Below are 57,671 nucleotides of genomic sequence, written 5' to 3' on the forward strand. Positions count from 1 at the left end.
TGCAGGCTTACGTTTCAATTCGGACACATCCTCTCAAAATAATTGTAAGGACTTAATTAAACTGTGTCCATGAAACTATACTAACTCCAATCTTTTTATTTATTCTTATTTTATACATGTTCCGCATTTCACCCTTTCCCCATTCAACAAGCTAGAAACCCGCATCCATAGAAAGCACGATTCAAAATAGTTATAAGGTGCAGGATCAACGACGAAGTAAGCAAATACTTTGAAAATAGCATACCCGAGCGGTATCGTGTAAGAAGGAAAGACTAACAGTTTTCATCAGGAGGGAATACATACTATGAATGATGTGATGAACACATTATTATCTCACCGCTCTTTCCGCTCTTTTGAGGATAGACCGGTGGATGAAAATCAATTAGACCAAATTGTCAAGGCTGTTCAGGCGGCACCGAACTGGATTAACGGCCAGCATGTGTCTGTTATCGCGGTAAAAGACCCGGAACGCCGACGAAAATTCGCTGAGCTATGCGGCGGGCAGAAGCACATAGAAGAAGCACCCGTGTTTCTTGTGTTTTGTGCTGATTTTTACCGCATTCACCTGGCAAGCGAAATGGAAGGCATGTCGATGGAAGCGATCGAAGATATTGATACGCTCATCGTGGGGGTCACTGATGTAGGAATTGCGCTTGGGACAGCGGTAGCAGCGGCTGAATCCTTTGGCTTGGGTACCGTTCCTATTGGCGGCATTCGCCGCAATGCACTAGAAGCGATCGAAGAGCTTAGTCTCCCTTCCTATGTTATCCCTGTTTCCGGCTTATGTATCGGCCACCCCGGCGAAGACACAGGCCAGAAGCCCCGCCTTCCTAAGGAAGCGGTGTATCATGAAGAAACATACAACTCCGATTTAACACCGTTACTCGAACGATATAACGAGCAATATTCGGACTATTTAGCAGGCAGATCCAGCGGACAGCGGGCAGGTACATGGACAAAATCGGTGGCCTCTTTTTACAATAAGCCCCACTATTATGAGGGGATTGCTGATATGCTAAATAAACAGAAATTCCCAGGCGGAAAATAAAAACAAACCTTTCCGAGAGCACAAGCGTTGTAGGCTTGTGCTCTTTTTATGCAGGCAGCATGTCTTGGTTTAACAAACAGGTCCGGCAAGGAATAGGTGATAAAGAGACAACTAAACAGCAAACAGAAAAAGGAGGAGTTGGATGACGAATTTCGTTAAAGGATGCCTAGGCTGTCTTGGGATCATTTGTATACTGGCCTTATTGATTGGCGGATGCACAGCTATCTTCCAAGACGATTCCACTGAAACGGATAAAGAGCTGTCAAGAGAGAACAGCTCTAAGCAGAACCAGCCTGACCGCGCCGACCAGCCCGAGGAGGAACCTGCCCTTTCCTCTGATAGCCCGGAGCCAGAACAGGAAGAAGAGGAGCCTGAGAGCTCTCCTTCAAATGATCGAATGACGGCCACTGTTGCATCTATCACAGACGGTGACACGATTAAAGTTAACATGAATGGGAGAGAAGAAACCATCCGTTTTATTCTAGTAGATACACCGGAAACAAAACACCCTCGTACCGGTGTACAGCCATTCGGGCCTGAAGCCTCTGCCTTTACCGAGCAGCAGCTATCCGGTAAAGAGGTACAGATTGAACCGGGTATTGAAGAGCGTGACCGATATGGCCGACTCCTTGCTTATATCTATGTAGACGGCCAAATGTTTAATAAGCGGTTGCTGAAGGAAGGGTTAGCACGTGTGGACGTGTATCCTCCGAATACAAAATACTTAGATGAATTCCAGGAAATTCAATCGGCGGCTCAGCAGAAACAAATAGGCATCTGGTCCATCGAAAACTATGTAACAGAAGATGGATACAATACAGAGCAGGCAGAAGAAACGCCAAAACAGGAGGCTGATACTGCATCTGACCCTGCACCCGCTCCAGCCTCTCCTGCAGAATCATATAAAAACTGCACGGAGCTGAGAAGCGTGTATCCGGACGGGGTGCCTGCCGACCATCCAGCATATAACTCTAAACATGACCGGGACAATGACCGGTGGGCCTGTGAAAGTTAACAAAGAATTGGATACCCCCTCTATTTGCAGGCAGGAGGGGGGCATCCAACCTTGTTACTCTTCTCTAACACTCGGGTTCAAACCGAATTCTCCCCTGATTTTCCTCTGTGCTTCTTGAGCTGATTCAAATGTTTGGAATACCCCTGTCCAAATACGCCTATCTTGTACAAACGGCTGATATCCCAATCGATTTTCGATCAGCTTCGCATACTTTTCTGCTTCAGCGTCATCCTTGAATGTGCCTGTATAAATCCGAAAACGCCCGAACGCTGCAAAGGGAGAATTCGTCAATAAAGCAGCTTTCTTCTTTAAGCCTGCATACTCGGCAATCCCGCAGGCAATGGCTGTACCCTGCGCCCTCATAATACTGTCATCCCTCAGCTTCTTACTATCAATGGTAGAATCCATGAAGCCGCCTTCCGTCAAAACAGCAGCTACAGGCAGATCCTTAAAAGCACGCACTACATGGAAATTTTCTTTCTTCATTCCACGATCCCTAATGCCCATTGCCCGGACGATCCTTGGATGTACGGCTCTGGCCAGCCGTTCGCTTCGCGGCTGGCTGCCAAGATACGTATACGTCTCTACCCCGCTATGATTTCCCCAGTTGGTTCCCAGCACATTATGATGCACACTGACATAAATGTCACAGCCCCAGTTCCTCGCTCTTTCTGTTCGAGCCGCCAAGGGGACATCCACCGTTCCTGTTGAATCATCCGTCCGAAGCAGCTCCACATTCTCGTATGTTCTTAACTCAGCCTCCAACGCCTGAACTACTTTATTATTAAAGTTCCATTCGTATTCCCCATCAGGCGCTCTCTTTCCCCTAGTAGAGCCTCCGCCTCCATGTCCAGCACCATAAGCAATTCGAACCATGCATGCTCTTCCTCCCGTTTTTATCATTCATATTTATTTCGCGATGATCCCGAGTTTTTGTCGAGTCATGTACCACCCAATGACATCTGAACTACTGTTTTATTCACGAGATCCTCCATAAAGCTTGTTCACTATTTCCCGGCTAGGTCCATCATGGCGATCACCTCTTACAAGATAGGCTTGCCTCATTAAACAAGCGGACGCGAGTTGTCACTCCATCAGGAGCGGTATAAAAAACCCCTTATTCTATACGAATAAGAGGCTTTCACACAGGCCTGCGCTGGCACAGCCGTTATTTCGTTAAAATAATTGGTTCGTCCTTAGTAATAACGATAGTATGCTCAATTTGAGCTACTAAACTGCCATCCGGTGTCTTGAATGTCCAGCCGTCTCCGCCTTCAACGATCATGTCAGCCTTTGCAGAAATGAATGGTTCGAAAGCAATAACCATTCCTTCTTTCAGCAAAGCGTTGTCCCATGGATCGAAGTAATTCAAAATATGATCAGGTGCTTCATGGAGACTGCGGCCGATTCCATGTCCAGTCAAGTTCTTAATAACAGTAAAGCCATGGCGGCGCGCTTCATTCATAACCGCTTTGCCGATCTGATTTTGTTTCGATCCGGCTTTTGCCTTCAGCAGTCCACGTTCAAAAGCTTGTTCTGCTGCTTCACATAGTTTTGTCAGCAGCGGATCTCCTTCGCCTACCACGAAAGAAATACCCGTATCAGCAAAGTATCCATCATACGAGCCGGATACGTCGATGTTTACAAGGTCTCCTTCTTGAATCACACGGCTTCCTGGAATACCGTGAGCCACTTCGTCGTTCACGCTGATACATGTGTAGCCCGGAAAATCGTATTCGCTTTTCGGTCCGGATACGCCGCCTTTTTCTTTAAACAGCTGTCCGCCTAATTCATCCAGCTCTTTCGTTGTGATGCCGGGCTTCGTTGCTTGGCGCATTTCATCGCGAATTTCTGCGACAATTCGGCCAGCCTTTTTCAACGCTTGTAATTCTTCATCTGTTTTAATAATCATAAAAAAATCTTCCTTCTATATTAAAGTTTGCTTCCGTATTTACTATACAGAAAATACGTTTCCTTGAAAAGCACTTGCTCATTCATTTAAAAACCGCCAGGCAGCTGAAGCTAGTATTTTACCCGCATGAATCATGGATCGTTCATCGATATCAAATCTTGCATGATGGTGTGGATAGACTGCATTTGTTTCCAGATTGCCTGCCCCTGTCAGAAAAAAGGTGCCAGGTACTCGTTTTAAATAATGGGAAAAATCCTCCCCTACCATCAGAGGCTCGGTGATATAACAATTCTCACTGCCAAGAATACTCTTCGCCCCTTCCATAACGAACTGCGTTTCCTTGGGGTGATTTCTGACCGGCGGATAGCCCCTTAAATAATGATATGTGTAAGAAGCACCTGCCCCTTCGCAAAGACCGCGCAGAAGGGCCTCCATGCGCTGTTCAATCATTTCCTGTACCTCTGCCTTGAACGTACGGACGGTTCCTTTGATCGTCATTTTTTCAGGAATAATATTAAACGCATCTCCCGCATGAAGAGAGCCGACTGTAATAACAGCTGAATCCAGCGGACTTACGCTCCGGCTGATGATTTGCTGGATGGCCTGCACCCAGTTTGTCCCAATGACTACCGGGTCCACTGCTTCATGAGGAAGCCCTCCGTGACCACCCTTTCCAATCACTTCTACTTCAAAATGATCGGCTGCAGCCATAATTTCCTGCTCTTGAAAAGCAGCTTTGCCTACAGGAATAGTCGACCACAAATGAGTGCCAAAAATAGCATCTACCCCATCCAAGCAGCCATCTTTAATCATTTCGATTGCTCCTCCAGGAACAAGCTCTTCCGCAAACTGATGAATGAGCACGACATTCCCCTTTAACAAATGCCGATTGGCCTGCAGCGCTTTTGCCACGGAAAGCAGTGTAGCGGTATGGGCATCATGGCCGCACGCATGCATTTTCCCGTCTACTTTCGACCGGTATGGCACATCCTTTAAATCATGAATCGGCAGTGCGTCAAAATCGGCACGCAGCGCGACCGTTTTTCCAGGCTGCTCCCCGCGGATCATGCCGACAACGCCTCTTCCGCCTACTCCTTCTTTCACTTCTATTCCCTGTTCCTTTAAAAAGCGGGCGATAAAAGCCGGCGTCTCTACCTCTTCAAAAGATAATTCAGGATATTGGTGTAAGTATCTTCTCACTTTTACGGTCTCTTCAAAATCATTTTCCAGCATAGCAAAAATATTTTTCAGCAAGTCCTCTCCCCCTTGTCTCTTTTATCTCTATGTTTATTCTATCTTACATAGAAAGACCTGTGGGTATTTTTTCGGCTTTTCGTTCAACTTCCGTGATACTCCTTAAAGAACAGAATGCCTTGTCTCCGGTATCCCGTTGACAAGGCATTCGTTGATTCTATTAAAGGATCCCACCTGATTCTCACCGCCTCCTGGTCATAAGAAAGCCAGTTAAAGGACTTTCGTTGTCCAGGATTCTCCGTTCCATATATCTGTCACCACTTCACGGTAGAATTCAGGCTCATGCGAAATAAGCAGCACGCTGCCTTTATAGTCACGTATCGCCCGTTTCAGCTCTTCTTTAGCGTCTACATCTAAATGGTTCGTCGGCTCGTCGAGCACTAATACATTTGTTTCTCTGTTAATCAGCTTGCACAGACGGACTTTCGCTTTTTCGCCGCCGCTCAGTACAGCAACCTTGCTTTCAATATGCTTCGTTGTCAAGCCGCATTTAGCAAGAGCTGAACGGACCTCATACTGAGTAAAGGAAGGGAACTCGCTCCAGATTTCTTCAATACACGTATGACCGTTATCCGTTTTCATTTCCTGTTCAAAGTAACCGATCAGCAGGTTGTCTCCCCGTTCTACTTTTCCGGAAACCGGCGGGATCTCTCCTAATAAACTTCGTAACAGAGTCGTTTTTCCGATTCCATTTGCGCCTGTAAGAGCAATCTTTTGTCCGCGTTCCATTTGCAGGTTCAGCGGCTTAGACAGCGGTTCATCATAGCCGATGACAAGATTCTCTGCCTGGAAGATAAGCTTGCTTGGCGTCCGCCCTTCCTTGAAGTGGAACTCAGGCTTCGGACGTTCTGCCGCTAACTCAATTACTTCCATTTTATCCAGCTTCTTCTGCCGGGACATGGCCATGTTTCGCGTGGACACCCGCGCTTTATTGCGGGCAACGAAATCCTTCAGGTCGGCAATTTCCTGCTGCTGCTTTTTAAAAGCGGCCTCGAGCTGCTGCTTCTTCATTTCGTACACTTTCAGGAAGTCCTCATACGTGCCGGAATAGCGGTTCAGCTCCTGATTTTCCATATGATAAATCAAGTTGACGACACTATTTAAGAATGGAATATCATGTGAAATAAGAATAAATGCATTGTCATATTCCTGAAGATAGCGCTTCAGCCATTCAATGTGCTGCTCATCTAAATAGTTCGTCGGCTCATCAAGCAGCAAAATATCCGGCTTTTCCAAAAGCAGCTTCGCTAAAAGCACCTTCGTCCGCTGACCGCCGCTTAAGTCATTCACGTCACGGTCAAGTCCAATGTCATCAAGCCCAAGCCCGCGTGCGGTTTCCTCAATTTTAGCATCAATAACGTAGAAGTCATTATTTGTGAGCAGGTCTTGCATGGTTCCTGTTTCTTCCAGCAGCGCCTCCAGCTCTTCAGGGGAAGCGTCACCCATCCGACCAAATAATTGATTCATTTCCGCTTCAATATCAAATAAATACTGAAACGCGGTCCGAAGTACATCACGAATCGACATGCCCTGCTTTAAATCGGCATGCTGATCCAAATAGCCGACACGCACGTTTTTAGCCCATTCAATCTTTCCCTCATCCGGCTTTAATTCACCGGTAATAATATTCATAAATGTCGATTTCCCCTCGCCGTTTGCACCGACAAGACCAATATGCTCCCCTTTTAGAAGCCGGAACGACACATCATTAAAAATCGCCCGATCTCCGAATCCGTGGCTCAGACGACTGACTGATAATATACTCATATAGAAAAAGCTCTCCTTGTTTTTGGTTTATTATATCATTTAACTACTTTTACATGGCTGAAGTCTACAAGTTTTTTTGACTGCAGGCTACTAAAAAAGCTGCAGAGCCAACGACCAGCTCTGCAGCTTTAATTACTTACTATTCAACTAATCATCAATCGCGATACTTGCAATACGGACGAAGCTTCACGCCGATAATGCTTCCAGCGTAAGCGGCTACGAACCAAAGCCAGCCGTGCACGCTAAATGAAGCAATGCCGCTAAAGAAAGCTCCAATGTTACAGCCAAAAGAGATGCGGGCTCCGTATCCCATCATGAGCCCACCGATTAAGGAACCGATGACCATTTTCATTGGCAGCTTGAATTTCAAGCCTTTTCTGAAGCTTCCAGCAAGTACAGCTGCAAGCAGCGCCCCTACCATTAAGCTAATATCCATAACAGATGTTGTATGGAAGTAAACCGGCTCCTGTAAAGAAGCCAGGTTGCTTGGAGACTGCCAGTAGCTCCAGTTTTCCGGATTTCCGCCAAACGCTTGAACTGCTTTCGCTCCCCACAGGGCGAACGCTGAAGTTACTCCCCAAGGCTTGCCTTGAACAAGTAAAATAACTGCGTTTAATACCGCAAGCGCCAACCCGCCGATGACAATTGGCCATGGACCAAAGAAGATAGACTTCCAGCTCTTGGCTTTTACTTCTTTCTTATAAAGCTTACCGTTCTTTTTCTTCTCAACTAGTACAGTGATCGCATACACAATCGCAAGCAAAGCCACTTGAATGAAGAAGCCTGGAAGGACTCCATATGATTCAACGAAGGAAACCTCTCCAAGACCCGGCAAGTTTGTCCAAAAATCAAAATGAGTAGTAGCAATGACCGAACCGGCAATAAAGCCGACTAGAGCGATGATTCCGTTAGCATCTCCGCCGCCAATGTGGTATAGCGTACCAGATGCACATCCATCTCCCATCTGCATGCCGATTCCAAAGATAAAGGCTCCGATAAGAACGGACATCCCTGCAGCATTGACATTACCTGACATATCTACACCAAAGACGGTACCAGCTGTCAAAAGCGGCAGAAATAATAGACTGGCTACAAGCAGCATCCATACTTGTGCTCGGATCCCTTCACCATGACGGTACAGGATAAATTGTCTCCACGCCGACGTAAATCCAAATCGAGCGTGATATAATATAAAACCAGCAACCGCGCCGAGCATATATAGAACCGCTTGTCTTCCTGATACAGCATTAAAAAGGAATAAGGCTCCTCCTGCTAATACAACGAAAATAAGAAAATATAATATTTGATCAAGGCGTCTTCCACTTTTATGTTTTAAAGGCTGTTCTGCAGCCTTTTTAAGTACTGCTTCCATTATCTTTTCGCTCCCCTTTCTCAATAACATATAATAATATACAACAAAACTGATTAAATTTCTAGGTTTATTTGTAGATTAATAAATGCACTCTTTTCTAAAAATTAGAAAAATAATGCTATTTGCGAGACCCATTCCACCTTCAGTTATTTATCGTAATTTCTTTGCATATGTAATATGGAGTCAAGTATTCTGTTAAACTTTATATAATGAAGAAACTATTAAAAAGGAGAGTAAACGATGGACTGGTTCAGCAAAAGCTACGAAGCCTTTGAGTTCCATATGTTTTCAGCCAGCCATATAACGGTATGGGTCATACTCGCTGCAACCGTATTACTAACCTTCCTGTACCGATCTCGTTTCACCGAAGTAACCTCTAGACGAGTGGAAGTATCTTTAGCCTTCATCCTCATTCTTCTCGAAGCTTCCTATCACGGATGGATGCTGCGAACCGGCACCTGGTCAGTCAGCCATGCTTTGCCTTTAGAGCTTTGCAGCCTGTCGGTATTTCTTACCGTTGCTTTACTGCTTACTAGAAAGAAAGTATTATATGACATTTTGCTCTTTATCGGTGTATTGGGTGCTTCCCAAGCACTGATTACACCCTATTTATATTTCGATTTCCCTCACTTCCGCTTTTTTCACTTTTTCGGCACACACTCTATTATTTTCTGGACACCGCTCTACCTTACATGGATAAGAGGGTACCGTCCTACTCTTTCCTCCGTCATTCGGACCATGTTATTCTTGAATCTGCTTGTTCCGCCTGTTCTGCTCATTAATAAGCTGACAAACGGGAATTACCTTTACCTGGCCCATAAGCCGGAAACAGCCAGCTTGCTGGATTTGCTCGGGCCTTACCCCTGGTATATTGTCTCACTTGAAGGTGTCGCTTTCTTATTAAGCCTTGGCATCTGGCTGCTTTTCAAAGAAAAAGAGCCGTCTATCTTCACTAACCGTGAATATAGACGCCCCTAATCAAAAAACATTGGTCTTTAACCGAGCAGCTGCTGATAAAGCTTTTTCGCATCGCTTATATTTTTCGTTCCATGGACAAGCATTCGCCCGTCTTGAAACAGCACAACTCTCTTTCCGGAAACAACCGCAGAAAGCAAAAGACCATTCGTCTTCACATTCGTCCCTTGTTTCTCCAGCATGGAAGCCAGCTGATCTAAATGAAACTGTCTTCCTTCAGGCGGTCTCACCTGCACAGTATCACGCCCGCATAGAACAGCAGTTTTCGTCCGCCGTTCGGCCGATAGATATGGATAAGAAGGCTGTCGGCCGCATGACGGACAATCTTCTTTTTTTAAGGAGGAGATATTAATAGAAGAATGCGTGTTTTTCCATAGATCAAAGGACACGAGCTCTCTTCTTATCTCTTCCTTCCTGCCGGCCAGCACCTTTAGAGCCTCTGCTCCTTGAAAAGCGGCCGTCATTTGTACAGCTGGTGCGATGATGCCCACCGTATCGCACGTCATCCCTTCCGCCGGCAGCACAGCTAACAGACAAGCCAAACATGGTGTCTCTCCTGGTATCACGACACAGCTGATCCCTTGGCTGCCGACACATGCCCCATACACCCATGGGAGCCGATATTTTTGCGCGAGGTCGTTGATGATAAACCTTGTTTCAAAATTATCGGTCCCATCCAGCAGTATATGCGGCTGCTGCTCCTCTATGAGCGAAGCTAGCTCTTCTGGTCCTGCATCCGCTACCACCGCTTTAATGTCCGCCTCTGAGTTGATTGACTGAAGCCGCTGTTTGGCAGCCGTTGCTTTCGGCACCTGGTCCCTTGCATCTCGTTCTGTATAAAGCTGCTGGCGCTGCAGGTTGGTCCAGTCCACGTAGTCCCGGTCGATGATCGTCACCCCGCCCGTTCCTGCCCGCACGAGCGTTTCTGCTAGAGCTGAGCCCAATGCCCCCGCTCCTACAATTAGTGCACGCTTCTTTCGAAAAGGGAGCGTTTCTTTTAGAAAAAGCTCCTGCCTTGAATACCGGTTACTCATTTCTTCTCTCCTCCCTTAACCGCCTCCGACAAATTGGACAATCTCAAGACGATCTCCTTCTTTCAAGTGAGTGGAAGAAAGAGAGTCTTTCGGAATAATCTCCCCATTTGCCTCTATAATGACCGTCTTTTCCTGGAGAGAATATTGAGTCAGCAAGTCGGCGATCGTTGGACGAGCTAACTTAATGTCTTCCTGTTTGCCATTCACTGTAATTCTCATTATGTTCCTCCTCTACCCTCTGTATTTCTTGGCGATAATAAGCAGCCGCTGCAATAGGATCTCCACTAGTAAAAATGCCGGACATTACAGCGATTCCTTCGGCTCCGGCTTGAGCTATGTCCTGAATGTGCCGAGCCTGAATACCGCCGATCGCAATGACTGGCACGCTTGCAGCAGCGCTCACTTCCTTTAGTTTTCGTAATCCTGCCGGCTTCCTGTCCGGTTTAGAAGCAGTGGGAAATACATGGCCAAATATAAGCCATTCTGCTTCCTTTTTCTTGATTTCCAAAGCATCCTTCGTTTGATGAACGGAACGGCCAAGCTTCATGCTGCCGGCTATTTCTTTTGCTCTCTGAAGCGGCAGGCTTGCTTCAGTCAGCTGTACACCTCCTGCTCCGGCAGCGAGGGCTACATCCAGCCGGTCATTGATAATTATTTTACCGAGCGGAACGCCTGCCGCCGCAAACCGCTCCACCCAGCTTAATAACTCCTTAGCAGACCGGTGCTTCTCACGTATATGAAGGAAGTCAGCAAACGGGTGAACCGCCGCTGCAATCTCAGACGCCTGTGTTAGCTCTTGTGTTCCCGTTGTGAGTATATGCAGCTGCAATGACAGGCTCCTCCTCCGCTTCCACAAGAATATCCCAGTCTTTCGAGACCGGCTGGTAGCCATTCCGTTTCAGGCTCATTTTTACTTCTTCTACCGACCGCGAATCAGAGATCTCAAACTGACTGTTGTCATTCTGCTTCGTTGCATAACCGCCCACTACGGTAGAAGAGGCGGCTGACATTTTTGTTACACCTAGCTTGATAAGCTGATCACGCAGTGCAGCTTCTTCCCGGGTGGACAGCGTAATACCCGCCCGCGGCATAAATAAACGAAAAGCAAGCATTGCCTGAACCAGATTCTTATCCTCCACATTTACTTTCGGAGCAAAGCCGCCAAGATTTGGACGGATGCGCGGGAAGGAGACGGCAACTTCTGTCTCGATATATTTCTTTTGCAAATAACGGGCGTGCAAGGACGTAAAGAACACTTCCTTTCTCCAGTCATCAAGCCCCAGCAAGGCCCCGATATTTACGGTCCTCATTCCTGCCTGGCAGCCGCGCTCAGGTGCATCCAGCCGGTACCGATAGTTTCTTTTCGGCCCTTTTACATGAATTTCTTTATAGATATCTTCGTTGTAGACCTCCTGGTAGACGGTCAGACCATCCACCCCTGATTGACATAGCTGTTTATATTCCTCTGTATCGAGCGGCTGTACTTCAATCGCAATAGAGGCTGCATGAGCCTTAACAAGACGGGCACTTTCCGCCAAGTAAGCAACGGAGGAATGCTTCCTCGATTCTCCTGTCAGCAGGATCACATGCTGAATGCCCATACTTTTTAGAGCTTTCGCTTCCTGATCAATCTCAATCGCACTCAGCTTTCGCCTTGGAAAATCGTTATCTAAGCTAAAGCTGCAATACGTACATTTATTCACGCAATAATCTGTTAAATAAAGCGGCGCATAGAGAGAAATCACCTTTCCGAAATGCTGCACAGTCAGCTTATGTGCTTTTTGAGCCATTTTCTCTAAGTAATTTTCCGCCGCAGGTGAAAGGAGAACAAGCAGATCTCTCTCGTCTAGCTGGCTTTTCTGCAGTACTGCTTCCACTTCCTGAGGCGTAACACCGTTAAATAACTGTTCATAAGGCTGTGTTTTTATTTCATCATATATATTATAAAAGCTCATTTCATCACCCCTTAACCAAGAAACCCAGTAAGCGGAGAGGACGCATTGGCTCTTTCGGACACTGGCCCAAGTCCGGATAAATAAGCTCCTCTTCCTGCTTTCACCGCTAAATTAAACGCCTTGGCCATACCAACCGGATCATCAGCTGTTGCAATGGCTGTATTCACCAGTACAGCGTCAGCCCCCATTTCCATCGCCTCAGCCGCTTCCGACGGCCTGCCGATCCCTGCATCTACCACAATAGGCACAGTCTTCTCTTCAATTAGTATTCGGATCATTTCTTTCATACGGATTCCCCGGTTAGATCCGATCGGAGAACCTAGCGGCATAATAGCGGCTGCCCCGGCATCTGCCATTTTCTTAGCAGCCATAAGATCTGGGTTCATATATGGAAGAACGACAAACCCTTCGTTCGCCAAAACGTCTACTGCACGCAATGTCTCTTCATTATCTGGAAGCAAATATTTCTGGTCAGCAATCACCTCAATCTTAATCCAGTTTCCCATACCTGCTGCTTTCGCTAAACGGGCAATCCGTACCGCCTCTTCTGCGTTGCGTGCACCTGATGTATTAGGCATAAGAATGATACCAGATGGGATATCCTCCAAAATGTTCTCCTGTCCTGCCTCTAAATCTACTCTTCTGACGGCCACAGTCACCACTTCTGTCTCTGATTGATGAAAGGCCTCCCTCATGACTGAGTGATCAGCAAACTTTCCTGTTCCCGCGAACAAACGATTAGTTAATTTGACGCCGCCAATTTGTAACTCATCCATTGAAATTCCCCCTTATAAACAATAAAAAAAGCCTGCCGCAAGGGCAGGCTTTTATTTATGTAGACAAAAATACATACACAAATATAGCTTCCCTCCGCTGGTACTAACCAAATCAGGTTCAAGGGTTGGATGAACATCATCCTCTCAGCCTTACAGGCACCCCTAGCTATTCTTACTATTTAATTGTCTACCATTATACTACAAATTTCTGAATTGTTAAATACTTTTTAAGTTTTCTTTTATTGAGAAGCAAAAGGCAAGGATATTTCTACTAATGTGCCTTTGCCCTCTTCACTTTCAAACGTAATCGTGCCATGGTGATTTTGGATAATTTTGAAGCTGACCATCAGGCCAAGACCTGTTCCTTTTTCTTTATTTGAATAAAAAGGTTCACCAAGGCGGGTAATTCGCTCCTTGGAGATTCCTGAACCTGTGTCCTCAACTTGCACAATAACCTTATAGCGTTTTTTTCTTGTGCGGATCTTAATGGTGCCGCCATTCTCCATTGCTTCAAGAGCGTTCTTAATCAGGTTAATCATTACCTGTTTTATTTGCTTTACTTCCATCATGACTTTCGGCAAGTCCTCTTGAAGGTCACACACCATCACCGTTTCCTTTAGCAAGGCTTCCGGCTGCATGAAAGCGGCTGTTTCCTTAAGAACCTGGTTCATATCTGTCGGTTCCATACATGTTTCCTGATGCGGCTTGGCCAGCATAAGAAACTCATTCATAATAAATTCGATTCGTTCCAGTTCAGACAAGATAATCTCACTATACCTCACTTGGTTGCTGTCCTGTCTCCACAACTGCACAAACCCTTTAATTGTCGTCAGCGGATTGCGGATTTCATGAGCAATCCCCGCCGCCAGCTGGCCGACCACACCCAGCTTGTCGCCTTTACGAATTAGCGAATCCTTTTCCTTTAGCTCAGTTATATCAGCCGATACTGTGATAATGCGAAGAGGCTGGCCATCCTCGCCGCAAACTAGTGTATGCTTCGAACGAATCCAGCGTACGGATCCATCCGGCCATAAGATTCTAAATTCTATTTCCGGCTGAATATGATCCAGGTCCGCTACCGATTGAACGACCGCTTCTCTGTCCTCCGGGTGAACAGCATCAGCAAAAGAGTGCTTGTTTTGGTAAACATCCTTTATCGGACGCTTCCACACACGTTCATATGCTGCGCTTACATACTCTGTTTTTAAGTCTTGGACGGATGTTATCCAAAATACTTCATTAATATTTTCGGTGATCTCCCGAATTTGCCTTTCACTATCCTCCAGCCTTTGCAGGTTCATTTCCTGATCATGAATATCCCTCGCGTGCACGGCCATGCCGTTCTTTGTGGGAAACGTAAAGATCTCATAATACCGGTTCATAAGAGGAGAAAAGTCTTTAAAACGGGCGTTCCTTCCTGTTCTCATGGACTCCTGCAGCATGTCCTCCGCAAGCGGGCTGATCTTGCTAGGAAGCACTCCCCAAAAGCTTTTGCCTATCAGCTTCTCCAGGTCTCTTTCCAGCACATTAGCAAACAGTTTATTTACAAAAAGAAAATTCCAGCTCTTATCGACATAGAAAAAGACCTCGATAATGCTGTTTAAAATACTTTGAAATTGTTCATTCGTTTCCTCAAGCTCTTTTCTGCTATTCATCAGTTGCTGCTGGATATCCAGTATTTGTGACATATCCCTTGTTTGAGCCAGGGAAGCCACGATATGTCCGTTAATATCACGAATAGGAAAAACAGTAATACTGACCGGCAGCAAGGAGCCGTCTTTACGCACTCGAACGGCTTCATGATTAACAATTTTTTCTCCCTGAAAGACTCGTTTACGCAACTCAATAAAGTCCTTTTTTACCTGCTCTGAATGAGAATGAAAGGGCATAATATCTCCCATTATTTCTTCATTTCTCCACCCGTATAGTTCCTCAAACTGTTTGTTCACTGCAATCACACGATCTTCTGCATCCATGATACTAATCGAGGTATCAGCAGATTCAAGGAGGACACGGCCAAGTTCTTTCGATTCCTTCAGTTCTAATTCGAGCATCCTCTCGTAGCTGACCTCACGGCCAATTAGCATAATAGCCTTTTGCCTTTGTTCAGACCGGTGAATGGCATACCAATCCACCCACTTGTATGTGCCTTCTTTATGGCTGCATCGCACCTCTATGCTCAGCCGGTCTTTCCCCCTCAATTGATCTATGAATAGCTGTTGATCCTCCGGATGAATGTAATCCATCAAAAGAGATTGCCCAGCTTCTATCTCGCTGTCGCCTACAACTTGATGCCAGGCCGGATTTGCTCCTTGGATGACATAATCACCGTCCAGGATGATAAAAATATCCTTCGAGACTTGAGCAAACCACTCCATTTCCCTTGCTGTCACAAAGTCAGAATTAAAAAATGTATGAGTCAACGAGGACACTCCTCTCCCAATAAGCAATATACAAATAGACAATGGAACAAAATACCTGCCCGCCCTTATTTATAAAAAATGTGTTCTGCCTTGATTGTTTTATCTACCGTAAGAATTCCGTAAGAATAGTAAGGCAGACGTCGTTTATCCGTTGCTGAGCCAGGATTGAACATTAACACTCCCTTTTCAAACCGCAAATAAGGGATATGCGAATGGCCAAAGACAATGCAATCTACCTCTTCATCCATAAATGCTTTAGCCGCTCTCTTCTCTGTTGTTAACCCTTTTCCATCTCCATGAACAACACCGATATTCCAGCCATTTAACCGGACAATAGCTCGCCGGGGAAGAAGCTGCTTTAATTCTTCGCTATCTTGATTGCCTGCTACACTTGTTAATGAACCGCAGGAAACAATTTCATCATATACCGTTTTGCTAATCCAATCACCCGCATGAATGATATGGTCAGCTGTCTTTAATTAATGGAGCAAATGATCGGGAAGCTGAGCAGATTTCTTAGGTAAGTGTGTATCTGATAAAGTAATGATTTTCAAATGATTTCCACTCACTTTTTATAAAATAGTATCAAAAATAGCCTAAAAAGAATAGATCTTTTGAAACAAAAAAACATTTGAACTTTACACATAAATCTTTTATAAAAAAGCCGGCTCATTTTGCTTTTAAAGTAATGAGCCGGCTTGTTGTTATTTTCGTTGTTTTTGCGGACGCTGCCAATGCTCGGTCCTTCCGATTCCTTCGATCGAATCAGCATAGAAAACAGGATCTTTCCCCGCTTTTCTTTGTTTTTGATAATCCTTCAGAACAGCAACAGCCACCTTGTACAGCATAGCAATGGCAATTAAGTTGATTAGAGCCATAATTGCCATGAACAAATCAGCCATATTCCATACAAGGCTGATCTTAGCCACGGAGCCGAAATATACCATAGCAACGACAGCTAGACGGTAAATAAACAAGGCTGTCCTTGATTCCTTAATAAATTCAATATTTGTTTCTCCATAATAATAGTTACCGATTACAGAGCTGAAGGCAAAAAGGAAGATGGCTACAGCTAGGAAGAGAGCAGCCCACTCGCCAAGATGCACAGAAAGCGCAGATTGCGTCAGGTTAATGGATAAAGAATCCTCACGTAAATATTCCCTCGAAAGCAAGATAATAAAAGCGGTAGCCGAGCACACGAGGATGGTATCGACGAATACGCCAAGTGTCTGGATGAGTCCTTGCTTGGCCGGGTGGCTGACAGCTGCAGTGGCCGCCGCATTCGGTGCAGACCCCATCCCCGCTTCATTGGAGAACAGCCCGCGCTTAATACCGTTCATGACAGCTGCTCCAAGCGTGCCTCCGAGTGCTTCTTCAAGACCAAAGGCGCTTTTAACGATCAACATAAACATAGCTGGAATTTCAGTGATATTAATGATAAGGACAAAGAGGGCTACAAACAGATAGATAACCGCCATAACCGGCACGAGTATTTGTGTAACATGAGCGATCCGCTTAAGGCCGCCGAAGATAACTAACGCCGTCAGTACAGCTAATATGATGCCAATTACTGGTTTGGGAACGGCGAACCCTTCATTCACCGCTACAGAAATGGTATTTGACTGAACCGCATTAAATACAAGGCCAAAGCAGAAGGTAATGGTCACGGCAAAAATGATTCCCATCCAGCGCTTATTCAGACCCCTCTCCATATAATAAGCCGGCCCCCCGCGGAACCCATCCTTATCTTTCACTTTATAAACTTGTGCAAGAGTACTCTCCACAAAACTGGAGCCAGCACCAATCAAGGCAATGATCCACATCCAGAAAACAGCACCAGGTCCGCCGGCAGCAATCGCTGTCGCTACACCCGCTAGGTTACCTGTTCCAATTCGAGAAGCGGCACTGATTGTAAAGGCTTGGAAAGAAGAAATCCCCTTTTTTCCCTCTGCCGATATTGTTGACTTTTCAAAAATGACACGGAACATTTCTTTCAATAAGCGAAATTGAACAAACTTCGTTCGAAATGAAAAGAAAAGTCCCAGAATAATTAAGAGAGCCACCATCACATATGTATATAAGTAATCATTTAACGTAATAATTAGTTGATCCAAAGCTTCCGACCATCCCATCTCTCCCTACTCCTTTCGAAAATTATATATTTATTCTCTTTCATATTCCCTTCTTTCCCTATAAAAAAACCGTTTTATAGCCGGTTTTTAACCGGCTATAAAGGCAATTGCTGTTACTCATCTGATGATGTCGTTGTCCAAACCTCTGTTACTTGACCATTTTCCTTCGCATCTATCACAAAGGACCCATTTGAATAGCGGTCACTTTGCTTTAAATAACTAAAATCAAACGATTCCACAAGGCCTTTATCTGTTTGGAGAACAACCTCTTCACCTGGTTCGGTGAGATGCAGTTCTACGAGACGGTGAGAGTTCTTTTTCAATTCTCTTAGCATAATGACTCCACGGCCTGCCCGGGAAGCCGGCTCGAATTCCGATGTGTTCATTTTCTTAACAGCCCCCCGATGAGTCACAATGAGCAGTTCGCGCTCCTTCTCTGCTTCCCATACGGCCGCACTTACGACTGTATCGCCATCCTTCAGGTTAATGCCTTTAACCCCCGCTGCACGCGGGCCGACGATGCTCGCTTCCTCTTCTGAAAAACGCAGACCATAACCAAAAGCTGTAGCGAGAAGTACATGCTGGCTTCCATCTGTTAAGTGTACAGCGGCCACTTCATCTTCGCCTTTTAATTTAATAGCCGTTAAAGGCTTTGAATAACGCTGAACCTTATAAGAGGCTAGCTCTGTACGCTTCAGCATGCCATTTCTCGTAGCGAACAAGAAGTAAAGCGGCTCTTGGAAATCCTGAATATCGAAGGCGGCGATGATGGATTCATCTTTGCTAATAGCGACCAGGCTGGCTAAATGCTGGCCAAGATCCTTCCAGCGTATATCTGGCAGCTCATGAACAGGCATGTATAAATAATTCCCCTTGTTCGTAAATAGGAGAAGTACATCTGTCGTGTTCACTTCTTTTTTGTAAAGAAGACGGTCTGTTTCTTTCATAGCTAAATCCTTGCCATTCGAAGCCGAGTAAGAACGGAGGCTTGTCCGCTTAATGTATCCGTCTTTTGTTACGGTTACAATAACTTCTTCATTTGGAATGAGCACTTCTAAATTTACCTTGATCTCTTCGATTTCGTCCTGAATGACAGTCCGTCTTTCATCAGTATACTTCTTCTTAATGTCTTTCAGTTCCTTCTTAATGACGCTGGCCAGTTTTTTCTCGCTTGCTAAAATCTCCTCGAGCTTCTTAATATCTGTCTCCAGCTGGTCAGCTTCTTTTTCTAGAGCTGCAATATCAGTATTAGTCAACCGATATAGCTGCAAGGTAACAATAGCCTCTGCCTGCGCCTCTGTAAAAGCGAAGGAATCAATTAAATTATGCTTCGCATCACGTTTGTCCTTCGATGAACGGATCACTTCGATGACTTGGTCAAGGATGGACAATGCCTTAATTAAGCCTTCAACAATATGGTGACGTGCTCTCGCTTTGGCTAATTCATATTGCGAGCGTTTGGTCACTACTTCTTTTTGATGCCTTATGTACGCATCCAGCATCTGAATAAGCCCCATCTGCACCGGCCGTTGCTCGTGAATAGCCACCATATTGAAGTTATAGCTAATCTGAAGGTCGCTTGCTTTGTACAGATAATTTAAGATTCCTTCAGCGTCGCCATCCTTCTTTAATTCAATGACGATACGAAGCCCTGTACGATCTGTTTCATCTCGTACTTCCGCAATGCCTTCTACTTTCCGGTCCACCCTGAATTCGTCCATTTTCTTTACCAGGCTGGCTTTATTGACATCGTATGGCAGCTCGGTAATAACGATTTGCTTTTTGCCGCCTCTAATTTCCTCGATCTCTGCCTTGCCGCGCACGATGATCTTGCCTTTTCCTGTTTCGTAGGCTTTCTCTATGCCTTCCTTGCCCTGAATAATACCGCCAGTTGGAAAATCAGGCCCCTTGATGACCGTCATTAAATCTGCCACTGTGCATTCAGGATGATCCATTCTCATCACTGTTGCATCAATCACTTCACCAAGCTGATGAGGCGGAATTTCTGTCGCGTATCCCGCAGAAATTCCTGTCGACCCGTTCACTAACAAATTCGGGAAGCGGGCAGGGAGCACAATCGGCTCCTCTGAGGTATCATCAAAGTTTGGAATAAATTCAACTGTCCGCTTCTCAATATCTTTTAACAGCTCGCTGGATATAGCGGACAGACGAGCTTCCGTATAACGCATAGCAGCGGGCGGGTCACCGTCAATGGAACCATTATTTCCATGCATTTCAATCAAAACCTGCCGGAGCTTCCAGTCCTGACTCATTCTCACCATCGCTTCGTAAACAGAGGAATCGCCATGCGGGTGATAGTTACCAATGACGTTTCCGACTGTCTTGGCCGATTTCCGAAATGGTTTATCCTGTGTATTTCCTTCCGCATACATTGCATATAAAATCCGACGCTGTACCGGCTTTAGCCCATCTCGGGCATCAGGCAGTGCCCGTTCCTGAATAATATATTTACTGTACCGCCCAAACCGGTCACCAAGAACCTCCTCGAGCGGCAAATCTTGAAATATTTCCTTTTGCATCCGTTAAACCTCCTCGCCAGCTGAAAGATTCTCATTTTCTAGGATGTTCCCGTCTTCTTCCAGCCCGAACGCTACATTCGATTCAATCCACTTCCGGCGCGGCTCCACCTTATCACCCATTAAGGTAGTCACGCGGCGTTCCGCCCGGGCCGCATCGTCAATTCGCACACGAATGAGCGTTCTCGTTTCAGGATTCATCGTTGTTTCCCATAATTGGTCAGCATTCATTTCACCAAGCCCCTTGTAGCGCTGCAGCACACAGCCTTTGCCGACCTTTTTCATTGTTTCTGATAGTTCTTCATCTGTCCATGCATACTCTACCCGCGCCTTTTTTCCGGTGCCTTTGCTTACCTTGTATAAAGGCGGAAGCGCAATATATACCTTGCCGGCTTCGATCAGCGGTTTCATATAGCGGTAGAAGAAGGTGAGAAGCAGCACCTGAATATGCGCGCCATCGGTATCGGCATCTGTCATAATGACCACCTTATCGTAATTTGCCTCATCTACATTAAACTCATTGCCGACTCCTGCTCCGATTGCATGAATAATTGTATTGATTTCCTCATTTTTAAAAATATCAGCGAGCTTCGCTTTCTCCGTATTGATGACCTTTCCCCGAAGCGGAAGCACTGCCTGAAAGCGCCGGTCACGCCCCTGTTTGGCGGACCCTCCTGCTGAGTCTCCCTCTACTAAGTACAGCTCATTTCTCTGCGGATTTCGTGACTGAGCAGGCGTCAGCTTTCCAGACAGTACACCTTCACCGCGCTTTCGCTTTTTGCCGTTGCGGGCATCCTCGCGCGCTTTTCTTGCAGCTTCCCGCGCTTGAGCTGCTTTAATCGCTTTCTTAATAAGCAAAGAACTGACTTCAGGGTTTTCCTCAAGGAGATAAGACAAATTCGAAGAAACGACGCTGTCTACTGCAGAACGAGCCTCACTTGTCCCGAGCTTCCCTTTCGTCTGTCCCTCAAACTGAAGCAGTTCTTCAGGGATACGCACTGAAACGATCGCCGTCAGCCCTTCGCGAAGATCAGCCCCTTCTAAATTTTTATCCTTTTCCTTAAGCAGCTGTACTTTGCGGGCATATTCGTTAAATACACGGGTCATCGCTGTGCGGGCTCCTGCCTCATGTGTACCACCGTCCTTCGTGCGGACGTTGTTGACGAACGAAAGCATCGTTTCTGAATAGCCATCGTTGAATTGGAAAGCAAATTCAACCTCGATGCCGCTCTGCTCACCTGAGAAGGAGGCAACCGGATGAAGAGTATCTTTTTCTTCATTCAAGTAAGCAACGAATTCCTCAATGCCGCTTTCATAATGGAAGACTTCCTCCTCTTGGTTGCGTTCGTCAGTCAATGTAATTTTAAAGCCCTTTAATAAGAAGGCTGACTCTCTTAACCGTTCGCTAAGCGTCTCAAAGTTATAATTAATCGTGCTGAAAATAGACTCATCCGGCTTGAAGTGAATCGTTGTTCCCGTCTTCTTGGTCGTGCCGATTTTTTCAAGTGTCGTCACTGGCCGGCCGCCGTTTTCAAATCTCTGTTCATAAATGAAACCGTCACGATGTATTGTAACCGTCAGCCATTCGGATAGAGCATTAACAACGGAAGCCCCGACACCATGCAGTCCCCCGCTCGTCTTGTAGCCTCCCTGGCCAAACTTCCCTCCGGCATGAAGAACCGTTAAGATCACTTCAGGCGTAGGCTTGCCCATGCTGTGCATTCCGACAGGCATTCCGCGTCCAAAATCCTGCACGCTGACGGATTGATCCTTATGAATAATGACTTTAATTTCCTTGCCATATCCGGCAAGTGCTTCGTCTACTGAGTTGTCTACAATTTCATAGACTAAATGATGCAGCCCTCTCGCATCAGTAGAGCCAATATACATACCTGGCCGCTTTCTTACGGCTTCAAGTCCTTCGAGAACTTGAATCGCTTCATCATTATAGTCAAAAATTGCCTCTTTTTTCGTCACACAAATTCCCCTTTCAGCTTTTCCAAAAAACAAACAAGTGTTCGCAAATATAATTATACCATAAAAATCGCATGTCTTCACAGTTATACTTAAACGTGCCCAGCCGTTTATGCTTTGGCTTCATTGTAATAGATGTACTTGCGGCAAGCAAAAACAAGCGGTAAAAGCAGCCGCTTGTTTTTGCGCTTATTCGCTCTGCAGCTTACGCTTTTCCTTCATTCACCATGTTTGACACACCATGGCGATGGAATCTTTATTATACATGTCTTTAAATAAAAATTAAAAATAACTTTTTTTCTGTGTGCTCTTCCGGCTCTTGTATCGTGACAAATCTGCCTCTTTTACGACAAAATTTCTCCTCTTTGCTATAATCATTATATGAATGAGAGAAAAAGGAATGACATATATGTTAGATACCGGACTTATATTAGAAGGCGGCGGTATGCGCGGCTTATACACAGCTGGCGTATTGGAATCCTTCATGGAACAGGACCTTTATTTTCCTTATGTAATTGGTGTTTCTGCCGGCGCCTGCATGGCTGCTTCCTACCTTTCCCGCCAGCCTGGAAGGAATAAAGAAGTGAATATTGGTTTCGCGGGGGATAAACGCTACCTTTCATTTCGAAACTTTATAACAAAAAGAGAGCTTTTTGGAATGGACTTCCTCTTCGAAGAAATTCCGGAGCGGTACGTCCCTTTCGATTATGAGACGTACAAAAACAGTCCCGAAAAATTTGTTATAGCAGCAACCGACTGCACAACAGGGGAAGCGGTGTACTTTGAGAAAGACCAGCACGCTGATCATCTGACGACGCTCCTGCGCGCGTCCAGCTCCCTGCCTTTCATCGCTCCGAGCGTAGCTTACGATAACCGTCTGCTGCTCGACGGCGGCATCGTTGATCCTATCCCTGTTAAAAAAGCTCAAAATGACGGGTACAAAAAGAATATAATCGTTCTCACCAAGCCGCCCGGCTACAGAAAGCAGCCGCCTGGCAGAATGTCGTCTTTCATAAAATCGAAAAAATACCCTGTCATTAACAAGCTGTTAGCTACCCGTTACAAGCTGTATAACGATACGTTAGACTATATTTATTCAGAGGAAGAGAAAGGAAACGTGTTTATTATTCAGCCAAGTCTGGCTATGCCGGTCGGCAGGGTAGAGAAAAACAAAGAAAAGCTGGAACGTTTATATGAGCTTGGCCGTCAGGATGCCCAGAGCCAAATGGAAAAGCTTCAAAGGTTTTTAAGCAAAACTATTTAACTCGTTGGCTCCATGATACTTTCTCAGTCCTCGCCTGCCTGGATGACTCTCTCACTTTCTAAAGAATATTTCCACCTGCTTTGCACATCATAGGCTTATCGGAGGTGACGAAAGTGGATAAGAAGCCAAAAGAGGGCATGCATGTTCAACATGGCGAGACATCTCAAGATGATGTCCTTAATAAAGTAAACGCTACCTTTGACCAAATGGTTCGGGACGTAAAAGAACTAGTCAGCGATAGACCGAAAACAGAGTAGACCATTTTCAGCTCATACAGAAGCGTTTTATGCCAAAAGGAACATAAGCTTTTTCAGGCTCGTTGACATACTTGCCGAGAAAGGAAAGCAGGTATCGACCAACAGCCTGCTTCTTCTTACCATATAACTTGTGCGTGCAGGCTATTTCGTCAAGATGAGTCTGCCGCCACTAAAATTTATTACTGTTTATTTGTCTTTCCGCTAAATAAACAGTAATATAGTCTTAGTTATATAGTTATCTTCTAGGAGGATTTTTCATGATCCACGAGTCCGAATTAACCATCTTCATCAAAGAGCTGGGCAAACTAATCGATGAATACTATAAATGCTCTGAAGAACGAATCAAACAGGAGATCCATCAAGACATCCAGCTCCTCTCCTCGGTCATTTACAGTGAAAATTCAGACCCCCATGTATAGAATAAAAAGCTTTATGAATCAATAAAGAGCTGCTTATTGAAAAGCAGCTCTTTCATTCGCCTTCTTTAATTGTTTTAGATCAAGAAGAGCCTCTACTTAGTTAAAGCGTGTTCTACTTTGATACACCGGTCCATGATGACGGTTTTACCTTTTTCTTTTAAAAAGTGATAGGTATTTTCATCGACGACGCCAAGCTGTCCCCAAAAGATATCACAGTCCATCTCTGCAAATTCCTTGCCAATCTCAGGCAGGTACTCGGGACGGCGAAATACGTTCACAATGTCTACCGGTTCTGCAATATCTGATAAGGAATCAACTGCTTTTTCACCGAGTGCCTCATCAATCACCGGATTCACAGGGATAATCTTGTAGCCTGCGCGCTGCATCGCCTCTGAAACCATGTAGCTGGTGCGGTTCGGATTGTCGCTTAAACCGACAACAGCAATTGTTTTTGCTTCCTTTAATATACGGCCGAGCTCTTCTCTCGACGGGTTTTCAATCATTCTTACTTCCCCCTCTCTTCTATCCATGGCTTTTCTTATATTTTGTGTATTCTTTTCTATTCGTTCATTATTTCACTATTTCCTTCTTTCAATCCTCTGAAACACTTATTCCTCTCCGTATCCGGCTAGTGCTCCAGCTTCTGCCGGTTCTTTACATTTAGAAACTGTTCTACAGCCATAGCGACAAAAGTACCGAGAACAAGTCCGTTATTTAGCACAGAAGCCACGGCGGGAGGAGTCCCTGTAAAAGCAGCTGCCGGTATAAACATTACCCCGACCCCCGATAAAAGAGCGATACCTACCACGAAACGGAAGCGGGATTGCTCTTTCTCCTTATCCATTTCTGCAAATGCAAAGCCTACCATGCGCGCAAAAATCACAAAAGTGACGGCGTAGCCGACAGGAGCCGGCAAGGAAGCAAAGATGTTCATAATCGGCGGACAAATACTCATCGCTGTAATCAGCAAGGATCCTCCGATAAATGGACGAATAGAAGCATTTCCTGTTTGTGCAATAAACCCAGCCGCCCCTGAAATCGGCACCGAACCAATGGCTGAGAAGCTCCCGCCAAGAAGCTGGTTAATACCAGCTGCAAAGCCGGCATGACGGTAGCTTCCCCTCCTCTCCTCTTTGCTCACCTGGTAAACCGCTTCCTCCATCACCCGAATGGAAGCAATCATATTGGCCGTTAATAAAAGCGTAATAAAAAAAGCGGTGATAATCGTACCGGAATCAAATAAAGGCGGCCCAAAAACAAATAGCTCGGGCAGCTGAATAATCGTTCCTCCCGACAAGGCTGCTTCGGGTGCCTTTCCTATCAGAAGAAACAGCAGCCAGCCGAAGAGCAAGGAAAGAATAACTGAATACTGCTGGATCCATGCCGCACGATGGGTGGAAAAATAAAAAGCAGTTATAAGCGTCACTACACTCCCCCCCATCACAATAGGATCAATGGTTCCTGCCTCATTTGGCAGCCCGAACATCCCCTGCAGGAAAGAGCCGCTTAGCTGCAGAATTAGCAGCAGCAAATAAACAAATGTGACTGTTGGAGTAAACAGCTTAGCCATCTTTTCTACTAACCCGGCAGCAGCCAGCATGATAAAGAGCACTCCGGACACGATCATGCCCCCTTCTAAGCTTTGAAGGGCTTGCTCTTCTGAAGCATACACCGTTCCCGCAAAGCCGGCATAAATGGCGAATACTCCCCACCAAAGACCAGCAGGACCTTCGTTAATAGGAAGCCGGTGGCCGATGAATGCCTGCACAATACCGGACACTCCCAGTACAAAAATGGTGCGCTGGACAAATTCAGCCGTGTCGGCAGCTGACAAATGAAACAAGCCAGCGATCGCAATGGGAGCCACAATCGAACTGGCCAGCATAAATAACATCCATTGAATAGAGTTAAAAAATACTTTCATCCTTTCACCCGTTTCTAATTATCGTTCCTTTATCTTTATGCATTCGCTTCTTTTTTATAAGAGCAACGGAAAATTCTCCTTTTCTTCCAGAAGCCATGTTAAAATAAATTGAACCTTCCACTGTCCTGCTTCCTTTCTAAAACCATCATCCAGGCAGCGGCTTGGAATGGCTGCTTTTCGCATAACCCTTCTACCTGAACATACATATATGAAAAGAGGAATAAAGGAGTAAAATGATGACAATTGCACTTATCTTATTAGCAGCTTACTTACTTGGATCAATTCCTTCTGGTTTAATTATCGGCAAAGTATTCTTTGGCATTGATATTCGAGAGCACGGCAGCGGCAACCTTGGGGCTACGAATTCCTTTCGCACACTCGGTGTCAAAGCGGGACTTGTTGTGACCATTGCTGACATTTTAAAGGGCACAGCAGCCACTCTGCTGCCTATCTGGCTAGGAGCCGAGCTCCATCCCCTTATCGCAGGAATAGCAGCTGTCATAGGCCATATGTTCCCTGTCTTTGCCGGATTCCGTGGCGGAAAGGCAGTAGCTACATCCGGCGGCATATTGCTCGCTGTTCAGCCAATTATGTTTGTCGTTTTGGTGCTTACTTTTTTTGTTTCGCTTTATTTATCCAAATATGTTTCTTTATCATCCATGATAGTAGCGGCTGTGGCCGTTATGTATTCTGTGGCGATCGGCAGTGTGCCGTTAATCATTGTCGTATCTATCTTAGCTTTCTTCGTCTTTTACCGGCACCGGGCCAATATCGCCCGCATCCGAAATAAGACAGAGCCGAAAATCAAGTGGATGTAAGCAGTTGTATTTCTGCTTACATTCACTTTTTTCTTACAAACGAAAACGCTCAATGTGATCATAAAGACCTTCCTTTTGCAGAATCTCCTTTTGCCGGTCACCTAAGAGGTCAAAATGGGAATACCCGCCGGCTCTATAATCGATCCATTCCTTCTTCAAGCCGTATTTTCTTCCCCAATTTGCAAGTTTCGTTAAATCCTTGCATCCGACCTTCGTGACTGTACGACAGTGCGGAAACCGCTCATCCATCCAATAATGAGTTAGAAAGGCAACTTCTCCTGCATCAATTTGCCGCTTCCACTTTTCTATTTCTGCCCGCTTAATTCCAAAAGCCATGGTATCGCCCTCTTACTGCGCTGGCTGTGTGTTTTTCAAGTATATTTCATGCCAGTCAGGAAATGTTCTTTTCATTGATACAGGACGGAACGATTCTTTTTTCACAAGCGTATGAGAGGTCGTGCCTGTTATACAAACGTCCCCGTCCCTATTCTTAATTTCATAGCCGTATACTGTACGTACCCCGTTATATTCCTGAATCCATGTGTATACCCATGCTTTCTCCCCATAACGAAACGGCTTTCTGTAGGAGATCTGCACATCTAATACCGGCGCCAAATACCCCTCCTCTTCCATATCCGCATAGCGAAAGCCAAGGTCCTCCATTAACTGGGTCCGGCCAAGCTCAAACCATACCAGATATTGGCCGTGATACACGACTTGCATAGCATCTGTTTCTGCATAACGCACTTCAATTTCTTTTTCTGAAACCCTCATCTGTTAAAAACTCCCTCGTTACATTTTTCTTATTCAGTATAGCCTAGCAACTTTGCGAAATAAAGGAAGTTTACTCATTCTTATAAAAAGGGAATTGAAATGAATAGCCTTATATTTAACGAAGGAGGATGACCATTGGAAAACTTTATCAAGAATAAGCGAGACGAAATGATCGACCTATTAGAGCAGCTTGTGAACACCGACAGCAACTCTTACGATAAAGAAGGCGTTGATAGGGTAAGCAGCCTGCTTCAAGAAAGATTTGAAGAAATCGGAATGTATGTAAAGGTACACCGGGAAGCCGAAACAGGCAATCACTTAGAAATTAAAGGAACGCGCGAAAGTGAACCAAAGATTTTAATGATCGCTCACATGGATACGGTCTTTCCAAAAGGAGAAGCAGAAAGACGACCGTTTTCCGTGATTGGAGACAAAGCGTATGGACCGGGCGTAAACGATGAGAAAGCGAGTCACGTCCAAATTCTATACGCTATGAAGGCTTTGAAGGAGAGCAAGTCTCCAGCTATTAATAATGTCCACATTATCTTTAACAGTGACGAAGAAATTGGCTCCACTACCTCTAAGCCTTTGATTGAAGAGGCAGCCGCCGGCAAAGAGTACAGCTTAGTCGTTGAATGCGGCCGTCCCAACGATGGCGTCGTGACGGAAAGAAAAGGAGTCGGCCACTTTGACATGAGTGTGAAAGGAAAAAGTGCTCACTCAGGAGTCGAACCCGAAATTGGCGTCAGCGCCATTGAGGAATTGGCGCATAAAGTGATTCGCCTTCAGCAGCTAAATGACTATAGCCAGGGCGTAAGCATCAATGTCGGCTTAATTGACGGCGGCACTTCCGTCAACACAGTTCCGCCGGATGCGGAGGCTGAAATCGACGTACGCGTTAAAAACAAAGACCAGGCCATGAATATTACGAAAGCCATTCATGAGGTCGCAGATGACGAGTTTGTGGATGGAACGAAAACAGAGCTAAGCGGCAACATGGGACGGCCCCCAATGGAGAAGACGGAGGAATCCCAAAAATTATTCGACGTGGTTCAAGAAACCGGGAAAGAACTTGGACTTGATATCCACGAGGTCAGTACCGGAGGAGGGTCAGATGCCGCCTTTACAGCTGCCAAAGGTATACCAACTATTGACGGCATTGGTCCGATCGGTGAATTCTCCCATAGTGAAACAGATGAATTTACTGATTTAAATTCCCTCGTGGACCGTACTATTTTATTGGCTAAACTAATTGAACGATTAACAAAATGAGAGAGAATCTTGAGGTGACCAACATGGACAAAAGAGAAATATTAAATAACCAAAAGCACGATGGAGAGCAGAGAGACTGGGGAACATACGGAATGGCTACCAGTGCGACGAAGGAAGCATCAAAGATTGGAGCCGATGTGTTGAAGTCTGGAGGCAACGCCGTTGATGCCCTAGCCGCCATGCAGTTTGCATTAGCTGTTTCTGAACAATTTAATACAGGACTTGCAGCTAGTGGTTTTATTATTTATTACGACGCTAAAGAGAAAAAAACAACAGTCATTCAAGGACATTCGAAAGCTCCTGAAGATGCGAAGAAAAATACTTTCGTAGATGAAAATCAAGATGTAATCCCTTTTATTGAACGTTCCACTCCAGGATCGGCTGTAGCTATTCCTGGGATTATGAAAGCATTCGATAGAGCCATCAGCTTGTATGGAAGCCGGTCCTGGGCAGAAGCGATTGCTCCGGCTATTGAGCTTTCTAAACAAGGTGTCGAGGTCAATGATACATGGATTTCAAGCCTCCAAAAGTTCGACAAGCGGCTTGGCGATGAAGCAAGAAAGTTTTTCTTTCCAGATGATGTCCCATTAACGAAAGGAGAAACAGCTGTTAATAAAGAACTGACGCATACTCTGGAAATTTTGCAGGAGAAAGGCGTTGCCGCTTTCTATGAGGGTGAAATTGCCGAAGCTATTGTCGAAGAAGCTCAAAAGCTCGGCGGCTGTCTGAAGCTAAGTGATTTAGCTAACTATGAGGCAAAGGTTCAATCCCCTCTCCAAAGCTCCTATAAAGGCTTTGATATTGTTGTTCCTTCACCACCTAATGGAGGGGGCTTTGCCCTCCTTTATATGCTGAAGCTTTTAGAGGAAATGAGAATTGGACAATATGATGTGCGTTCATGGGAAAAGTATTACTTAATTGCGGAGACATTAAGGATTATGACAGCCGATAAGCTGGCATTTATGACTGATCCGGATTTTTATGATATTCCGCTGGAGGGGCTTCTGCACCCTGATTACATTCGTGAACGTGCGAAGAAGATTAACTTCAAATTCCGCAATGAAGAAATGGCACCAGGGAATCCATGGGAGTACGAAACGGATAAGCAGCCAAGCGGCTTAAAGGCGCAATCTATTGAAAAAGGTTCAGAAACGACTCACTTTATTGCAGTGGACAAAGATGGTAACATTGCCGCCTGCACTTCCTCACTAGAGCACGTATTCGGCTCAGGAATCATGGTGGCTGGCTATGGTTTTTTATTAAATAACGATATGACAGACTTTGATCCTCAAACAGACAGCATTAACAGTATAGAACCGAATAAATATCCGGTTAGCATGAAAACACCGACATTCATCTTTAAAGATGGCAAGCCATTTATGGCACTCGGATCTCCAGGCGGTCCTACTATTGCTGCTTCCGTCCTTCAAACTATTATTCATGTATTGGATTATCAGATGGACTTGAAAGACGCAATTGAAGAACCCCGAATTTATAATGGCACTGGTCCTCTTATTTGGTGGGAAGAGGGTATCCCAGAAGAGGCAAAGAAAACGATGGAGGAAATAAATTTCCAGTTTGACCAAATTGCTCTTCCGATCGGCAATGTTCAAGCCGTCCTTTTTGATGAAGAGAATGGACAACTGTATGGAGCCAGCGATTCGTCCAGACCTGGCATTCCAGTTGGAGTGAATAAATTAGAGAATGAGTGACACAAAAAAGAGACCGGCGTTTCACCGGTCTCTTTTTAATACTTATTAGTTAGCTTTAACTTGCTGAAGCTTGTTGCGAAGTACCATTTGCAGAATACCGCCGTTACGGTAGTAATCTACTTCTACTTCTGAGTCGAAGCGAGCAAGAGCTTCAAATTCAGTTTTGTTTCCATCTTTGTCAGTAGCTGTTACTTTCACTACTTCGCGAGGTTTTACATCATCGCTTAATTCAACTTCAAATACTTCTTCACCAGTTAAGCCTAGAGTTGAAGCACTTTCGCCAAGTTTGAATTGAAGTGGAAGCACACCCATCATAACAAGGTTAGAACGGTGAATACGCTCATAGCTTTCTGCGATAACCGTCTTCACGCCAAGAAGGTTTGTACCTTTTGCTGCCCAGTCACGAGAAGATCCCATTCCGTAATCTTTACCAGCTAGTACAACAAGGCCTGTGCCGTCTTCTTGATACTTCATGCATGCATCATAGATTGGCATAATTTCGCCTGTTGGCCAGTAAGTAGTAAAGCCGCCTTCTGTACCAGGAGCGATTTGGTTACGAATACGAATATTCGCGAATGTACCGCGCATCATGACTTCATGGTTACCACGGCGTGAACCGTAAGAGTTGAAGTCACGTGGCTCTACGCCTTTAGAGCGTAAATATTTGCCTGCTGGTGTATCTTTACCGATCGCACCTGCTGGTGAAATGTGGTCTGTTGTTACAGAGTCACCGAATTTACCCATTACGCGCAAGCCTGTAAGCGGCTTGATCTTTTCAGGAGTTGCTGACAGTCCTTCAAAGAATGGAGGGTTTTGAATGTAAGTTGAATCTTCATTAAAGCTGTATTGAGATTCGTTGCTAGTTTTAATTTGGTTCCAGCGTTCGTTGCTTTCAAATACGCGCTCGTATTCTTTGCGGAACAATTCTGGTGTTACCACGCGTCCAACTAGCTCTTTCACTTCTTCTGAAGCTGGCCAGATATCTTTGAAGAAGACATCATTGCCGTCTTTATCTTTACCGATTGGATCTTTAGCAAAGTCGATATTCACTGTGCCCGCTAAAGCGTACGCTACAACTAATGGCGGTGAAGCCAGGTAGTTGGCTTTTACAAGCGGATGAATACGTCCCTCAAAGTTACGGTTACCAGAAAGAACAGAAGATACTAGAAGATCGGAATCAGCAATAGCTTTCTCGATTTCATCTTTTAATGGACCGGAGTTACCGATACAAGTTGTACATCCGTAACCAACAAGGTTAAATCCTAGCTTTTCCATATAGCCCATCAAACCAGCATCTTGCAGATAGCCAGTAACAACTTTAGAGCCTGGTGCTAGAGATGTTTTTACATATTTCGGCACTTCAAGACCAAGTTCAACAGCTTTTTTCGCTACTAAACCTGCTGCAAGAAGAACGTATGGGTTAGATGTATTTGTACAAGATGTGATCGCTGCGATCGCAACCGCACCTGTTTTCATTTGAACAGATTCGCCATTAGCGAAGTTCACTGTTGTTTCTTTATCAAGCTCTTCTGGAGTCAAACCGAAGCCTTGGTTGCCTTCTGGTGCGCTGATTGCGCCTTGGAATGCTTTTTGCATTTTAGAAAGCGGAATCAAGTCTTGCGGACGTTTTGGTCCAGACAGGTTTGGCTCAATTTCAGAAAGATCTAATTCAACTACATCAGTGTACACAGGGTCTTCATTGTTAGGCGTGAAGAACATATCATTTTCTTTCAGATATTGTTCTACCACTCTGATATGGCTTTCATCGCGGCCAGTTAAACGCATGTAGTTTAATGATTCTGCGTCAACCGGGAAGAATCCGCAAGTAGCTCCATATTCAGGTGCCATGTTCGCGATTGTCGCACGGTCAGCAAGCGGCAGTTCAGCTACGCCAGGACCAAAGAATTCAACGAATTTGCCAACTACGCCTTTCGCACGAAGAACTTGCGTTACTTTCAATGCAAGGTCAGTAGCTGTAGCACCGTTCGGAAGCTCACCAGTCAGTTTCACGCCGATAACTTCTGGAATTGGGAAGTATGAAGGCTGACCAAGCATTCCTGCTTCTGCTTCGATACCGCCAACACCCCAGCCAAGAACACCAAGACCGTTGATCATTGTAGTGTGAGAGTCTGTTCCTACAAGTGTATCTGGGTAAGTGTTGAACTCACCGTTGTCTGTTTCCACTGCATGGACAACATTTGCCAAGTATTCAAGGTTAACTTGGTGAACGATACCTGTTGCAGGCGGAACTGCGCGGTAGTTATCAAATGCTTTTTGAGCCCAGTTTAAGAACTCATAACGCTCTGCATTGCGTTCAAATTCTAAGTCCATGTTTCTTTGAAGCGCTTCAGGCGTTCCATACGTATCAACCTGAACAGAGTGGTCGATAACAAGGTCAACCGGAATTTCAGGGTTGATTACTTCTGGATTACCGTTCATGTCGCCCATTGCTTTACGTAAAGAAGCAAGGTCTACGACTACTGGTACGCCAGTGAAGTCCTGTAAAATAACACGAGAAGGTTTAAATGGAACTTCTGCTTCTGCTGAAGCTCCTGCTCCCCACTTAGCCAGGTTTTCAACATGCTCTTTTTTAATAACATAGCCGTCATATTGACGAAGTACAGATTCTAATAAAACTTTAATGGAATATGGAAGACGAGACACTTTAGCCACGCCTGCTTCTTCTAATGCTGCTAAACGATAGTAGTTATATTTCTTGCCATCAAGTTCAAAGCTTGCACGCGCTTTGAATGCATCATTATTTGCCATCCCTATTTCCCCTCTTTCTCTTAAATATGTAGATCTTTGCTGAAAAGCGAAAGAACTATCCTCTTTTTCCTTACCATACTTGTTTATGATAATACAATATTAAACATAAGTAAATGTCGATAATTGAATTAACTCTAATAAGTTTTTCTTATAAATAAACTCTGTTAAAAGATTTTATTTGAAAAAGGAATTTCGCTTCTTCCCTCGAAGGATGTCGCCCATCCAGCCTTTCTTTTTCAAATACCAGTATAATGCCAGCGTTGTAATCCCAATGACTCCCCAGGAAAATAAATAGCCGAACTTCCACTTTAGCTCAGGCATTATTTCAAAGTTCATTCCCCATATGGCTCCCCATGATGCTACCGGAGTGAAAAGCGTCGTCAATACGGTGAGCGTCTTCATGATTTCATTGCCACGGTGAGCAGAAACGGTGTTTTCCAGTTCAACAACCGCTCCAAGTTCCTTTTCATATTCATTGACTAGCATTTGAATCCGCTCAAGACGCCGAACCGCCCGGTTAAAATGGATGCCCTCTGCTGCATCTTTGCCAAATACTTCTTCTACCCCATATTTAATTTCCTGAACAGGAATCAAAAGGTTTTTCCATATAAGCAGCTGATGCCTGCTCTTGATAATATCATCTAATAAGTCTACATTATTCTTCTCTTTAATTTTCCACAATACGTTTCTCATTTTCACCTCAAACGCATCAATCTTTCCTAAAAAGTGGATAACAATCTCGCCAAGCATGACCATAAAGCCCTCTACCGAATTGTCGGCTTCATCCATCTTTCGTTTTATGCTCTCAAGACTGACACCTTCAAGCATAGAAACGTCGAGGTTATCTGTAATCAGGCACTGTCTCGTTACGAAAAAGTGAAACACACGCTTGTTATCTTTCTCTTCAGCATCCTGAACATAGACAAGTGATCCCCATAACGCTTCTTTTCCTTTTTCATCTGTATCTTCCTGAAGCGTGTTTGTTTGATTTTTCTTTGTTGCCTCAGCCCACTGGTCATAGGATTTATAATCCTTCATAAAAGATTCATCCTTGCCTGGATCGAACTGTCCCAGCTCATGCCAGCACCACTTGCCGTCATTAAATGTATGTTCCATAATCCTTCCCTCCGCTGCCACTGCTTTTTTCTTTATAAAATACCCTTACCTGAAAGAGAGCAAACAGCTTTGTCGCAAACCTTTTTCTCCTCTTTCGTTTGATGAGGCTGTTTGAATTCACTTAAAAAGGGTAAACATAGAACAAGCAGCATTCAGATGAATGAGGTTTTAAGTCTTAAGGAGGAAGATAAAGATGTTTGGAAAAAATATGAATAACTCAACTAACAAAAGCAGCGGCTTAGGTTATATGCTTCTTGGAGCAGGAGTGGCAGCTTGGTGGCTCTCTAAAGATGAAAACCGCCAAAAATTTGACAGTATGCTAGGCACGGCAAAGGAAAAAATGAATAACGGAAATATGGGCGATATGATGAGTACCGCCAAAGAAAAGGTGAACAACATGGATATGAACGACATGATGAACAAGGCAAAAGAAAAGATGAATAACGCCAATATGGGCGACATGGTTAATACGATGAAGGATAAAATGAACAGAGGCAGCGCAAACCCTTCAAAAGAAGAGTTTCCTGTTTTAAAAGGCGGGCACCCTCACCCTGAGGATGTAGCGGATAATAAAATGGTGAGTGAAGGATCGCAATTTGCTGTGAAGTATTATAATGAAGAAGAACAGCAGCAAAGCAAATAACCTAGCATATAAAAGCCGGCGCATTCATGCGCCGGCTTTTATCTATTAAATTGTTAAGTGCTGTTAACTAAAAATAAAACGGATTTTGCCATCCTGGCGATTTAGCTCCAGGGCAGCCTGAAACGTGTTATCTCCCTTTTTAAATCCCTTTATTACATCCGTCTTGCCTGTCGACAGCAGCTTCTTGATCTGCGCCTGTGTAATGGTTTTGCCCAGTATTTTTTTAGAAAGAGTGAAATCGCACTTTGTTTTTGAGTAATTGGAACAACCGTAAAATGTTCCTTTATCCACCATTTTCCCTTCGCATTTAACACAGCTGCCTAACGGTGTGCGGGAGCTTTTCTTGTAAGAGGAACGCTGGATGGAAGCCGTGTCCAATCCTGTAAATGACCAGTCTGCTGACATTTTCACCGCATCCTCAACGACTTTAGCAGCCATTTTCTTCGTTTGCTCCATAAACTCAGCAGGCGATGCTTCTCCTTCGCCTATTTTTGTCAAACGCTGCTCCCAGCGGGCCGTCATTTCCGGAGAAGCCAAAATCTTTTCACCAATTGCAGCAATCAACACTTTGGCTTTATCGGTTGCATACACTTGGTTTTTCTTCACTTCTATATACTTTCGTTCCTTCAGCATCGTAATAATACCTGCGCGTGTTGCCTCTGTTCCCAACCCCTCTGTTTTCTTGAGTGTTTTCTCCAGCTCTTCATTATCCAAATGCTTACCGGCCGTCTTCATTAAAGTAATGAGCTGCCCTTCTGTGTAGCGCTTCGGCGGCTGGGTTTTCCCTTCCTTTACCGAAACATCTTCCACCGTCCCCTTCTCTTTCTCTTGAAGCGGAGGCAAAATCACTTCCTTATCATCATCTGAAGGGAACAGCACCTGCCGCCAGCCCTCCTCAATCAGCTGCTTGCCTTTAGAGATGAACTCAGCCCGGCCATCCACAAGGGTCGTGACAGTCGTATAATCAAATACAGCAGGATCATGATGGGCGGCAATTAAACGGCGAGCCACAAGGTCATACAGCTTTCTTTCGTCTGCAGGCAGCTGGTCAGGGTTTTTCACTTGTTCTGTCGGGATAATTGCATAGTGATCAGAAACCTTTTTGCTGTTAACAAACCTTTTATTATTCAGCAAAGAGGGCACACTGGATGGCACAAGGGTTTCGTAAGCGGGAAATTGCTTTAGCTTATGAAGAATATCAGGAAACGCTTCTGCCTCTTCCTTGCTCACGTAATTGGAATCTGACCGCGGGTAAGAAAGAAGCCCTTTCTGATACAGTGACTGAGCCGTATCCAATGTTTTTTTGGGAGAAAATTTAAACAAACTGTTAGCAGCCGCCTGAAGAGAGGATAAATTAAACAATAACGGCGGCTGAAATACTTTTCTCTCTTTCTTCACGCGGTGAACTGCCGCTTCTTTCCCGCGGCAAAACTCGGCAATCCTTTCTGCCATCTCCTGCTTGTCTAATCGGCTATTCCCCTCTTTTTCCCATTTGCCTTCATATACTTTTCCATCTATGTTGAAACGCGCAATGACTTCCCAAAACGTCTCCGATTTAAAGTTTGCAATTTCATGCTCCCGCTTGACGATTAAAGCAAGAGTAGGTGTCTGCACCCGGCCCACTGAGAAGACATCGTTCATCCCGTGCTGCTTTAATAAAAGGCTGTATGCCCTTGATGCGTTCATGCCGACAATCCAATCCGCACAAGCCCTCGTATAGGCTTCGAAATAAAGACTTTGCGTCTGGCGCCCATCAAGAAGCCGCTCAAAGCCTTCGGTAATCGCTTTTTTCGTTAAAGAAGAAATCCACAGGCGCTTAATTGGTTTCTTCACTCCGCTCAGCTGTATGATATTGCGGATGATCAGCTCTCCCTCACGCCCGGCATCTCCTGCATGAATAATTTCGGTTACCTGCGGATCCTTGAGCAGCTTCTTCACAATCTGGAATTGTTTATACTTCGATTTAGCTATCTCATATTGAAACCTGTCTGGAAGAATGGGCAGTGTGTCGAGCGACCATTTTTTCCACTCGGCTTTATAAGCTTCCGGAGGAGCCAGCTGCGTTAGGTGCCCAATGGCCCACGTCATATATGCACCTTTAGGAAAGAAACGGTTCGGGGCAATCTCCAAATACCCTTCTCGTTTTGTCACGGTAAAAGGTGAGGCCAGCGTCCGGCCCTGGTCCGGTTTCTCAGCAATAATAAGTTTCATCCATCGTTCTCCTTGCTCTCTTAGTGACTAGTTCATTATACCACTGCCTTTGCCGAAAAAGAGAACGGAACTGACTGATATGTAGGCCAATACGGGCCCCAGGCGAACACGAACCCTTGCTCCTCACCTATGCAGAACAACTAAACAGGCTTCTCGTTCTCCCAGTCTTGTGCGGCAAGGTCATGGTTCAGAGCCACCCCTGCTTCATACCCCTGGCTTGCGGCGCCTACAATGCTTGTAAATGTATTCTTGGCATCTCCTATGATAAAGAGGCCGTTAATGCTTGTCTGGCCATGCTCCCGTGTTTCATATTGACCTCTTTCATCTAGAGGAACTCCAAGCATGGAAGGAATAGCCGAAGCCTGCGTTTCACCTGTTGTCACCATAAAGCCGCTTGTCCGTTTGACGGGACCTCTATCCTTTAACAGAATCTGTTCCATCTGACCGTTTGTTGACTCTATCGCGAGGATCGGTTCCTCCATTACGTCAATGCCGCGCTGCTTCAGCTGCCTTTTTTCTTCATCTATAAGGGCGGCAGGGCCATTCGTAAAAACAATAAGATCTCTGCTCCAATTATAGATTGTCTTAATAAAAGGCATGAGTCCCTTGCCGTTGCCAAAAATCGCAAGCGGCTCCCCTTTTCTCTCCCATCCATCACAGTAAGGACAGTGAAAGACGGTTTTCCCGTATACCTTTTCCATTCCTGTAATTTTAGGAAGATGATCCTTCATGCCTGTAGCGACGATAAGCCTTCTGCTGAGAAACTCCTCTCCCTTTCTCGTCCGAAGTGAGAACAATCCATCTATTTTTTCAGCAATTTCGACGGTGTCTTTAACGACTTGGACATTTTCATACGCCTTCATTTGCTCATGTGCCACTTCTCTTATTTCAGAAGGATGTACACCATCTCTCGTTAAAAATCCATGCGCTTTGACCGTCACCCTGCTTCTCGGCTTTCCTTCATCAATGACCGTCACCTTTCTTAACGCTCTTCCTAACACGAGTGCCGCACTCAATCCGCCCGGACCTCCTCCAATAATGGCTACATCCTGAATATTTCTCGTCTGGCTGTTCATACTCTCCTCCTGTTCAATGATCCGTCTGCCTTTCCTATTTCCTTTATGCCAGCAGAAAAAACACACAAATAAAAGAAAGGACGCACTTTGCGCCCTCTCCTCTGTTAGATTTCTCCATTTTCACGGGCTCTCGCTTCGTCCCGGATCTCTTCTCTCATACCTTCAATGCTTTCTCTGCGGCGTTCGTTCTTTTCTTCAATTGCCTGACGCTCTTCTGGACCGGCATTTGCCATTGTCGCTTCGGCCTTCTCCATATTCTCGATCGTATTTTGAACCATATCCTGCAATCTTTCTACATTGTTAGATCTGTTATCTGGGTTCGGTTGTCTATGCACACCCATAGCCTCCTTTATAAATCGTGTACATACAGTAGCCTCCCCAAATCATAAAATTTTAATCTGCATATTTGTGTGCCCTTTTCACATTCATCCTTCATAAAAAGCTTATTCTTTGTAGTTAAGCTGTTCATATTCATTAAATAATGCCGGATACGCAAGCCGACCTAAAATAATGCTTGTCAAAGCCGCTGTCGCAAGCAAGGAAAATACAATAACGAGCTGAAAACGGACGGCTTCAATCGGATCTGCCCCGCCGATAATCTGTCCGGTCATCATACCTGGAAGCTGGACAAGCCCCATTGTTTTCGTACTATCAATCGTTGGAATCATGCTGGCCCGAATAGCTCCTTTCAAAATAGGCTGCATTGCCTGGCGGCTCGTTCCTCCCAGAGCGAGCACAACCTGAACCTCTTCTTTCCTCGTCTGCACCTCCGCCTTTAAACGATTCAAAAACAAGTTAGCAATAACCATAGAGCTTCCGACAATCATTCCGCTGAATGTAATGACGTATCGGGGGGATGGCGGGATGATCTGCAAGCCGAGCAAGAACAGCATAGATACCGCTTCAATTGTCACTAATGTGACTACAACCCGCCAAGCCAGTCCAGGAATGTTGTGTTTGCGTTTAATGATATTTTGAGAGGCCGCTCCAATGATTAGCATGACCATCACAATCATAAAAACAGGGCTGTCAGCCGAAAATATAAAGGACAGCACGTAGCCGATAATAAGAAGCTGAATAGTCGAACGAACAGCAGCTATAACAATGTCTTTCTCGAGTCCCAGCTTCAGCCCGCTGGATAAAACAATGGCTACTCCGACAAATACAAGTGCAAGCGATAACGTAAATAAGCTCATCGTGCGGCCTCCTCAGACAATTCCCCCTTCAGAAACCGGCGGGTAAACGGCTCTTTCGGCTGGCTGAAAAACGAAGCGGTATCAGCCTGCTCTACTAGCCTCCCTTCTGCAAGCAGCCAGGTGAAATCACCGACCCTCTTCGCCTGTTCTAAATCATGCGTCACCCAAAGAATGGTATTTTGTCTGTCATTATGTATTTTGATAATCAGCTCTTCTATCCCTCTTGCAGCTGCCGGGTCTAAGGCTGATGTTACCTCATCTAAAAGCAAAATAGACGGCCGGTTGACTAATGTTCTAGCAAGAGCCACTCTTTGTTTTTGACCTCCCGACAGTTCATCTGCCTGACGTGCAAGCATTCCTTCAGAAAGCCCAACATATTGCATGATCCTTTCGGTCGCTTCTGTCTCTAGCTGATGAAGACGCGCTGCGAGGAGTAAATTGTCTTTTACTGTTCCCAGCAGCATCGTACCCATTTGAAAAGCCAGCCCTACGTGACGACGCAGCTCATGCACGTTCCAATCTCTTACCTCCTTACCTTCCACTATCACCCTCCCTCCGTCTGGAGTGATGAGCAGGTTGCACAGCGATAAAATCGTGCTCTTTCCTGAGCCCGACGGTCCGACAAGCGTTACAATAGAGCCGGCGGGCACCTTGGCGGTAATCTGCTGCAGAACTGTCTCTTTTCCTTCCCCATTCTCATAAAACTTACTCACTTCATCAAATTCGATAGCTGTTCGAGTAATAATAATCCCTCCAAGTCGCTTTTCTACTATTTATTATTATACAAAGGATTATTTAAAAGTCTCTTGTGAGGACTTCCCCCCTTCCTTCCGTAAAAAACCCAAACTTTTTCTTTATTTTGACAAAATATACATTACTTTTTACCTATTTATCTACATAATAAAACCCTTATAATGGATGTATACACTTTAAGAGGAGATGAAGCTATTGGGAGCTAAGTCTAGCCTAATGAAGAAATTCCTACCGTTATTAGCTTTAGTTGCGGTAGTTATAGCAGCAGGTTTCTGGTCACTGAAGGATTCTAGTCAAGCAGTCACGATCCCTTTTTCGTCAATGGAAAGCATCATTCAGGAACAGAACGGGACTCCCGTATCGCTCGAAGAAAGACCCGATGGAACACTCCACCTTACAACAGATACCGACCAATATATCTCTTATATCTCTCCAGGGAGTGAATCAATAGATAGATTGGTTGAAACATACAATATTCGTTACTCTTACACGAACCAAAGTCCTCAGGAAAAATGGATCATCGGAGGATTTATTATCGCCATTGTTGCGTTCGGCGTTATTCTTTATAGAAAGAGCAAAAGCAGCGCAGGCTCAGCAAAAGCGATGAAAAACAGCCTTTCTAAAGCACGTCCCCTTCCATCTATTACGCTCGATGATGTGGGCGGACTGTCAACAGAAATGAAGGATGAAATTAAACAAACGTTATCTATTTTAAAAAAGCCTGAACAGGCAGCAGAGATCGGTATTAAACCGCCAAAAGGTGTTTTGCTGTACGGACCTCCGGGAACAGGGAAAACCTTGCTGGCGCAAGCAATGGCGAAGGAATTAGACGCTAGCTTTTTCTCATCCAGCGGTTCTGCCTTTACTGAGATGTTCGTCGGTGTAGGTGCATCACGTGTACGCAGCTTATTCGAACAAGCTAGAAAGCAAAAACCCGCTGTCATCTTTATTGATGAAGTCGATGCCTTAGCCGGCAAACGGAAAGCTCATGGTGGGGAAGAAACAGAAAAGACATTAACAGAGCTTCTTGTCCAGCTGGATGGCGGGCACTCAAATGAAGATATCCTATTTATTGCAGCCACGAACCGAAAGGATATGCTGGACGAAGCCTTCTTGCGTCCCGGCCGGATTGACTTTTCCTTCCTTGTTCCGTTACCGGACATGAAAGGAAGACGGGAAATTATCGACATTCACACAAAAGACAAGCGGTTATCTGAGGAAGTTCGAAACTCCCTTGATGAACTAGCGGAAAGCACATCCGGATTTTCTGGCGCGCAGCTAAGTTCCCTGTTTGAAATGGCAAGCAGAAGCGCAATCCGCCATAGCCGTAATGTCATCGAAAAAGAGGACTTGGATTATGCGCTTGACCGTACCATTTTGGGCAGCACCTCACGCGCCCTGCAGGATCCTGAGACGAAGCGCCGAGTGGCTATTCATGAGGCCGGCCATGCCCTTGTAGCAGCAGCCACGAAACCAGGGTCTGTGCGAAAAGCAACGATTATTCCTAGAGGACAAGCCCTTGGTTATGTAGCGCCTATCCCGAAAGATCTTCACTTATCTACAGCCAGCGAGCTGCTGGATCAAATAGCCATGATCTTATCGGGCGGCGTAGCAGAACGTAAATTCCTTGGCGAGCACAGCATCGGCGTAAGCGGGGATGTTCAGCAGGCAAAACAAATCATTGAACAAATGGTTGATTTGGGTGTCCTTCAGGACGGCTTTACATTAACCTTCGAGAAAATGAAACGCGAGGAAAAGATGCAGCAGCTCTTCCAGCAGGCGTTAGCCATTTCGGAGCGCTTAATCGATGAGCGGGAAGAACAATATCGTCAGCTGGTAGAAGCCCTTCTAAAACAAGAAACATTAGAGGGCTGGGAAGTAGAGCAAATAGTGAACAGTATTCCTGCCTCTAAAGAAGAAGAGTTAGTGCTTGCATAAAACAAGAAACCTGGATGTGACACGTCACATCCAGGTTTTTGCTGTTTATTTGTATAGTCGCATTGAGTTTACATAGTATTTTTATTATAAACTAATTGTTGTACATAAGGAAAAGCAGGTCAGCCTGGTGCTAGCCTGCTCATTTCCTCTCACTGATTTCTCCAAAGACAGAGTTTGCCTCTATGATGAAAAAGGATATTATTTCTTTCTGCAATTCTTACATACTTGGATCAAAGTATTTGTTTCCGTTCTGTAAGGATATAACAATTTAATTCCTGTTTTTTCGCATAGCGGACATTTTCCCCGCCCTCTCGCAGGCAGCTTGTTTAACAGTTTCCCCCGATTCTTCTTTGCCATCTGTCATCCACCTTTAAACAGTTTATCAATTCATATTTTCTATATAACATGATGAATGACAGTAAAAATTGCTGGGCGCTTGAACTAATTTTCATTGAGATAGGGTGAAACTTTTCTTACCGATGGCGAATTGATTAAAGCAAAGTAAAAAGCGTTGCTAACAATGTAAGAGGAGCTTGATCACAAGCTCCTCCCTCTTATCACCAATTTTTATGATCAAGGTGTGCATATTTTTGAAGCAGACGAGTTGGCATTTGCAGAGCATCCTTACGGAATGGAGGTGCTAATTGCGTACCATCGACTAAAATATCAATGACGGTTGGCTTTTTAGCTGCGAGGGCCGTTTCAATTGCTTTTTGGAGATCTTCTGGATTGTCGACACGGATTCCTTCTGCTCCCATGCTTTTTGCTACTTCCGCAAAGTTCGGCCCTTCAATGTCCGCTCCAACGAATCGGTTATTATAGAAATCAACTTGATTTTTCTTCTCTGCACACCAGGCACCGTTATTGAATACGCAGGCAATAACTGGCAAACTTTGCTCAACAGCTGTACTTACTTCGTGAAGGCTCATTCCCCATGCCCCGTCTCCAACTATACAGAATACAGGTGAAGATGGATCAGCTAGAACTGCTCCCATAGCAGCCGGGTAAGCAAATCCGCAGTTACCGAACGTTAGAGCAGCTAAGTGCTTGCGCGGCTGGTTAAATGTTAAATAAGAATTGGAAGTAGATGATGTATTTCCGATGTCTGAAGTAACAACCGCTCCTTCTGGAAGGGCACGGTTGATTTCCAGTAAGGCACGGCGCGGGTTCATTGGATTGCCTGGTACCATGGCTAAATCTACTAATTCTTTTTGCCATGCTTCTTTTCTATCAGCAATCTTTTGCAGACGGTCTTGATCCGGCTTGAAAGAAGCTCCGCTGTCATTTAGACGTTTCAGGATTTCTGCCGTTGCATCATACGCATCCCCGAGGATACCTACTTCCACTGGATGAGTTCTCGCAATATTTCGATGATTGATATCGATTTGAATAATTTTTGCCTCTTTCGGGAAATAGTCAATATCATAGCACGGTAGTGTACCAAAGACAGACAGCCTCGTACCGATCGCTAGAAGAACGTCCGCCTCCTTCAAAGAATTCATCGCTGCTTTGGATCCCATATAACCGATTGGTCCAACAGCCTGCGGATGATTGGCAGGGAAGGCATCATTGTGCATGTAAGAAACAGCGACTGGTGCACTTAACTTTTCGGCAAGCTCTTTTACTAAATCAATAGCCTCTGCGTCAACCGCGCCCCTTCCGGAAATAATCACTGGATTCTTCGCGTCCTTCAGTAATTCTACTGCCTGATCAATCGCCCGGGTATCGCCGTACCCTTTCTTTTCTACGCGGTATTGATATGGCTGCAAAATATAATCTTCTACTTCGCCATAGAAATAATCGCGGGGAATGTCGTAAAGAACCGGTCCTCTTTCTGCGTATGCGAGGCGGAAGGCTGTGCGCAGACAGTCGGCGACACGACTTGGATGAGTGACCCGAACGGTTTCCTTAGTGATTTTATCAAATACAGATACTTGGTCACATTCCTGGAATCCGTCCCAGCCAATTGTTTTCGTACCTGCAGACGGTGAAATGACAACCATAGGCGTATGCGCCATATTAGCGGCCGCTACTGATGTAACCATATTTGTCACACCCGGTCCGTTCTGGGCAATCACGACTCCTGCTTTTCCAGTAATGCGTGTAAACGCATCAGCCATGTGAGCTGCACTTTGCTCATGTCGAACCGGAATAAACTTAATGCCTGCCGTTGGCAGAAGATCGAGCATATCCATGAAGGCAGAGCCCAAAATGCCGTACATTTGGTCAATTCCTTCAGCAAGTAATGTTTCAACAATTGCCTCGCTCGGTGTCATTTTCAACTTTTTGCCTTGCATTACTCTTAGTTCTTTTTCCGTCTTAACCATTTATATCCCTACCCTTCTCTTCAATTATTTTATGCCGTTAAAGATCTCAAACATCGTATTTACCAAAAAGTGCAAATCCTCCTCTGTGGAGGTTAACGGCGGAGCCACGATAAGCACATTGTTTAAGCCTGGCACCGTGTCGCCATTTCGGCCGATGATTAAGCCTTTTTGTTTACACTCGCTAATGATCTTGCCGATTATCTCTTCTGAAAGAGGCTCTTTCGTTGCTTTGTCCTTAACCAGCTCCAGCCCATATAAGAAACCTTTAGACCGTACCTCGCCAACAAACGGGTGGGCAGCAAGCTCGTTTAGTCTGCTTAATAATGTCTCCCCAAGCCTCGCAACTCGCGGAACGATTCCTTCTCTTTCAATGATTTCAATGTTCTTTAATGCAACAGCACAGCTTGCCGGATGGCCGCCGTATGTAGAAACATGGCGCAAGTGATTGTCTGTGCCTTTTTCTTTGAATTTTTCATAAATCCGGTTGTGGACAGCTGTTGCTCCAAGAGGCAGATAGCCGCTCGTTAGTCCTTTTGCCATCGTTACGATATCCGGCTGTACACCCTCTGAGTGCATGAATCCGAACATCTTGCCTGTACGTCCGAATCCGGAAACCACTTCATCGACGATAAGAAGCACATCATGTTTCTGACAGATGTCAGCTACTCGTTTCAAATATTCATTGGATGGAATAATTACACCGCCACCTGAGATAAATGGTTCCATGATCACAGCGGCAACTGTTTCTGCTCCCTCCCAGGTGATGACTTGATCAATCATGTCAGCTGCAGCCTGATCGCAGTTCGTTCCTTCTCCGAACGGATTGCGGTAACTGTATGGAGGCGGCACATGCAGAAAACCCGGGACGCCTGGATCGTATTTCACTCGCCTATTCGCTTGGGCAGTCGCACTTAATGCTCCGAGAGTAGAACCGTGATAAGCCCGATACCTGGAGATAAATTTATATTTTCCGGGATTTCCATTCTGCTGATGATACTGTCTCGCAATCTTAAAAGCGGTTTCATTTGCTTCCGAACCACTGTTGGAGAAAAATGTTCTATACGTGTCTCCTAACAGCTCGCTTATTTTAGCTGACAGTTCAATGGCTGGCTGATGGCTTAATGTTAGAGGAAAATAGGACAGCTTTCTCATTTGTTCTGCTGCTGCCTCTACAATCTCCTCTTGACCGTGTCCAAGGTTCAAGCACCATAAGCCCGAAACTCCATCGAAGTAGCGTTTCCCTTCCGTGTCGGTAAACCAGCCTCCTTTGCCTGAATCAGCAATGGTTGGCTGGCCTCCCTCAACATGACGGCTCATTGCATGCCAAAGGTGATCCTGATCCTTCTGGATAAGCTTTTGTTTATCCTGGACTTCTAATTTAGTCATCGAATCTGCCCCCTTTAACTAATGGATTGTCAACCTCTTTATTTCATCCAGCTGCTGTGATCCAACCGTACGAGGGGTGATAATGTCGTCATGTTGTCCGTACCAGTTGATTCTGTTTTCTAGTTGTTAATTAAATTAAACCACATGGTTTTAAAATATTCAATTAATTCTGAAAATATTACTTATTGTAATTTCTGTTTTTATCTATTTGCAATTTTAATAGGGCGGCAAAAAGTCATTAGCTGCTTTTCTTGCTTAGCTTAATACGGAATGAATACATATCCGCACGGAAAGAAGCAACATAATATTCAATGAGCCGGTCTGCTTGATCAACCAGCTTGCGCTCCGTGTTGAGCACGCTAAATGTTTCTGATATGCCTAGAAGCCTTGCATCTTCAGGTGCTAAAAAGCCGCTTGTAATTAACTGTTCTGCCTCCTTGAACACGATGCCCAGATCTTTTTCAATCAAATCAAAGAGCGTTCCTTCATCAATATCCAGTTCGGCCAGCTTCTCACCGATTTCCATAGGATAATATTGAAGTTCAATCGCCAGCGGGATATCATTCGCGTACCTGATTCTCTTAATGAAATAAGCCTCTTTAAGCCCGGTCGCTGCAATAATATCGTTAGGCGGGATAATCGTTCCATGATCAACGAGCTTGGCTCCTGGTGTCATTCCCATGTTCCGGATTGTTTCCGTCGTGCTCGTTAGAGAACTTAACCAATCCTGGATCGCTCTTGAAGAAATAAAGGTTCCTTTTCCATGTACTTTTTCAACAATTCCTTCCCTTGCCAAATGAGAAACAGCTTCCCTTACCGTACTTCTGCTTACGTCGTATTCTTCCATCAGCTCCCGTTCACTTGGAATTTTTGTTTGGTAATATCCTTCTTTAATAAGACCTTCTATTTTATCTCTTAATTGGATATGGAGTGGTATAGGGTTCTTTGGGTTTAACTTTTCCATAAGCATCCCGTCCTTTCTGTTTTACTTACTGCTTCTGCCGCTGAGGCATGATAAAATCGATTAGCTTCTCGCTCGTCAATTGAAGCGCTCCTTCGAAATACACCATGTAAAATTGCCTTCCCAGCCGAACACCCTCTACCTTCACTTCCCTCAGCGTGCCGAGCTGTAATTCTTTTTTCACAGCGGACCGCGAAATAATCGATACACCTAAATCTGCTTCCACAGCACCCTTGATAGACTCTGTATGTTCAAGCTCTAACGTAGTATTTAACTGATCAGGATTGACACCATTTCTTCGGAGACAGTCCTCCATTACCTGCCTTGTTCCGGATCCTTTCTCCCTAATAATAAACGGAAGGGAAACAAGTGCTTCTTTAGGCAAATCTCCTTCTTCTACAATCTTTGAGTGCATTGAAGCCACCAAGATCAATTCATCTTCCTGAAAAGGAAGCTGCTTAATATTCGGGTAAGACAACATTGATTCAATAAACCCTAAGTTCAGTTCGTGCTTATACAGTTTCTCTATGATCTGTTCCGAGTTGCACATTTTCAAACGAACATCAACAAGAGGATAGGCTTTCTTATATTTCGCAATTAAAAACGGGAGCACATGCTCACCAATAGTTAGACTGGCTCCAATATTTAAACGGCCGGTCACTTCCCCTTTCAGCGCCTGCAGTTCGTTTTGAATTTCATTCATCAAAAAAAGCATTTTTCCTGCTTTCTCATATAGAATTTCTCCAGCAGGGGTTAATTCCACCTTTTTTGTTGTGCGTTCAAATAGCTTTGCCTGCAGCACATCTTCTAAATGCTTCACCTGCAAGCTGACCGACGACTGGGAAATATGCATCTCCTTCGCTGTCTGAGAAAAGTTTTTATTATTCGCTACCGCATAGAATAGCCGCAGATGTTCTAGGTTCAATATGTTTCCCCCTTCACTCCTTTTCCTAATTATAGTCTATGCGTCATAGATTGTTAATCTTCAACTTACTTTTAATAAGATAATAGAAGAAACCGTGCTATAAAAGGCGGAAAATCAGCAAGATGAGCGGAGAAAGCGCCAATAGTCCAGCAAAACCGATCACGGCCACAGCTACAGGCTTAATGCCCTCTTTGGAAAAGTCTCTATAGTTGACGTTTAACCCGAGCCCAGCCATTCCCATTGCCAGCAAATACGTGCTTAACAATAATAAAACAGCAATTACCTGCTCCGGAATAGGTGCTAATGTATTCACGAAACTGGCGAGCAAAAAGCCGAAAATAAACCAAGGGATTGGTAAGCTTTTTAACCCTTTTTCGGCTAACTCCTTTCTATTCACAAGCATGCTGATTAGTAAAGCAACAGGAATTAATAATAGAACCCTGCCAAGCTTAACGAGAACAGCTGACTCACTGCTTTCTGCTCCCCCTGGCACAGCTGCTGCGACCACATGTGCCAGCTCATGAAGGGTAGCTCCCGTCAATATACCGTATTCATGCTTTGTAATAGGAAGGTGCGGAAAGAGAAAAATGTACATTAGAGCACCGACCGTCCCGAGTATCGCAATACAAGAAACAGCAATTGCTGTATATTCCTGCTTTCCCCTCATAATAGGTGCAACGGCCAAAATAGCTGCTGCTCCACAGATCGCTGTACCGGCGGCTATTAAAACGGTTAAATACTTATTTAGCCTAAACACTTTTCCCAGCAGCAGAATAAAGCTCATAGTAAAAGCAATAACAAGAGCATCTGTCAGCAGCACAGCATATCCCGCAGCGGCAATATCCAGCAAGTTCAGCCGAAAGCCCAATAAGATAATCCCCGCCCGCAATAATACCTTGCTGCTGAATTGAATACCGGGTTGATAATCCAGCTTCACTCCGGCCGTGTTTTTCCAAACCATGCCTATCAAAATTGATAAGATCATAATTCCCATGATCTCGAAGAAAGGCAGCCTGGCAATCAATCCAGCAACAGCTGCAATCATTAATGTGAAGGCAATCCCTTTGGCAATTCCCCTCTCCTTTCCTTCCCGCTTCGGCACCTGCCTTCTTTCCGATTGTACCCGCATGCTTGGCGCTTCCATTCTGCTCACCTCCGTCTTAGTTATATTAAACGTATCACAGTTTTGGACACTTGCTATTTTGATTACGTGATAAGTGTTATTGCATTCTCTCATGGCAAAGAAGGAGACAATAAAAAAGCATAAAAAAACGACCCTGCTGTTTAGGTCGTTTATATCGTTCTTGCCCTCTTCACTTCGGAGTGCGCAGACAAGGTCTATTCTCTTTTCCGTTAAGCTGGCGGCTACCTTTTAGCTGCCCGAAAGCCCGCTCTTTCTGCTTCTTCCCGAGTACAAAATATCTGCTCCGGCTTCGTTTGCTCATAGGACTGGCCTCCGGGTACATGATAAATCTTTTCTCCCGAGCTTGAAATGTTTCCTTTAATTTGACAGTCACTTTCCCTGGCTGCCGGACGCTTCTCTGCGGCTTCACTGTTATATCCTCGATCTGTTACATAATTCTCTATCGACCAGATACCGTTTCCCTCCTGCTGAGCCTTTTGCTGCACCGCTGTGAAGCGGTCGACATATTTTGTATTCGGCGGAAAAACCGCCATGCGGGCCAGCCCTTTGTTGATCAGCTTCTCATTCACCAGTTCATCTTGCAGCCATACATATGCTAAAAGACGGCCATATTGATCCCGTTCCTGTACGTCTAATTCTAATAATACTTCCTTATTACTTAGCTTCTCTTTCGTATAAGCAGCGGCCTCCTGTCCAAACGGCTGGACCCCCAGCCGCGGATGCTTCGTCTCTGGTGTATCCACCAGTGTCATACGAACTCTCTCTTCTTCTCCATTTGAAAGCTTTACATCAAATGTATCTCCGTCTACTACATAAGTAACGGTTCCTGTAACTGTCTGCTCCTCCTGCATCACTGTATGCGATAAACGGCTTGCTGAATCCTCTGCTGTCTCACTTAACGTACAGCCGCTCATTAAAGAGAAAGCAGCAATGGCGATAAATATCCAGTTTCGTTTCATATGTATATACCTCTTTATTCCCTCGATGTATATTCCTCATAGTACTGAAGCACATCTTCCACGTATTCCCTGCTGTGATTATAGGCATAAACCGCCGTTTCCAGGTCTCCATCCGCTGCGCCATTTTCTCTTAAATACGAGGCAGCGCTAAACACAGCGTCCTCAATATCGTAAGGATCTGCCTTTCCGTCGCCGTTTGCATCAATTCCATATCCGCCGTATTTTCGGATTACATTCGGATCAGTCTTCTCCTCCTCCGGGATATCTCCTTTCCCTAAGCCGCTGCAAGTCGGATGACTCCAACCTACAAAGGTACAGGGCATAAACTGGAGATGCCCCTCCGCCCCCACAGGGGAAACCATAGGATCCATTGTTGAAAACTTCGTCTCCACTCTATGGTGCGCCGCCAATAACTCCCAAGGCACACCATACTCTCTTTCAGCTGCCTGATAAATAGGTATGTACTCTCTTGGCACTGGTAACCCGAACATATGATTCTCCATCTGCTTCGCTTGATTATAGACCATCAGCAGGACTGCCGCTATAAATAAAAGAAACGCCGCCTTCTTTACTGATCGTTTAAATTTTCTTCTTGCCATGATGTTCTCCTTCAATGGAAAGTCAATTTTCATCTATATTAGAAAACTAACGCAAAAACTTCAAGTGACAAATATCCCAAACAAAAAACCGCCTTGCTTCGCAAGACGGTTAAACCAATAAACCTTATCCGCTTCGTACGGTTACTTTTTTCCTCGAGGACGTAACGCCTTTAGCATCTCTCTTCTTTCTGCGCTAAATGAGCGGTAAAGCGACACCATCATCAGGATCATAATGACTGAAAACGGCAAGGCAGCAATGATCAATGCATTCTGCAATGCCTGCAGTCCTCCGCTATATAAGAGAATGACCGCGATAAGCGACTGGGCAATCCCCCACGTCAGCTTCACTTTAATCGGAGGTGTGAGTGAGCCGTGTGTTGTCTGCATGCCAAGCACGAAGGTCGCTGAGTCCGCTGATGTAATGAAAAATGTGCTGACTAACAAAACGGCAATGATTGATAAAATAGAGGACCACGGAAGCTCATTAAAGACAGCAAATAATACTTCCTCTGTCGCATTTTGAGTTAAGTCCACTACTCCCGCCATTTGCATATCCATCGCTGTTCCGCCAAACACAGCAAACCACAAAAAGCTGACGATAGCCGGGGCGAGCAGCGTACCGATAAGAAACTCCCGTACAGATCGTCCTCTTGATACCCGGGCGATAAAGATCCCGACAAATGGCGACCAGGAAATCCACCAAGCCCAGTAGAAGATCGTCCAGCCGTTAATCCATGTCCGGCTGTCCTCATCCAACGGTGCGATTCGGAAGCTCATTCTTACTATGTTTTGAACGTAAGTCCCGAGCGTATCGGTGAACAGGTTTAGGATAAATAGAGTCGGCCCCACTATTATCACTAAGACAAAAAGAGCTACCGCTAACACCATGTTTGTGTTGCTCAAGATTCGAATTCCTTTTCCAAGTCCGCTCATAGCTGAAATTATGAACAAAACGGTTACAATGGCGATGATAATAAGCTGTGTCATGAAGTCAATCCGAATACCGAATAAATAGGAGAGTCCCCCATTAATTTGAGCAGCACCAAAACCAAGCGTTGTGGCCACCCCAACTACTGTTGCAAAAACAGCCATGACATCAATTGCTGTTCCAAGCGGCCCTCTAGCCTTTTCCCCAAGTACAGGCGTCAATGTAGCACTGACAAGCCCTGGCTCACCTTTTCTAAACTGGTAATAAGCAAGAGACAAGGCGACAACGGCGTAAATGGCCCACGCGTGCACTCCCCAGTGAAAGAATGTGTAACGCATCGAATCCTTTAATGCTTCGTCCGTCCCCGGTTCTGCCAATGGAGGATCGCTGGCGAAATGACTTAACGGCTCCGCCGCCCCCCAGAATACTAAACCAATTCCCATACCTGCACTAAACAGCATTGCAAACCAGGATAGTGTGGAATATTCCGGTTTCTCACCTGGTTTTCCTAATGTCACCCTTCCTACGGGACTAAATATCATAAATACGCAAAATAAAACAATAACAGATACTATAATTAAATAATACCACCCAAAAGCGGATGTAATGAAAGCCTGCACATTCGCTGTCATCTCTTCGAATGTAGCTGGAGCAGCTACCCCGAAAATAACACAAGCCAACACGAGCGCAAGTGTAATCCAAAATACATTTGAAATGTTCTTCACAGTATTCTCCTTTCTTTGCCAGATAGACTGATTAATGCACTTGGGAACGGGAAAGTATGTTGTCGAAGCAGATCGATTTTATTCGACAACGATTAACACCTTAACAAATAAAGTCTTATTTATCAAGCAAGATGATAATCATATAATGTATAACTTCCCCTTATTCCCGCTTTTCATGCCAGTGTTCGCATAAAAAGAGCCTCTTATCCGCCGTTCGGCTAAGAGGCCGTTGTTGATCCGTGATTTTTATTTAGCATCAGTATGTGCATTTGCTTCTTTCTCCATTTCAAGCCTATACATTTGAGACAATCCGTACGTCCGCTTTTCGGCCTCAGCAATATCACTTCGCGTCTCTTTCTCTTGCCGCTTCACTTCCGCAAGCTTCGTCTCAAATTTTCGGATCCTCTGCTGGAGATCCTGCTGCTTGGTTTGCAGCCTGGCCAGCTGTTCATTCGAGGCGTATATTTCCTCAATTAACCTTGGCTCATAATTTTGATACTTCTCCAGTACAAGAGCCGTCATTTCATCAAATACTTTTTCAATTCTTTTTTCTAGCTGTATCTTTTCGGTCTGATAATAGCTTGATTTAATAAATTTGGATACACTACGAATAATGCCTTTCTTCGACTCCGCCTGCTTCTGCATCTTTTCTTCTATTCTTTTCAAGCTTTCCTGGTACCTGTTGTTTTTCACGCTCAATTCGCCAAAGTATGGCCGGGCCGGGTCTTTTTTTAAGAGGTTCTTCAATTTTTCGTAAAGCTGTTTATTGTAAGTCTCCGCTTGCTGAAAAGCAGACTCCTCTTCCTTTAGCTCCTCTTTAAGGATAGATAACCCTTTACTCCAATCATTTTGCTTCTGGATCATTTCATTGACAGCCCGAAGCATATTCTTATAATTCACAAGCCGCCAATTCCACGATTGAGAGATAATAGCAAGCTTTTCGTCATCTACCTCTTCTTCAGCTTGATCCGCAAGGTAAGGAAGCGCCGTCTCAAGAAGCACCACCGGCAGCAACCCTTTATTAAATAGAAGGTTTTGATAACGGTATAAAATATTTCCGCTCCTAAAAATAAGCGGAAGCAGCAAGTCTGGATCCATCAATCCCGAAAAGTATGGAGCCTCGGCCATTTCGGCAGCTCCTGCTTCCTTCTTCTTTGCGAAGGAATGCAGCAAGTATTTATAAAAGCCAAACCCTGCCTTCTTTACAATCATAGTGAACAGAAGAAGAGGGTTTCTTTCTAGAGCAGCCCCCGCCTCTTTTTCCGTCCACTCAACTATATTCAGCTGATGTTTCAACTGTTCACTTTGATGAGAAGGAAGCTGCTCTACATATTGTAAAACTTCTCGAGCCCAAACAGTCGCCGAAGCTTCCTCTTCCTTCTTGCGCTTTTCATTTAAATAGGAGAACAGCTCCGTCATCTCCCAATGAATAAGAAATTCAAGCTTGTTCTTTTCTACAGACCGCTCGTAGGCAGAGCGAAAGTCCTTTTGCTGCTTATGAAGCTGATGAAACACTTCCTCAATAATATCCTCGCACTGCTTAATGATCTGATAAGGATTTTCAAGCGTGCGCATAGGAATCTTCATCGCTTTGCTTAACTCCAGCTGCAAATCGAGCTGGAGCTCTTGGTCTTCCACTACATTCAGCTTATCAGCTTCCTTTTCAAGCCATTCATAAAAATGAGCAGACTGTTCTTTAGAAACGAGATCCTTCGTCTTGGAAGAAACGAGGTCCCAAAAGCTCAGCTCATGCAGCATAACGTACACCATTCGTAGGTGGGTTCCTCTCAAGTATAGAAATGAATGAGCTAACTGTCTTCCTGCGTTCATCTTTCATCCGTCCAATCTGTACAGATTATTTACGTATCATTATATACTAAAAGCAGAAAAGATGACATTTACAAACCGAAGGAAGGTATCTCTCTAAAAGATGTTGTCGGATTTTGTCGCGCGATATATTAAATTATTTTTTGAAAGCGATTGCAAAAACGAATGACTCTCTTTAAAATTAATAATAATTCTGAATGTTCCATTATTTCAGTAAAAAAAGTGAAGGAGGATGAATATGGAAAGCAAAAAGCTCTCAACCTCTCCGGACAAAGTCACCTACGAACAGATTACTGAAAGCACCAAGTTTAAGGATTTGGTAAGGAAGAAAACCAAATTCATTGTACCGATTTCTGCATTCTTTTTAATCTTTTACTTCTTATTGCCCGTGCTGACGTCTTACTCTACTATACTGAATGCACCGGCAATCGGGGACATCTCATGGGTATGGGTTTTTGCATTTGCCCAGTTCATTATGACTTGGACTCTTTGCATGCTGTATGTAAGAAAAGCCAATCAATTCGACGGCATGGCTGATGAAGTCATTGAGGAGTTTAAACTGAAGGAAAGGGGAGATCGTTCCCTATGAGTGCCATTGGACTAATATTCTTTGTTGTTATTGTAGGCTTGACACTTGTGGTTACTTATTTTGCTGCGAAACGTACGAACACAGCGAGTGAGTTCTATACCGCGGGAGGCGGACTGACAGGCTGGCAAAACGGACTAGCTATCGCCGGAGACTACTTATCTGCAGCCTCCTTTCTCGGTATCGCTGGAGCGATTGCTTTGTTCGGCTTCGACGGCTTCTTCTATAGCCTAGGCTACCTTGTTGCTTATCTTGTTGTGCTTTATCTCGTTGCTGAACCGCTCCGTAATCTAGGAAAATATACGCTTGCTGACATGATAAATGCCCGCTTCGAACAGAAGAAAATTCGTGCGGCGGCGGCTTTAAGTACCATTACTATCGTTATCTTTTATATGATTGCTCAGCTTGTAGGTGCAGGTGCTCTTATTCAATTATTATTAGGCATTGATTATTGGATCGCTGTATTAATCGTAGGTGTCATGATGACTATTTACGTTCTATTTGGCGGAATGACAGCGACTAGCTGGGTGCAGATTATTAAAGCAGTTCTTCTGATGATCGGTACGGTCATTATTTCGGTTCTGGTCCTGTCAAAATTCAACTTCAATATCTTTTATATGTTCAGTGAAATGAAGACAGCTACTCCACATGGTGAAAGCTTTCTAAATCCCGGTTTAAAGTATACAAACTCTCTTGATACGATCTCTATGATGATCGCGCTGGTGCTCGGTACTGCTGGACTTCCGCATATCCTGATGCGTTTCTTTACCGTAAAAGATGCTAAAACAGCAAGAAGCTCTGTTGTAGTAGCTACTTGGGTCGTTGGAATCTTCTACATTTTAACTATTTTCCTCGGATTCGGAGCTGCAGCCTTTGTCGGCTCTACAGATATTATGGCTGCCAATGAAGCAGGAAACATGGCTGCACCTTTGCTCGCTCAAGCTTTAGGTGGAGACATTCTGATGTCCTTCGTTTCAGCTGTTGCTTTCGCTACCATTTTGGCAGTAGTAGCGGGGCTCGTTCTATCAGGTGCATCCGCTTTTGCTCATGATATTTACGGGCAGATTATTAAAAAAGGAAAGATTACAGAGCGGGAGCAAATGCTTGCTGCCCGTTATGCATCCATTTCCGTGGCGGTCTTCTCTATTTTACTTGCCCTGTTTGCTCAAAACATGAATGTCGCTTTCCTTGTTTCTCTAGCGTTCTGTGTAGCTGCCAGCGCAAACTTGCCGGTTATTCTCTACACAATTTATTGGAAGCGATTCAACACAACAGGGGCTGTAACCGCTATTTTCACAGGTTTAATTTCAGCTTTAGTGCTAGTGGCTATCAGTCCAAACGTATTTAGTCCTGAAGGGACAGCCATCTTCGTCGGCACTCCGCTCATTTCGCTGACAAACCCGGCTATCATCTCCGTGCCGTTAGGCTTCTTTGGAGGATATGTTGGTACAGTGCTTTCGTCTAAAGCGGATGCGCAAAAATATGCCGAGGTGGCTGTAAAGGCCAATACCGGGTTTAAAGGAAAATTATAAACCCCACACAGAGCTAGACGTATAATAAAAGGATGAGCCGGCTATCTGCCTGCTCATCCTTTTTAACGTTGGGCAACTCTTTGCTTTACTAGCTTTAAATGACTGTTCAGCTCCGCTTTCAGTCTTCTTTCCTTATCCATCCAGTCATTTGACAGCTCCTGCGGATGTAAGGCAAGCTGTACATACTGCTTATAAGCAATATGTGCATCTAGAAGAAGAGCGTATGCTTCTTTCATTCCACTCGGCGGATCTGATAATTGATCCATCATAAGAAGACACTCTTCCGCCTCTTTCTCGAGCTCCTTCACGGCATGAAGATGGCGGGATGAGACCGAGGAATCCTTCCCCTCTATATAATCGGAAACAAGCTGTTCTGCTTCCTGTATATTCTTACTCATTTTCTCATACGCTTTTCCCATTTGTTCAGCGTAAGCTGTTTGGTTCATTTGTTCTTTATAGGAGGAATAGAGCGAGGAGCCTATACATACAAGCAGACCTAAACATATAAAGGCTGCCCATTTCAAGACACTGACAGAAAATGCATGCCCTTTTTTCTCCATCGCTCTCTTGCCTCCTTTATCATTTCTCATGAAAATTTATCTTTTCTTCACTTCTTGCAGAAATTATATCATGGAATAACTGATAAAGAAGGGAGGCGCTTGAACCTTAATAGAAATGAATAGTTCTTAACAAAAATGATATATTCATGGTTAATCTTAGGGCTATTTCGTAAAAATAATGACATAAAAAACCTTGCTGTCTCTGCAGCAAGGTTGTAAACTATTGATTTTTCTGATGGCCTTTTATCATTTAAAGAAGCTCTCCCACTTCTCTATATGCATAGCCTAAATCTCTTGCTACCGCTTCAAAAGTAACTTCTCCCTTATAAACGTTCACGCCGAGCTTTAATGCTTCATTATCGGTAATAGCCTGAACGAAACCTTTGTTAGCTATTTGAAGTGCATAAGGAATAGTTACATTGGTTAGGGCAATGGTCGACGTACGAGGGACAGCTCCCGGCATGTTTGCTACCGCATAATGAACGACACCGTGCTTTGTATAGGTTGGATTATCATGAGTAGTCACACGATCCACCGTTTCAAAAATACCGCCCTGGTCCACGGCTACATCTACGATGACAGAGCCTGGGGACATATCCTTCACCATGTCTTCCGTAACAAGCTTTGGTGCTTTTGCTCCTGGAATAAGCACAGCCCCGATAACAAGATCAGATTCCCTCACGGATTCCGCGATGTTGAAAGGATTAGACATTAACGTCTGAACACTTGATCCGAAAATATCTTCTATCTCCCGCAGGCGGTCTTGATTGAGGTCAATGATCGTTACATCCGCTCCTAGACCTGCCGCAATCTTAGCGGCATTCGTCCCAACCATTCCACCGCCGACGACGGTTACTTTGCTTTTTTGCACACCAGGTACACCGCCGAGAAGAACG

The 57,671-nt window shown here is 44.8% G+C and carries 50 protein-coding genes, 2 pseudogenes and 1 riboswitch (1 of these 53 running past the window's edge); of the genes and pseudogenes, 13 read left to right on the top strand and 39 right to left on the bottom strand.

Annotated features, from left to right (window positions below):
• Nucleotides 1-304: 304 nt before the first annotated feature.
• Together QY97_RS01130 and QY97_RS01135 are read left to right on the top strand one after the other, a co-directional pair.
• Nucleotides 305-1,048, top strand: a complete 744-nt coding sequence (locus QY97_RS01130) for an NADPH-dependent oxidoreductase (RefSeq protein WP_039232352.1) — start codon at nucleotides 305-307, stop codon at nucleotides 1,046-1,048.
• A gap of 142 nt (nucleotides 1,049-1,190) precedes the next feature.
• Nucleotides 1,191-2,063, top strand: coding sequence for a thermonuclease family protein (locus tag QY97_RS01135; RefSeq protein WP_039232356.1), 873 nt, complete (start codon nucleotides 1,191-1,193; stop codon nucleotides 2,061-2,063).
• 54 nt (nucleotides 2,064-2,117) lie between these two features.
• Here QY97_RS01135 and QY97_RS01140 read toward each other — a convergent pair whose 3' ends face one another.
• The 5 genes from QY97_RS01140 to QY97_RS01160 form a co-directional block, all read right to left on the bottom strand.
• Nucleotides 2,118-2,939 (bottom strand): N-acetylmuramoyl-L-alanine amidase, encoded by an 822-nt coding sequence (locus QY97_RS01140; RefSeq protein ID WP_052717079.1) that lies wholly within the window; start codon nucleotides 2,937-2,939, stop codon nucleotides 2,118-2,120.
• Nucleotides 2,940-3,231: 292 nt separating this feature from the next.
• On the bottom strand, nucleotides 3,232-3,975 hold the full coding sequence (gene map / locus QY97_RS01145; protein WP_039232358.1) for a type I methionyl aminopeptidase: 744 nt from the start codon (nucleotides 3,973-3,975) through the stop codon (nucleotides 3,232-3,234).
• Nucleotides 3,976-4,053: 78 nt separating this feature from the next.
• Complete coding sequence (locus tag QY97_RS01150; RefSeq protein WP_039232762.1) at nucleotides 4,054-5,226, bottom strand: amidohydrolase; 1,173 nt, start codon at nucleotides 5,224-5,226, stop codon at nucleotides 4,054-4,056.
• A gap of 213 nt (nucleotides 5,227-5,439) precedes the next feature.
• On the bottom strand, nucleotides 5,440-6,996 hold the full coding sequence (locus QY97_RS01155) for an ABC-F family ATP-binding cassette domain-containing protein (RefSeq protein WP_039232360.1): 1,557 nt from the start codon (nucleotides 6,994-6,996) through the stop codon (nucleotides 5,440-5,442).
• A 154-nt stretch (nucleotides 6,997-7,150) separates the two neighbouring features.
• Nucleotides 7,151-8,368: a YeeE/YedE family protein gene (locus QY97_RS01160; protein WP_039232363.1), complete on the bottom strand. Its 1,218-nt coding sequence runs from the start codon at nucleotides 8,366-8,368 to the stop codon at nucleotides 7,151-7,153.
• 240 nt (nucleotides 8,369-8,608) lie between these two features.
• On the opposite strand from QY97_RS01160, the gene QY97_RS01165 reads away from it, so the two are divergent.
• A complete protein-coding gene (locus QY97_RS01165) occupies nucleotides 8,609-9,346 on the top strand; it encodes a YwaF family protein (RefSeq protein WP_039232367.1) in 738 nt (245 codons plus the stop codon).
• A 17-nt stretch (nucleotides 9,347-9,363) separates the two neighbouring features.
• On the opposite strand, the gene QY97_RS01170 is transcribed toward QY97_RS01165, so the two are convergent.
• The 12 genes and pseudogenes from QY97_RS01170 to parE all read right to left on the bottom strand — a co-directional run bounded on the left by QY97_RS01170 (nucleotide 9,364) and on the right by parE (nucleotide 22,159).
• Nucleotides 9,364-10,377: a ThiF family adenylyltransferase gene (locus QY97_RS01170; RefSeq protein ID WP_039232371.1), complete on the bottom strand. Its 1,014-nt coding sequence runs from the start codon at nucleotides 10,375-10,377 to the stop codon at nucleotides 9,364-9,366.
• 15 nt (nucleotides 10,378-10,392) lie between these two features.
• Entirely contained in the window at nucleotides 10,393-10,596 is a 204-nt protein-coding gene (gene thiS, locus QY97_RS01175; RefSeq protein ID WP_039232374.1) for a sulfur carrier protein ThiS, read from the bottom strand.
• Nucleotides 10,559-11,206 (bottom strand): thiamine phosphate synthase, encoded by a 648-nt coding sequence (locus tag QY97_RS01180; RefSeq protein ID WP_052717081.1) that lies wholly within the window; start codon nucleotides 11,204-11,206, stop codon nucleotides 10,559-10,561. The genes thiS and QY97_RS01180 overlap by 38 nt, the downstream gene beginning before the upstream one ends.
• Nucleotides 11,154-12,332 carry a 2-iminoacetate synthase ThiH gene (gene thiH / locus QY97_RS01185; RefSeq protein ID WP_082090061.1) on the bottom strand — a complete coding sequence of 393 codons (1,179 nt, stop codon included), beginning with the start codon at nucleotides 12,330-12,332 and terminating at the stop codon, nucleotides 11,154-11,156. The genes QY97_RS01180 and thiH overlap by 53 nt, the downstream gene beginning before the upstream one ends.
• A gap of 11 nt (nucleotides 12,333-12,343) precedes the next feature.
• The gene (locus QY97_RS01190; RefSeq protein WP_039232378.1) at nucleotides 12,344-13,108 is read right to left on the bottom strand and encodes a thiazole synthase; all 765 of its coding nucleotides are present in this window, start codon (nucleotides 13,106-13,108) and stop codon (nucleotides 12,344-12,346) included.
• Nucleotides 13,109-13,180: 72 nt separating this feature from the next.
• A riboswitch (TPP riboswitch) is annotated at nucleotides 13,181-13,282 on the bottom strand.
• Between the two features lie 65 nt (nucleotides 13,283-13,347).
• Complete coding sequence (locus QY97_RS21110) at nucleotides 13,348-14,445, bottom strand: ATP-binding protein (protein WP_408606232.1); 1,098 nt, start codon at nucleotides 14,443-14,445, stop codon at nucleotides 13,348-13,350.
• Nucleotides 14,428-14,796: pseudogene (locus QY97_RS21115) on the bottom strand (PAS domain-containing protein); the annotation flags it as partial. The pseudogene QY97_RS21115 and the gene QY97_RS21110, both read right to left, overlap by 18 nt.
• Nucleotides 14,776-15,486 (bottom strand): annotated as a pseudogene (locus tag QY97_RS21120) (PAS domain-containing protein); the annotation flags it as partial. The pseudogenes QY97_RS21120 and QY97_RS21115, both read right to left, overlap by 21 nt.
• 110 nt (nucleotides 15,487-15,596) lie before the next feature.
• Complete coding sequence (locus tag QY97_RS01200) at nucleotides 15,597-15,992, bottom strand: metallophosphoesterase family protein (protein ID WP_269764090.1); 396 nt, start codon at nucleotides 15,990-15,992, stop codon at nucleotides 15,597-15,599.
• Between the two features lie 243 nt (nucleotides 15,993-16,235).
• Nucleotides 16,236-17,663 carry an alanine/glycine:cation symporter family protein gene (locus tag QY97_RS01205; RefSeq protein ID WP_039232382.1) on the bottom strand — a complete coding sequence of 476 codons (1,428 nt, stop codon included), beginning with the start codon at nucleotides 17,661-17,663 and terminating at the stop codon, nucleotides 16,236-16,238.
• Nucleotides 17,664-17,776: 113 nt separating this feature from the next.
• Nucleotides 17,777-20,203: a DNA topoisomerase IV subunit A gene (gene parC / locus QY97_RS01210; RefSeq protein ID WP_039232385.1), complete on the bottom strand. Its 2,427-nt coding sequence runs from the start codon at nucleotides 20,201-20,203 to the stop codon at nucleotides 17,777-17,779.
• Nucleotides 20,204-20,206: 3 nt separating this feature from the next.
• Entirely contained in the window at nucleotides 20,207-22,159 is a 1,953-nt protein-coding gene (gene parE, locus QY97_RS01215; protein ID WP_408606233.1) for a DNA topoisomerase IV subunit B, read from the bottom strand.
• Between the two features lie 424 nt (nucleotides 22,160-22,583).
• Here parE and QY97_RS01220 point away from each other — a divergent pair, with 424 nt between their 5' ends.
• The 3 genes from QY97_RS01220 to QY97_RS20595 all read left to right on the top strand — a co-directional run bounded on the left by QY97_RS01220 (nucleotide 22,584) and on the right by QY97_RS20595 (nucleotide 24,114).
• Nucleotides 22,584-23,438, top strand: a complete 855-nt coding sequence (locus tag QY97_RS01220; RefSeq protein WP_039232772.1) for a patatin-like phospholipase family protein — start codon at nucleotides 22,584-22,586, stop codon at nucleotides 23,436-23,438.
• 113 nt (nucleotides 23,439-23,551) lie between these two features.
• The gene (locus QY97_RS20355; RefSeq protein WP_156994496.1) at nucleotides 23,552-23,695 is read left to right on the top strand and encodes a hypothetical protein; all 144 of its coding nucleotides are present in this window, start codon (nucleotides 23,552-23,554) and stop codon (nucleotides 23,693-23,695) included.
• Between the two features lie 257 nt (nucleotides 23,696-23,952).
• A complete protein-coding gene (locus QY97_RS20595; RefSeq protein WP_166701671.1) occupies nucleotides 23,953-24,114 on the top strand; it encodes a hypothetical protein in 162 nt (53 codons plus the stop codon).
• A 92-nt stretch (nucleotides 24,115-24,206) separates the two neighbouring features.
• Here QY97_RS20595 and QY97_RS01225 read toward each other — a convergent pair whose 3' ends face one another.
• Nucleotides 24,207-24,617: a CoA-binding protein gene (locus QY97_RS01225; protein WP_039232396.1), complete on the bottom strand. Its 411-nt coding sequence runs from the start codon at nucleotides 24,615-24,617 to the stop codon at nucleotides 24,207-24,209.
• Nucleotides 24,618-24,742: 125 nt separating this feature from the next.
• Nucleotides 24,743-26,038: a purine/pyrimidine permease gene (locus QY97_RS01230; protein ID WP_039232399.1), complete on the bottom strand. Its 1,296-nt coding sequence runs from the start codon at nucleotides 26,036-26,038 to the stop codon at nucleotides 24,743-24,745.
• Between the two features lie 236 nt (nucleotides 26,039-26,274).
• On the opposite strand from QY97_RS01230, the gene plsY reads away from it, so the two are divergent.
• A complete protein-coding gene (gene plsY / locus QY97_RS01235; RefSeq protein WP_039232400.1) occupies nucleotides 26,275-26,856 on the top strand; it encodes a glycerol-3-phosphate 1-O-acyltransferase PlsY in 582 nt (193 codons plus the stop codon).
• Between the two features lie 33 nt (nucleotides 26,857-26,889).
• Here the strand turns inward: plsY and QY97_RS01240 are convergent, their stop codons facing one another.
• Together QY97_RS01240 and QY97_RS01245 are read right to left on the bottom strand one after the other, a co-directional pair.
• The gene (locus QY97_RS01240; RefSeq protein WP_039232402.1) at nucleotides 26,890-27,192 is read right to left on the bottom strand and encodes a hypothetical protein; all 303 of its coding nucleotides are present in this window, start codon (nucleotides 27,190-27,192) and stop codon (nucleotides 26,890-26,892) included.
• 12 nt (nucleotides 27,193-27,204) lie between these two features.
• Nucleotides 27,205-27,630, bottom strand: coding sequence for an acyl-CoA thioesterase (locus tag QY97_RS01245; protein ID WP_039232404.1), 426 nt, complete (start codon nucleotides 27,628-27,630; stop codon nucleotides 27,205-27,207).
• 135 nt (nucleotides 27,631-27,765) lie between these two features.
• Between QY97_RS01245 and QY97_RS01250 the strand changes: the two genes are divergently transcribed.
• Both QY97_RS01250 and ggt read left to right on the top strand, forming a co-directional pair.
• Nucleotides 27,766-28,902, top strand: coding sequence for a M20 family metallopeptidase (locus QY97_RS01250; protein ID WP_039232407.1), 1,137 nt, complete (start codon nucleotides 27,766-27,768; stop codon nucleotides 28,900-28,902).
• A gap of 23 nt (nucleotides 28,903-28,925) precedes the next feature.
• On the top strand, nucleotides 28,926-30,614 hold the full coding sequence (ggt, locus tag QY97_RS01255) for a gamma-glutamyltransferase (protein WP_046128657.1): 1,689 nt from the start codon (nucleotides 28,926-28,928) through the stop codon (nucleotides 30,612-30,614).
• Between the two features lie 45 nt (nucleotides 30,615-30,659).
• Here ggt and acnA read toward each other — a convergent pair whose 3' ends face one another.
• Together acnA and QY97_RS01265 are read right to left on the bottom strand one after the other, a co-directional pair.
• Complete coding sequence (acnA, locus tag QY97_RS01260) at nucleotides 30,660-33,383, bottom strand: aconitate hydratase AcnA (protein ID WP_039232409.1); 2,724 nt, start codon at nucleotides 33,381-33,383, stop codon at nucleotides 30,660-30,662.
• Between the two features lie 174 nt (nucleotides 33,384-33,557).
• Nucleotides 33,558-34,499, bottom strand: coding sequence for a magnesium transporter CorA family protein (locus tag QY97_RS01265; RefSeq protein WP_039232412.1), 942 nt, complete (start codon nucleotides 34,497-34,499; stop codon nucleotides 33,558-33,560).
• 193 nt (nucleotides 34,500-34,692) lie between these two features.
• Here QY97_RS01265 and QY97_RS19430 point away from each other — a divergent pair, with 193 nt between their 5' ends.
• Nucleotides 34,693-35,142 carry a hypothetical protein gene (locus QY97_RS19430; protein WP_052717086.1) on the top strand — a complete coding sequence of 150 codons (450 nt, stop codon included), beginning with the start codon at nucleotides 34,693-34,695 and terminating at the stop codon, nucleotides 35,140-35,142.
• A gap of 63 nt (nucleotides 35,143-35,205) precedes the next feature.
• On the opposite strand, the gene QY97_RS01275 is transcribed toward QY97_RS19430, so the two are convergent.
• The 5 genes from QY97_RS01275 to QY97_RS01295 form a co-directional block, all read right to left on the bottom strand.
• Nucleotides 35,206-37,353: a DNA topoisomerase III gene (locus QY97_RS01275; RefSeq protein ID WP_039232415.1), complete on the bottom strand. Its 2,148-nt coding sequence runs from the start codon at nucleotides 37,351-37,353 to the stop codon at nucleotides 35,206-35,208.
• A 140-nt stretch (nucleotides 37,354-37,493) separates the two neighbouring features.
• The gene (locus QY97_RS01280; RefSeq protein WP_039232417.1) at nucleotides 37,494-38,429 is read right to left on the bottom strand and encodes an NAD(P)/FAD-dependent oxidoreductase; all 936 of its coding nucleotides are present in this window, start codon (nucleotides 38,427-38,429) and stop codon (nucleotides 37,494-37,496) included.
• 104 nt (nucleotides 38,430-38,533) lie between these two features.
• Nucleotides 38,534-38,770, bottom strand: a complete 237-nt coding sequence (gene tlp, locus QY97_RS01285) for a small acid-soluble spore protein Tlp (protein WP_039232419.1) — start codon at nucleotides 38,768-38,770, stop codon at nucleotides 38,534-38,536.
• Between the two features lie 102 nt (nucleotides 38,771-38,872).
• Nucleotides 38,873-39,625, bottom strand: a complete 753-nt coding sequence (locus QY97_RS01290; RefSeq protein WP_039232420.1) for an ABC transporter permease — start codon at nucleotides 39,623-39,625, stop codon at nucleotides 38,873-38,875.
• Complete coding sequence (locus tag QY97_RS01295) at nucleotides 39,622-40,338, bottom strand: ABC transporter ATP-binding protein (protein WP_232506212.1); 717 nt, start codon at nucleotides 40,336-40,338, stop codon at nucleotides 39,622-39,624. The genes QY97_RS01290 and QY97_RS01295 overlap by 4 nt, the downstream gene beginning before the upstream one ends.
• 226 nt (nucleotides 40,339-40,564) lie before the next feature.
• Between QY97_RS01295 and QY97_RS01300 the strand changes: the two genes are divergently transcribed.
• Entirely contained in the window at nucleotides 40,565-42,316 is a 1,752-nt protein-coding gene (locus tag QY97_RS01300) for an AAA family ATPase (RefSeq protein WP_039232425.1), read from the top strand.
• A 557-nt stretch (nucleotides 42,317-42,873) separates the two neighbouring features.
• On the opposite strand, the gene xsc is transcribed toward QY97_RS01300, so the two are convergent.
• The 9 genes from xsc to QY97_RS01345 form a co-directional block, all read right to left on the bottom strand.
• On the bottom strand, nucleotides 42,874-44,643 hold the full coding sequence (gene xsc, locus QY97_RS01305; protein WP_039232428.1) for a sulfoacetaldehyde acetyltransferase: 1,770 nt from the start codon (nucleotides 44,641-44,643) through the stop codon (nucleotides 42,874-42,876).
• A gap of 24 nt (nucleotides 44,644-44,667) precedes the next feature.
• Entirely contained in the window at nucleotides 44,668-46,029 is a 1,362-nt protein-coding gene (locus QY97_RS01310; RefSeq protein ID WP_039232430.1) for an aspartate aminotransferase family protein, read from the bottom strand.
• A gap of 238 nt (nucleotides 46,030-46,267) precedes the next feature.
• Nucleotides 46,268-46,993 (bottom strand): GntR family transcriptional regulator, encoded by a 726-nt coding sequence (locus QY97_RS01315; RefSeq protein ID WP_039232432.1) that lies wholly within the window; start codon nucleotides 46,991-46,993, stop codon nucleotides 46,268-46,270.
• A gap of 25 nt (nucleotides 46,994-47,018) precedes the next feature.
• Nucleotides 47,019-47,915, bottom strand: coding sequence for a selenium metabolism-associated LysR family transcriptional regulator (locus tag QY97_RS01320; RefSeq protein ID WP_039232435.1), 897 nt, complete (start codon nucleotides 47,913-47,915; stop codon nucleotides 47,019-47,021).
• A gap of 97 nt (nucleotides 47,916-48,012) precedes the next feature.
• Nucleotides 48,013-49,059, bottom strand: coding sequence for a YeiH family protein (locus tag QY97_RS01325; RefSeq protein WP_052725833.1), 1,047 nt, complete (start codon nucleotides 49,057-49,059; stop codon nucleotides 48,013-48,015).
• Nucleotides 49,060-49,280: 221 nt separating this feature from the next.
• Nucleotides 49,281-50,018 (bottom strand): thermonuclease family protein, encoded by a 738-nt coding sequence (locus tag QY97_RS01330; protein ID WP_039232437.1) that lies wholly within the window; start codon nucleotides 50,016-50,018, stop codon nucleotides 49,281-49,283.
• Nucleotides 50,019-50,032: 14 nt separating this feature from the next.
• Entirely contained in the window at nucleotides 50,033-50,617 is a 585-nt protein-coding gene (locus QY97_RS01335) for a lytic transglycosylase domain-containing protein (RefSeq protein ID WP_039232439.1), read from the bottom strand.
• A gap of 141 nt (nucleotides 50,618-50,758) precedes the next feature.
• On the bottom strand, nucleotides 50,759-52,270 hold the full coding sequence (locus QY97_RS01340) for a glycine betaine uptake BCCT transporter (RefSeq protein ID WP_039232441.1): 1,512 nt from the start codon (nucleotides 52,268-52,270) through the stop codon (nucleotides 50,759-50,761).
• Nucleotides 52,271-52,516: 246 nt separating this feature from the next.
• Nucleotides 52,517-54,100, bottom strand: a complete 1,584-nt coding sequence (locus QY97_RS01345; protein WP_125444155.1) for a coiled-coil domain-containing protein — start codon at nucleotides 54,098-54,100, stop codon at nucleotides 52,517-52,519.
• 235 nt (nucleotides 54,101-54,335) lie between these two features.
• Here QY97_RS01345 and QY97_RS01350 point away from each other — a divergent pair, with 235 nt between their 5' ends.
• Both QY97_RS01350 and QY97_RS01355 read left to right on the top strand, forming a co-directional pair.
• The gene (locus QY97_RS01350) at nucleotides 54,336-54,686 is read left to right on the top strand and encodes a DUF485 domain-containing protein (RefSeq protein ID WP_039232443.1); all 351 of its coding nucleotides are present in this window, start codon (nucleotides 54,336-54,338) and stop codon (nucleotides 54,684-54,686) included.
• Nucleotides 54,683-56,215 carry a solute symporter family protein gene (locus QY97_RS01355; RefSeq protein ID WP_039232445.1) on the top strand — a complete coding sequence of 511 codons (1,533 nt, stop codon included), beginning with the start codon at nucleotides 54,683-54,685 and terminating at the stop codon, nucleotides 56,213-56,215. Before QY97_RS01350 ends, QY97_RS01355 begins: the two co-directional genes overlap by 4 nt.
• A 62-nt stretch (nucleotides 56,216-56,277) precedes the next feature.
• Here the strand turns inward: QY97_RS01355 and QY97_RS01360 are convergent, their stop codons facing one another.
• A complete protein-coding gene (locus tag QY97_RS01360) occupies nucleotides 56,278-56,775 on the bottom strand; it encodes a hypothetical protein (RefSeq protein ID WP_039232448.1) in 498 nt (165 codons plus the stop codon).
• A gap of 250 nt (nucleotides 56,776-57,025) precedes the next feature.
• On the bottom strand, nucleotides 57,026-57,671 hold the 3' portion of the coding sequence (ald, locus tag QY97_RS01365; protein WP_039232449.1) for an alanine dehydrogenase. 467 nt of this gene lie beyond the right edge of the window; only the last 646 of its 1,113 coding nucleotides appear in the window; the start codon falls outside the window, past its right edge — the gene reads right to left on this strand; its stop codon occupies nucleotides 57,026-57,028.

This window comes from Bacillus thermotolerans (assembly GCF_000812025.2).
Classification (GTDB): domain Bacteria; phylum Bacillota; class Bacilli; order Bacillales; family Domibacillaceae; genus Quasibacillus; species Quasibacillus thermotolerans.

What these genes read in the sequence shown, in the direction of transcription:
- QY97_RS01280 (WP_039232417.1), bottom strand. Translation starts at nt 38,429, where the DNA reads ATGAACAGCCAGACGAGAAATATTCAGGATGTAGCCATTATTGGAGGA.
- map (WP_039232358.1), bottom strand. Translation starts at nt 3,975, where the DNA reads ATGATTATTAAAACAGATGAAGAATTACAAGCGTTGAAAAAGGCTGGC.
- QY97_RS01190 (WP_039232378.1), bottom strand. Translation starts at nt 13,108, where the DNA reads ATGGATGAGTTACAAATTGGCGGCGTCAAATTAACTAATCGTTTGTTC.
- QY97_RS01350 (WP_039232443.1), top strand. Translation starts at nt 54,336, where the DNA reads ATGGAAAGCAAAAAGCTCTCAACCTCTCCGGACAAAGTCACCTACGAA.
- xsc (WP_039232428.1), bottom strand. Translation starts at nt 44,643, where the DNA reads ATGGTTAAGACGGAAAAAGAACTAAGAGTAATGCAAGGCAAAAAGTTG.
- QY97_RS01245 (WP_039232404.1), bottom strand. Translation starts at nt 27,630, where the DNA reads ATGAGGGTTTCAGAAAAAGAAATTGAAGTGCGTTATGCAGAAACAGAT.
- QY97_RS01345 (WP_125444155.1), bottom strand. Translation starts at nt 54,100, where the DNA reads ATGAACGCAGGAAGACAGTTAGCTCATTCATTTCTATACTTGAGAGGA.
- acnA (WP_039232409.1), bottom strand. Translation starts at nt 33,383, where the DNA reads ATGGCAAATAATGATGCATTCAAAGCGCGTGCAAGCTTTGAACTTGAT.
- QY97_RS01300 (WP_039232425.1), top strand. Translation starts at nt 40,565, where the DNA reads ATGAAGCTATTGGGAGCTAAGTCTAGCCTAATGAAGAAATTCCTACCG.
- QY97_RS01165 (WP_039232367.1), top strand. Translation starts at nt 8,609, where the DNA reads ATGGACTGGTTCAGCAAAAGCTACGAAGCCTTTGAGTTCCATATGTTT.
- QY97_RS01230 (WP_039232399.1), bottom strand. Translation starts at nt 26,038, where the DNA reads ATGAAAGTATTTTTTAACTCTATTCAATGGATGTTATTTATGCTGGCC.
- QY97_RS21110 (WP_408606232.1), bottom strand. Translation starts at nt 14,445, where the DNA reads ATGGCCGTGCACGCGAGGGATATTCATGATCAGGAAATGAACCTGCAA.
- thiS (WP_039232374.1), bottom strand. Translation starts at nt 10,596, where the DNA reads ATGAGAATTACAGTGAATGGCAAACAGGAAGACATTAAGTTAGCTCGT.
- QY97_RS19430 (WP_052717086.1), top strand. Translation starts at nt 34,693, where the DNA reads ATGTTTGGAAAAAATATGAATAACTCAACTAACAAAAGCAGCGGCTTA.
- QY97_RS01265 (WP_039232412.1), bottom strand. Translation starts at nt 34,499, where the DNA reads ATGGAACATACATTTAATGACGGCAAGTGGTGCTGGCATGAGCTGGGA.
- QY97_RS20595 (WP_166701671.1), top strand. Translation starts at nt 23,953, where the DNA reads ATGATCCACGAGTCCGAATTAACCATCTTCATCAAAGAGCTGGGCAAA.
- QY97_RS01355 (WP_039232445.1), top strand. Translation starts at nt 54,683, where the DNA reads ATGAGTGCCATTGGACTAATATTCTTTGTTGTTATTGTAGGCTTGACA.
- QY97_RS01225 (WP_039232396.1), bottom strand. Translation starts at nt 24,617, where the DNA reads ATGATTGAAAACCCGTCGAGAGAAGAGCTCGGCCGTATATTAAAGGAA.
- QY97_RS01140 (WP_052717079.1), bottom strand. Translation starts at nt 2,939, where the DNA reads ATGGTTCGAATTGCTTATGGTGCTGGACATGGAGGCGGAGGCTCTACT.
- QY97_RS01335 (WP_039232439.1), bottom strand. Translation starts at nt 50,617, where the DNA reads ATGGCAAGAAGAAAATTTAAACGATCAGTAAAGAAGGCGGCGTTTCTT.
- QY97_RS01220 (WP_039232772.1), top strand. Translation starts at nt 22,584, where the DNA reads ATGTTAGATACCGGACTTATATTAGAAGGCGGCGGTATGCGCGGCTTA.
- parC (WP_039232385.1), bottom strand. Translation starts at nt 20,203, where the DNA reads ATGCAAAAGGAAATATTTCAAGATTTGCCGCTCGAGGAGGTTCTTGGT.
- QY97_RS01325 (WP_052725833.1), bottom strand. Translation starts at nt 49,059, where the DNA reads ATGGAAGCGCCAAGCATGCGGGTACAATCGGAAAGAAGGCAGGTGCCG.
- QY97_RS01315 (WP_039232432.1), bottom strand. Translation starts at nt 46,993, where the DNA reads ATGGAAAAGTTAAACCCAAAGAACCCTATACCACTCCATATCCAATTA.
- QY97_RS01275 (WP_039232415.1), bottom strand. Translation starts at nt 37,353, where the DNA reads ATGAAACTTATTATTGCTGAGAAACCGGACCAGGGCCGGACGCTGGCC.
- thiH (WP_082090061.1), bottom strand. Translation starts at nt 12,332, where the DNA reads ATGAGCTTTTATAATATATATGATGAAATAAAAACACAGCCTTATGAA.
- QY97_RS01360 (WP_039232448.1), bottom strand. Translation starts at nt 56,775, where the DNA reads ATGGAGAAAAAAGGGCATGCATTTTCTGTCAGTGTCTTGAAATGGGCA.
- QY97_RS01330 (WP_039232437.1), bottom strand. Translation starts at nt 50,018, where the DNA reads ATGAAACGAAACTGGATATTTATCGCCATTGCTGCTTTCTCTTTAATG.
- QY97_RS01155 (WP_039232360.1), bottom strand. Translation starts at nt 6,996, where the DNA reads ATGAGTATATTATCAGTCAGTCGTCTGAGCCACGGATTCGGAGATCGG.
- QY97_RS01130 (WP_039232352.1), top strand. Translation starts at nt 305, where the DNA reads ATGAATGATGTGATGAACACATTATTATCTCACCGCTCTTTCCGCTCT.
- QY97_RS01240 (WP_039232402.1), bottom strand. Translation starts at nt 27,192, where the DNA reads ATGGCTTTTGGAATTAAGCGGGCAGAAATAGAAAAGTGGAAGCGGCAA.
- QY97_RS01310 (WP_039232430.1), bottom strand. Translation starts at nt 46,029, where the DNA reads ATGACTAAATTAGAAGTCCAGGATAAACAAAAGCTTATCCAGAAGGAT.
- QY97_RS01160 (WP_039232363.1), bottom strand. Translation starts at nt 8,368, where the DNA reads ATGGAAGCAGTACTTAAAAAGGCTGCAGAACAGCCTTTAAAACATAAA.
- tlp (WP_039232419.1), bottom strand. Translation starts at nt 38,770, where the DNA reads ATGGGTGTGCATAGACAACCGAACCCAGATAACAGATCTAACAATGTA.
- QY97_RS01170 (WP_039232371.1), bottom strand. Translation starts at nt 10,377, where the DNA reads ATGAGTAACCGGTATTCAAGGCAGGAGCTTTTTCTAAAAGAAACGCTC.
- QY97_RS01290 (WP_039232420.1), bottom strand. Translation starts at nt 39,625, where the DNA reads ATGAGCTTATTTACGTTATCGCTTGCACTTGTATTTGTCGGAGTAGCC.
- ggt (WP_046128657.1), top strand. Translation starts at nt 28,926, where the DNA reads ATGGACAAAAGAGAAATATTAAATAACCAAAAGCACGATGGAGAGCAG.
- QY97_RS01135 (WP_039232356.1), top strand. Translation starts at nt 1,191, where the DNA reads ATGACGAATTTCGTTAAAGGATGCCTAGGCTGTCTTGGGATCATTTGT.
- QY97_RS01205 (WP_039232382.1), bottom strand. Translation starts at nt 17,663, where the DNA reads ATGGGATGGTCGGAAGCTTTGGATCAACTAATTATTACGTTAAATGAT.
- plsY (WP_039232400.1), top strand. Translation starts at nt 26,275, where the DNA reads ATGACAATTGCACTTATCTTATTAGCAGCTTACTTACTTGGATCAATT.